The sequence below is a fragment of the Acidaminococcales bacterium genome (assembly GCA_031290885.1).
Taxonomy (GTDB): domain Bacteria; phylum Bacillota; class Negativicutes; order Acidaminococcales; family JAISLQ01; genus JAISLQ01.
In genome coordinates, this window is the sequence record JAISLQ010000082.1 from 1 (window position 1) to 55,144 (window position 55,144).

General features: G+C 55.2%; 55 protein-coding genes, 1 tRNA gene and 2 pseudogenes. 21 read left to right on the forward strand and 37 right to left on the reverse strand.

Going from position 1 to position 55,144, the window contains the following annotated elements; genetic code table 11:
- Window positions 1-335: 335 nt before the first annotated feature.
- Both LBO03_10190 and LBO03_10195 read left to right on the forward strand, forming a co-directional pair.
- Window positions 336-944, forward strand: coding sequence for a DUF3793 family protein (locus tag LBO03_10190; protein ID MDR3349942.1), 609 nt, complete (start codon window positions 336-338; stop codon window positions 942-944).
- 62 nt (window positions 945-1,006) lie between these two features.
- Window positions 1,007-1,423, forward strand: a complete 417-nt coding sequence (locus LBO03_10195; protein MDR3349943.1) for a flavodoxin — start codon at window positions 1,007-1,009, stop codon at window positions 1,421-1,423.
- Between the two features lie 110 nt (window positions 1,424-1,533).
- Here the strand turns inward: LBO03_10195 and LBO03_10200 are convergent, their stop codons facing one another.
- From LBO03_10200 to LBO03_10315, 24 genes are all read right to left on the reverse strand, one after another.
- Window positions 1,534-2,154 carry an MBL fold metallo-hydrolase gene (locus LBO03_10200; protein ID MDR3349944.1) on the reverse strand — a complete coding sequence of 207 codons (621 nt, stop codon included), beginning with the start codon at window positions 2,152-2,154 and terminating at the stop codon, window positions 1,534-1,536.
- A gap of 71 nt (window positions 2,155-2,225) precedes the next feature.
- Window positions 2,226-2,672: a D-tyrosyl-tRNA(Tyr) deacylase gene (dtd, locus tag LBO03_10205; GenBank protein ID MDR3349945.1), complete on the reverse strand. Its 447-nt coding sequence runs from the start codon at window positions 2,670-2,672 to the stop codon at window positions 2,226-2,228.
- Between the two features lie 5 nt (window positions 2,673-2,677).
- The gene (locus LBO03_10210) at window positions 2,678-4,882 is read right to left on the reverse strand and encodes a bifunctional (p)ppGpp synthetase/guanosine-3',5'-bis(diphosphate) 3'-pyrophosphohydrolase (GenBank protein ID MDR3349946.1); all 2,205 of its coding nucleotides are present in this window, start codon (window positions 4,880-4,882) and stop codon (window positions 2,678-2,680) included.
- Between the two features lie 28 nt (window positions 4,883-4,910).
- Window positions 4,911-7,265 carry a single-stranded-DNA-specific exonuclease RecJ gene (gene recJ / locus LBO03_10215; protein ID MDR3349947.1) on the reverse strand — a complete coding sequence of 785 codons (2,355 nt, stop codon included), beginning with the start codon at window positions 7,263-7,265 and terminating at the stop codon, window positions 4,911-4,913.
- Between the two features lie 12 nt (window positions 7,266-7,277).
- Window positions 7,278-7,601: a LapA family protein gene (locus LBO03_10220; GenBank protein ID MDR3349948.1), complete on the reverse strand. Its 324-nt coding sequence runs from the start codon at window positions 7,599-7,601 to the stop codon at window positions 7,278-7,280.
- 64 nt (window positions 7,602-7,665) lie between these two features.
- A complete protein-coding gene (gene secF, locus LBO03_10225; GenBank protein ID MDR3349949.1) occupies window positions 7,666-8,556 on the reverse strand; it encodes a protein translocase subunit SecF in 891 nt (296 codons plus the stop codon).
- Between the two features lie 19 nt (window positions 8,557-8,575).
- Complete coding sequence (secD, locus tag LBO03_10230; protein MDR3349950.1) at window positions 8,576-9,781, reverse strand: protein translocase subunit SecD; 1,206 nt, start codon at window positions 9,779-9,781, stop codon at window positions 8,576-8,578.
- A gap of 18 nt (window positions 9,782-9,799) precedes the next feature.
- Window positions 9,800-10,378: a 5-formyltetrahydrofolate cyclo-ligase gene (locus LBO03_10235; protein MDR3349951.1), complete on the reverse strand. Its 579-nt coding sequence runs from the start codon at window positions 10,376-10,378 to the stop codon at window positions 9,800-9,802.
- A gap of 13 nt (window positions 10,379-10,391) precedes the next feature.
- Window positions 10,392-10,712 carry a preprotein translocase subunit YajC gene (yajC, locus tag LBO03_10240; protein ID MDR3349952.1) on the reverse strand — a complete coding sequence of 107 codons (321 nt, stop codon included), beginning with the start codon at window positions 10,710-10,712 and terminating at the stop codon, window positions 10,392-10,394.
- 81 nt (window positions 10,713-10,793) lie between these two features.
- Entirely contained in the window at window positions 10,794-11,906 is a 1,113-nt protein-coding gene (tgt, locus tag LBO03_10245) for a tRNA guanosine(34) transglycosylase Tgt (GenBank protein MDR3349953.1), read from the reverse strand.
- 35 nt (window positions 11,907-11,941) lie between these two features.
- Window positions 11,942-12,958 (reverse strand): tRNA preQ1(34) S-adenosylmethionine ribosyltransferase-isomerase QueA, encoded by a 1,017-nt coding sequence (gene queA, locus LBO03_10250; GenBank protein MDR3349954.1) that lies wholly within the window; start codon window positions 12,956-12,958, stop codon window positions 11,942-11,944.
- Window positions 12,959-13,041: 83 nt separating this feature from the next.
- The gene (locus tag LBO03_10255) at window positions 13,042-14,319 is read right to left on the reverse strand and encodes a SpoIID/LytB domain-containing protein (protein MDR3349955.1); all 1,278 of its coding nucleotides are present in this window, start codon (window positions 14,317-14,319) and stop codon (window positions 13,042-13,044) included.
- A 7-nt stretch (window positions 14,320-14,326) separates the two neighbouring features.
- Window positions 14,327-14,533 carry a DUF2905 domain-containing protein gene (locus LBO03_10260; protein MDR3349956.1) on the reverse strand — a complete coding sequence of 69 codons (207 nt, stop codon included), beginning with the start codon at window positions 14,531-14,533 and terminating at the stop codon, window positions 14,327-14,329.
- A 5-nt stretch (window positions 14,534-14,538) separates the two neighbouring features.
- Entirely contained in the window at window positions 14,539-15,084 is a 546-nt protein-coding gene (locus tag LBO03_10265) for an epoxyqueuosine reductase QueH (GenBank protein MDR3349957.1), read from the reverse strand.
- The gene (gene ruvB / locus LBO03_10270; GenBank protein ID MDR3349958.1) at window positions 15,081-16,088 is read right to left on the reverse strand and encodes a Holliday junction branch migration DNA helicase RuvB; all 1,008 of its coding nucleotides are present in this window, start codon (window positions 16,086-16,088) and stop codon (window positions 15,081-15,083) included. The genes LBO03_10265 and ruvB overlap by 4 nt, the downstream gene beginning before the upstream one ends.
- A gap of 1 nt (window position 16,089) precedes the next feature.
- The gene (gene ruvA, locus LBO03_10275; GenBank protein MDR3349959.1) at window positions 16,090-16,689 is read right to left on the reverse strand and encodes a Holliday junction branch migration protein RuvA; all 600 of its coding nucleotides are present in this window, start codon (window positions 16,687-16,689) and stop codon (window positions 16,090-16,092) included.
- A 2-nt stretch (window positions 16,690-16,691) separates the two neighbouring features.
- Window positions 16,692-17,171 (reverse strand): crossover junction endodeoxyribonuclease RuvC, encoded by a 480-nt coding sequence (gene ruvC / locus LBO03_10280; protein MDR3349960.1) that lies wholly within the window; start codon window positions 17,169-17,171, stop codon window positions 16,692-16,694.
- A 94-nt stretch (window positions 17,172-17,265) separates the two neighbouring features.
- Entirely contained in the window at window positions 17,266-18,006 is a 741-nt protein-coding gene (locus LBO03_10285; protein ID MDR3349961.1) for a YebC/PmpR family DNA-binding transcriptional regulator, read from the reverse strand.
- 371 nt (window positions 18,007-18,377) lie between these two features.
- Window positions 18,378-19,589: an RtcB family protein gene (locus tag LBO03_10290; protein ID MDR3349962.1), complete on the reverse strand. Its 1,212-nt coding sequence runs from the start codon at window positions 19,587-19,589 to the stop codon at window positions 18,378-18,380.
- Between the two features lie 3 nt (window positions 19,590-19,592).
- Complete coding sequence (locus LBO03_10295) at window positions 19,593-20,009, reverse strand: secondary thiamine-phosphate synthase enzyme YjbQ (GenBank protein MDR3349963.1); 417 nt, start codon at window positions 20,007-20,009, stop codon at window positions 19,593-19,595.
- 2 nt (window positions 20,010-20,011) lie between these two features.
- A complete protein-coding gene (locus tag LBO03_10300) occupies window positions 20,012-20,401 on the reverse strand; it encodes a secondary thiamine-phosphate synthase enzyme YjbQ (GenBank protein MDR3349964.1) in 390 nt (129 codons plus the stop codon).
- Between the two features lie 175 nt (window positions 20,402-20,576).
- The gene (locus LBO03_10305) at window positions 20,577-21,221 is read right to left on the reverse strand and encodes a DNA-3-methyladenine glycosylase I (GenBank protein ID MDR3349965.1); all 645 of its coding nucleotides are present in this window, start codon (window positions 21,219-21,221) and stop codon (window positions 20,577-20,579) included.
- 8 nt (window positions 21,222-21,229) lie between these two features.
- Window positions 21,230-21,367 (reverse strand): hypothetical protein, encoded by a 138-nt coding sequence (locus tag LBO03_10310; protein MDR3349966.1) that lies wholly within the window; start codon window positions 21,365-21,367, stop codon window positions 21,230-21,232.
- Between the two features lie 707 nt (window positions 21,368-22,074).
- Window positions 22,075-22,317 carry a type II toxin-antitoxin system Phd/YefM family antitoxin gene (locus tag LBO03_10315; protein MDR3349967.1) on the reverse strand — a complete coding sequence of 81 codons (243 nt, stop codon included), beginning with the start codon at window positions 22,315-22,317 and terminating at the stop codon, window positions 22,075-22,077.
- Between the two features lie 602 nt (window positions 22,318-22,919).
- On the opposite strand from LBO03_10315, the gene LBO03_10320 reads away from it, so the two are divergent.
- The 6 genes from LBO03_10320 to amrS all read left to right on the forward strand — a co-directional run bounded on the left by LBO03_10320 (window position 22,920) and on the right by amrS (window position 28,855).
- Window positions 22,920-23,477: a hypothetical protein gene (locus LBO03_10320; GenBank protein ID MDR3349968.1), complete on the forward strand. Its 558-nt coding sequence runs from the start codon at window positions 22,920-22,922 to the stop codon at window positions 23,475-23,477.
- Window positions 23,478-23,634: 157 nt separating this feature from the next.
- A complete protein-coding gene (gene pduL / locus LBO03_10325) occupies window positions 23,635-24,198 on the forward strand; it encodes a phosphate propanoyltransferase (protein MDR3349969.1) in 564 nt (187 codons plus the stop codon).
- Between the two features lie 304 nt (window positions 24,199-24,502).
- Window positions 24,503-25,861 carry an MATE family efflux transporter gene (locus LBO03_10330; GenBank protein ID MDR3349970.1) on the forward strand — a complete coding sequence of 453 codons (1,359 nt, stop codon included), beginning with the start codon at window positions 24,503-24,505 and terminating at the stop codon, window positions 25,859-25,861.
- 30 nt (window positions 25,862-25,891) lie between these two features.
- On the forward strand, window positions 25,892-26,653 hold the full coding sequence (locus LBO03_10335; protein ID MDR3349971.1) for a transglycosylase domain-containing protein: 762 nt from the start codon (window positions 25,892-25,894) through the stop codon (window positions 26,651-26,653).
- A 26-nt stretch (window positions 26,654-26,679) separates the two neighbouring features.
- Window positions 26,680-27,996: an AmmeMemoRadiSam system protein A gene (amrA, locus tag LBO03_10340; GenBank protein MDR3349972.1), complete on the forward strand. Its 1,317-nt coding sequence runs from the start codon at window positions 26,680-26,682 to the stop codon at window positions 27,994-27,996.
- The gene (gene amrS, locus LBO03_10345) at window positions 27,962-28,855 is read left to right on the forward strand and encodes an AmmeMemoRadiSam system radical SAM enzyme (GenBank protein MDR3349973.1); all 894 of its coding nucleotides are present in this window, start codon (window positions 27,962-27,964) and stop codon (window positions 28,853-28,855) included. The genes amrA and amrS overlap by 35 nt, the downstream gene beginning before the upstream one ends.
- Before the next feature lie 136 nt (window positions 28,856-28,991).
- On the opposite strand, the gene LBO03_10350 is transcribed toward amrS, so the two are convergent.
- The 8 genes from LBO03_10350 to dinB all read right to left on the reverse strand — a co-directional run bounded on the left by LBO03_10350 (window position 28,992) and on the right by dinB (window position 36,457).
- On the reverse strand, window positions 28,992-29,348 hold the full coding sequence (locus LBO03_10350; GenBank protein MDR3349974.1) for a sulfite exporter TauE/SafE family protein: 357 nt from the start codon (window positions 29,346-29,348) through the stop codon (window positions 28,992-28,994).
- The gene (locus tag LBO03_10355) at window positions 29,345-29,716 is read right to left on the reverse strand and encodes a sulfite exporter TauE/SafE family protein (GenBank protein ID MDR3349975.1); all 372 of its coding nucleotides are present in this window, start codon (window positions 29,714-29,716) and stop codon (window positions 29,345-29,347) included. Before LBO03_10355 ends, LBO03_10350 begins: the two co-directional genes overlap by 4 nt.
- 204 nt (window positions 29,717-29,920) lie before the next feature.
- The gene (locus tag LBO03_10360) at window positions 29,921-30,625 is read right to left on the reverse strand and encodes an ABC transporter ATP-binding protein (protein ID MDR3349976.1); all 705 of its coding nucleotides are present in this window, start codon (window positions 30,623-30,625) and stop codon (window positions 29,921-29,923) included.
- Complete coding sequence (locus tag LBO03_10365) at window positions 30,609-31,340, reverse strand: ABC transporter ATP-binding protein (protein ID MDR3349977.1); 732 nt, start codon at window positions 31,338-31,340, stop codon at window positions 30,609-30,611. Before LBO03_10365 ends, LBO03_10360 begins: the two co-directional genes overlap by 17 nt.
- Window positions 31,341-31,393: 53 nt before the next feature.
- Window positions 31,394-32,404, reverse strand: a complete 1,011-nt coding sequence (locus LBO03_10370) for a branched-chain amino acid ABC transporter permease (protein ID MDR3349978.1) — start codon at window positions 32,402-32,404, stop codon at window positions 31,394-31,396.
- A gap of 16 nt (window positions 32,405-32,420) precedes the next feature.
- Window positions 32,421-33,290 (reverse strand): branched-chain amino acid ABC transporter permease, encoded by an 870-nt coding sequence (locus LBO03_10375; GenBank protein ID MDR3349979.1) that lies wholly within the window; start codon window positions 33,288-33,290, stop codon window positions 32,421-32,423.
- Between the two features lie 296 nt (window positions 33,291-33,586).
- Entirely contained in the window at window positions 33,587-34,909 is a 1,323-nt protein-coding gene (locus LBO03_10380; GenBank protein MDR3349980.1) for an ABC transporter substrate-binding protein, read from the reverse strand.
- A 348-nt stretch (window positions 34,910-35,257) separates the two neighbouring features.
- Entirely contained in the window at window positions 35,258-36,457 is a 1,200-nt protein-coding gene (gene dinB / locus LBO03_10385) for a DNA polymerase IV (protein MDR3349981.1), read from the reverse strand.
- Between the two features lie 213 nt (window positions 36,458-36,670).
- Between dinB and LBO03_10390 the strand changes: the two genes are divergently transcribed.
- From LBO03_10390 to LBO03_10400, 3 genes are read left to right on the forward strand one after another with little or no spacing between them, the layout of a single operon-like run.
- On the forward strand, window positions 36,671-37,930 hold the full coding sequence (locus tag LBO03_10390; protein MDR3349982.1) for a DUF1015 family protein: 1,260 nt from the start codon (window positions 36,671-36,673) through the stop codon (window positions 37,928-37,930).
- A gap of 9 nt (window positions 37,931-37,939) precedes the next feature.
- Window positions 37,940-39,028 carry a 3-phosphoserine/phosphohydroxythreonine transaminase gene (gene serC / locus LBO03_10395; protein ID MDR3349983.1) on the forward strand — a complete coding sequence of 363 codons (1,089 nt, stop codon included), beginning with the start codon at window positions 37,940-37,942 and terminating at the stop codon, window positions 39,026-39,028.
- Between the two features lie 43 nt (window positions 39,029-39,071).
- A complete protein-coding gene (locus LBO03_10400; protein MDR3349984.1) occupies window positions 39,072-39,932 on the forward strand; it encodes an NAD(P)/FAD-dependent oxidoreductase in 861 nt (286 codons plus the stop codon).
- Between the two features lie 111 nt (window positions 39,933-40,043).
- Here LBO03_10400 and LBO03_10405 read toward each other — a convergent pair whose 3' ends face one another.
- Window positions 40,044-40,697, reverse strand: coding sequence for a uracil-DNA glycosylase (locus LBO03_10405; protein MDR3349985.1), 654 nt, complete (start codon window positions 40,695-40,697; stop codon window positions 40,044-40,046).
- Window positions 40,698-40,878: 181 nt separating this feature from the next.
- Between LBO03_10405 and serS the strand changes: the two genes are divergently transcribed.
- From serS to LBO03_10430, 5 genes are all read left to right on the forward strand, one after another.
- The gene (gene serS / locus LBO03_10410; protein MDR3349986.1) at window positions 40,879-42,144 is read left to right on the forward strand and encodes a serine--tRNA ligase; all 1,266 of its coding nucleotides are present in this window, start codon (window positions 40,879-40,881) and stop codon (window positions 42,142-42,144) included.
- Window positions 42,145-42,374: 230 nt separating this feature from the next.
- Complete coding sequence (locus tag LBO03_10415; GenBank protein ID MDR3349987.1) at window positions 42,375-43,550, forward strand: type III PLP-dependent enzyme; 1,176 nt, start codon at window positions 42,375-42,377, stop codon at window positions 43,548-43,550.
- Window positions 43,551-43,845: 295 nt separating this feature from the next.
- Window positions 43,846-45,117: a diaminopimelate decarboxylase gene (locus LBO03_10420; GenBank protein ID MDR3349988.1), complete on the forward strand. Its 1,272-nt coding sequence runs from the start codon at window positions 43,846-43,848 to the stop codon at window positions 45,115-45,117.
- Window positions 45,118-45,223: 106 nt separating this feature from the next.
- On the forward strand, window positions 45,224-46,162 hold the full coding sequence (locus LBO03_10425; protein MDR3349989.1) for a PDZ domain-containing protein: 939 nt from the start codon (window positions 45,224-45,226) through the stop codon (window positions 46,160-46,162).
- Window positions 46,163-46,199: 37 nt separating this feature from the next.
- Entirely contained in the window at window positions 46,200-46,997 is a 798-nt protein-coding gene (locus LBO03_10430) for an RNA methyltransferase (GenBank protein MDR3349990.1), read from the forward strand.
- A gap of 227 nt (window positions 46,998-47,224) precedes the next feature.
- On the opposite strand, the gene LBO03_10435 is transcribed toward LBO03_10430, so the two are convergent.
- From LBO03_10435 to LBO03_10445, 3 genes are all read right to left on the reverse strand, one after another.
- Window positions 47,225-47,698, reverse strand: a complete 474-nt coding sequence (locus LBO03_10435; GenBank protein ID MDR3349991.1) for a hypothetical protein — start codon at window positions 47,696-47,698, stop codon at window positions 47,225-47,227.
- Window positions 47,699-47,700: 2 nt separating this feature from the next.
- Window positions 47,701-48,369 (reverse strand): hypothetical protein, encoded by a 669-nt coding sequence (locus LBO03_10440; GenBank protein ID MDR3349992.1) that lies wholly within the window; start codon window positions 48,367-48,369, stop codon window positions 47,701-47,703.
- Window positions 48,370-48,516: 147 nt separating this feature from the next.
- Complete coding sequence (locus LBO03_10445; GenBank protein MDR3349993.1) at window positions 48,517-49,674, reverse strand: M20 family metallopeptidase; 1,158 nt, start codon at window positions 49,672-49,674, stop codon at window positions 48,517-48,519.
- A 980-nt stretch (window positions 49,675-50,654) separates the two neighbouring features.
- Here LBO03_10445 and LBO03_10450 point away from each other — a divergent pair.
- From LBO03_10450 to LBO03_10470, 5 genes and pseudogenes are all read left to right on the forward strand, one after another.
- Window positions 50,655-51,104, forward strand: a pseudogene (locus tag LBO03_10450) (PocR ligand-binding domain-containing protein).
- Between the two features lie 69 nt (window positions 51,105-51,173).
- Window positions 51,174-51,317: pseudogene (locus tag LBO03_10455) on the forward strand (LuxR C-terminal-related transcriptional regulator).
- Window positions 51,318-51,319: 2 nt separating this feature from the next.
- Entirely contained in the window at window positions 51,320-53,320 is a 2,001-nt protein-coding gene (locus LBO03_10460; protein ID MDR3349994.1) for a hypothetical protein, read from the forward strand.
- A 67-nt stretch (window positions 53,321-53,387) separates the two neighbouring features.
- Window positions 53,388-54,305, forward strand: a complete 918-nt coding sequence (locus tag LBO03_10465) for a response regulator (GenBank protein ID MDR3349995.1) — start codon at window positions 53,388-53,390, stop codon at window positions 54,303-54,305.
- Window positions 54,306-54,707: 402 nt separating this feature from the next.
- Window positions 54,708-54,797, forward strand: a tRNA-Ser gene (locus LBO03_10470).
- A gap of 109 nt (window positions 54,798-54,906) precedes the next feature.
- Here the strand turns inward: LBO03_10470 and LBO03_10475 are convergent.
- Window positions 54,907-55,144, reverse strand: a 238-nt coding sequence (locus LBO03_10475; protein MDR3349996.1) for a transposase, incomplete at its 5' end; no start/stop codon positions are given.

Consider the following 55,144-nt stretch of genomic DNA (forward strand, 5'->3'; position numbering starts at 1 on the left):
GTGGAACGACAATCTGCCGAGGAAGATTTTAGGCTGCATGACGCCTGCGGAAGCGTTCGCGCAAGAGCTTATGAAAATCAAAGAGGCAATCGCGGCATAATCCCCTTGCCTAAGCCATGGCAATACAAGGATTGGTGCATGCCAAGCCCTATGGGAAATTTGTTGCATTTGATATTGCAATGAACCGCCCAAAAAAATTCGCGAATTTTTTGGTTTGCCTATTGACAAACAAAATCGGAACTGGTATTCTATGTTTAGTTAGTTGCGGCTAACTAAATTAAATGCCCTTTAGTTATCTAAGACTAACTAAGCGCGTTTGTAGCAAGGAGCTGGCTATGCCGGAAATAGCGCGTTTTCTCTCCGACCTGCCTAAATGTGATGGCCGCGAGTACGTTTTGCGGATGCTGGCGTTTACGTTGTCGCCGGTTTTAAAAAAAGTCAAGCCGGCGGAAATAGTGATATTGACCGAGCCTTGCCTTTCCGGTTGCTGGGAAAGGGAAAAAGGCGCCCTGCTGCAAGGACTTAGTTTGTCCTGCCGGGAGCTTTGGTCGACCCGGGGGCGCGCCTGTCTTTTGTTTTATGACCGCAGCCTTTTGGAAAATGCCCTGTCCGATCCGGAGGCGTTGGGCTTGCTCGGGAACGGCGGCTACGCCGTCAAAGACGGCGCGGAGTCTTTGCTCAATCAATTGGCAAGTCGGATGGGGCAGCGGGATTTCCCGCACGAAGTCGGCGTTTTCCTCGGTTACCCAGCACCCGACGTAGCTGCTTTTATACGGTTTGGCGGCAAGAATTTCGCGCTTTGCCGCTATTGGAAGGTGTATCATGATGTGGAAGCGGCGCGGCGAAAGTTCTCCGCGATCGACGAAGCCAAAAGGCGGGCGGCTTGCCTTTTGAACAGCGAAGTGCCGGCGGATGCCGCGATTGCCCTTTTGAAAGCAGGCTGACGGCGGCCGGCCGTACGGTATAATTTGATTGTTGAAAAATTTTATAGGCGGTGTCCAAAAAGATGAAGATTTCTCTTGTTTATTGGAGCGGTACAGGCAATACCGAAGCTATGGCGAAGTTTATCGCCGAAGGAGCGGCGGCGGCCGGCGCCCAAGTCGAGGCAAAGGCTGTCGGCGCGGCGGCAGCCGGCGACGTCCATGGCGCCGATCTCGTGGTTCTCGGCTGCCCCTCCATGGGCGACGAAGCATTGGAGGAATATGAGTTCAGCCCGTTTCTGGAGAACGTGCTGCCGACGCTGAAAAATAAAAAAGTCGCCCTTTTTGGTTCTTACGGCTGGGGCGATGGCCGCTGGATGCGCGAATGGCAGGAAAAAATGTCGGCCGCCGGCTGCTTGCTGGCAGCGGACGGCCTGATGGTCAACGGCGCCCCGGAAGGCGAAGAATGCAAGAAGTTTGGCGAGTTGCTCGCCAAAGCTTAACGACGCTATCCCCCTTAACAAAAAAGTCCCCCAACACTTTTTTGTTCTACTTTATATCCCCCAAACAAACAAGCAGTCCCTCGCTTACCCCGGCGGGGGATTGCTTGTTTTTACTGCAAAAAGGGGTTCATGCGGCGTTCCCACCCTACCTCGGTAGCCGGGCCGTGTCCGGGCAGAAGCTTGACGCCGTCCGCAAGGGTGAGTATTTTGCTTTTGATCGACTGCAGCAGTTGGGAATAGGAACCGCCGGGAAAATCGGTGCGGCCAATGGATTCGCAAAATATCGTGTCGCCGCAGAACACGACGTCCCCGCATTTAAAACAGCAGCCGCCAGGGGTGTGCCCGGGAGTTGCCATAACTTCAAAAGACAGCCCGGCAACCTCAATTATTTCGCCGTCTTTGAGCAGGCGGCTGGCTTTGTCGCAGGTTATGTTTTCCCCCATAAAGGCGGAAAGGTTAATCCGTGCGCTGGTGAGCATGTTCGCGTCTTTCTCCCCGATCATCACCGGCACTTTCAAGGCCCCGGCGACTTCCTTCAGCGCCCCGATATGGTCGGAATGGCCGTGGGTGAGCAAAATGGCTTCGATTGTCAATCCCTCGTCTTTGACTGTTTGGAGGATGCGGCGGGCGTCCGCGCCCGGATCTATGATCACGCCGCGCTTTTCTTTTTCGTTGGCCGCTATATAGCAGTCCGTGCCCAAAGCCCCTACTTCCAAAAGTATTATTTTCATAAATAAACCCTCCCCGCTGAAATACCGGCGCGAACGAGCGACTGTAAGGCGGCCGCCCTGCGGCAAAAATTTTAAAACGTCTTTCTGCTGTCAAGCAGTATGGTAACAGGCCCGTGATTGACCAGCCCGACAAACATTTCTTCCCGGAACCGTCCTGTTTGCACAGAAACGGCCTTGGCGCAAATGGCGGCAAATTTTTCATAAAGCCGCTTGGCGTCATCCGGCGGCGCGGCGGCGTCAAATCCCGGCCGCCGGCCGCGGCGGCAGTCCGCCAGCAGGGTAAATTGAGATACTGCCAGCAACTGGCCTTTTATGTCCTTGAGCGACAGGTTCATTTTTCCGCCGCCATCGTCAAATATGCGCAGGTTGACGATTTTTTCCGCTAAATAGGCCGCGTCTTCTTCGGTATCGCCCTTTTCCACGCCCAAAAGCGCGGCCAGCCCCCTGTCTATCCGCGCCGCCCGGACGCCGGCGACGTCCACCCAAGCGTTTGTTACTCTTTGCACAACCGCGCGCATGCCGTTCATTCGCCTTTCGCCGAATGGCGCTCAACGCTTATGACATCTTTGAAGCGCCTCATTTTGCTGATAATATGTTCTAATTGGCTGAGATCGTTTATTTCCAGTTCCATGGAAAGATTGGCCGTTTTGTTCCGGTGGTTGGTCTTTACTTTGAGCGCGCTCACATTGACTTTTATGTCGGAGGGGACGCTGACTATTTCCGCCAGCACGCCCGGTCTGTCGGTAGTCAGGGCTTCAATGTTGACGCGGTACAGGGAATTGGGGTCGGCGTCCCAGCTTACGTCGATCATGCGGGCAAATTCATCATCGCTGTTGAGGACGTTCAGGCAGTCGCGGCGGTGTACGGACACGCCGCGGCCGCGCGTGATGTAGCCGATTATGCTGTCGCCGGGCACAGGGTTGCAGCATCTGGCCAACCTGACCATCAGGCCGGACTCGCCTTTGACCAATATGCCTTGGCTCGCTTTGCTTTTGCCGCCTTTGGGCTTTAGTTCGGAAAGCATCTGCGATATTTCCTGGGGCATGTCCACTTTGAGTTCGGCTTTGTGCATTTCGACAAGTTTCGTAATGACGCCGGGGACGGTCAGCCCACCATAGCCAAGCGATGCCAGCAGGTTGTCTTCCGAAACGAGGTTCATCTTGGCCGCGAGGTTCTTCAGCCGTTCGGATTTCAGGAAGGCCTTTGTTTCATAGCCCAATCTTTTGCTTTCGCGTTCCAGGAGTTCGCGCCCTTTGGCTATGTTTTCCTCCCGCCGCGCTTTTTTGAACCAGGCGCGTATTTTGCTTTTGCTGTCCGAGGAGGCGACAATGTTCAGCCAGTCGCGGCTCGGCCCGTTGGCCTGTTTCGAGGTGATGATTTCGACAATGTCGCCGTTTGAGAGTTTGTATTCCAACGGCATTATGCGCCCGTTGACTTTCGCGCCTATGCAGCGGTTGCCGACGTCGGTATGTATCCTGTAAGCAAAATCCACCGGCACGGCGCCGGCCGGCAGATCAATCACGTCGCCGCGCGGCGTAAAGACAAATACTTCTTCTTCGGTGAAAACGTCGGTTTTTACGGTGTCGATAAATTCCTTGGTGTCGCGCATGTCTTTGTGCCATTCCAGCATTTGCCGAAGCCAGGAGAGTTTTTCCTCAAAAGACTTGCTCGCGGATTTGCCGCCTTCTTTGTAGCGCCAGTGCGCGGCGATGCCGTATTCGGAAATGCGGTGCATTTCAAACGTCCTGATTTGTATTTCCAGCGGCTGCCCCTGGTTTGACATAACGGTAGTATGCAGCGATTGGTACATATTGGACTTGGGCATGGCTATATAGTCTTTGAAGCGGCCGGGCATGGGCTTCCAGATGGTGTGCGCGACGCCGAGGGCGCCGTAGCAGTCTTTGACGCTGCCGACCAGTACCCGGACCGCCAAAATGTCATATATTTCACTAAGTTCTTTATGGTCGCGCTGCATTTTCCGATAGATGCTGTAAATGTTTTTTGCCCGGCCGTGCGTGCGGCATTCAATGTTTACTTTGTCCAGTTCGTTTTTCAGCGTCGCCATGGCCTGGTCGATGATGCTCTCGCGCTCGCGCCTTTGCGCTTTTACTTCATCGACAAGGCCGGCGTAGATGGCAGGTTCGAGATAACGGAAAGCAAGATCCTCCAGTTCCCATTTGATGGTATATATGCCCAGCCGGTGCGCCAGCGGGGCAAACAGCTCCAGCGTTTCACGGGCGATGGATTTTTGTTTTTCCGGCGGCATGTAAACGAGGGTGCGCATGTTGTGCAGCCGATCGGCCAGTTTGATCAGCACCACCCTGATGTCTTTCGCCATAGCCAGAAACATTTTACGGTAGTTTTCCGCCTGCTGGTCTTCTTTGGAAAGGTATTCGATTTTGCCCAATTTGGTCAGGCCGTCCACCAGCAAGGCGACTTCCGCCCCGAAACCTTCTTTAATGCTTTCGAGGGTGGCGTCCGTGTCTTCCACGACGTCATGCAAAAGCGCCGCAGCGACGCTGTCGGCGTCAAGCTGCAGCATTGCCAGGATATAGGCCACTCCGAGGGGATGCACTATATAGTCTTCGCCGGAAGCGCGTTTTTGCCCTTTATGGGCGGACAGGGCAATGTCATAGGCTCTTTTCAGGACTGCTATCTGTTCCGGCGCAAGGTATGTTTCCAACTGCGCAAACAATAAATCCGGCGCAGCAAGTTCTTTTTCCCGCATTTTTCCTCCCAAGACAGGAAACAGCCGCTCATTCCCCAAAAACCAGGCGCGCCATTTCTTCACGGCTGAGGCTGATACATTGCGCAAGCGCCGAACGGGCACGTTCGGCGTCTTTGATCTTTTGCCGGTAAGTATCCGAAAGGTCAAGGCTAAGTTTAGTACCGCCATTTAACGGCGACAAAAAGAAGCTGCCCGCGCTTTCACGGATCGCCCCGATTTCCCGCAATATTTGCAAGGCGGCGGTTACGGCCGCCAATGGGCGCCCTTCCGCCAGGCGCGGCAACTCCTCGGCGGACGCGCCGCCTAAGGCGCGCAGGTGCCTATACACGCCGCGCAAGAATTCCGCGTCCGGCTGGAGCGACGCCAGAAGGTCAAGCCGATTGTTGACATCATCTATATTATACAGCAAATGCGCCGTTTTGATAGAGAGTTTACGCAGGGCGCACCAAAAATTTTGATCATCCAGTGCCGCAAAGGGCGGTTGGGCGAAAGCCGCGTCCGTGGCCGCCGCAGCAGCCGCAAGGTCAAACTTGGCCGTATCCGGCAAAACGGCGGCCAATTTTTCTTGACATTCCCGGTCAGGGCAGTAAACAAAAATCTCCGCGCGGCGGGCGGCCAATTCTTTAAGGTAGCCGATACGGTCAAAACCGGCGCCGCCTCTAAAATCGTATACTATATGGCGAGGCTTCAAATCGGAAGCGATCAAGGTGATCGTTTTGACTTTGTTCCATTCGTCTTCTTTCGGTTTAAAGGCAATCCCTAATTTGCTTTCCTCGTAAACAATATCTTTCCAGCCGCCCCCGCGCCACATAATAACCGGCAAGTCGCGGCCGCCGCCGCAGGCTCTGAATTTAAGATGCTGTTTGTCCCTGCCGATAACGGTTATGTTTCTGGCCAGGACTTCTTTTGCCGCCAGCACGGGTTCGGGGTTTCCCGCGCCGAAAGGCTCAAGCGCCGACAATTCACGCAAAAGCCGTCCGTCAATCGCGCAAAGCCCGTCAATTTCCATGTCGATCCGCTGCCGCGGCAAATAGTCGTCAGCAGTGAGGTTGTTGCGGGCATATTCAATTACCGTCCGGGAAAAGTCCGCTATTTTATCTTTTTTGATGGAAAAGCCGGCCGCCTGGGCATGGCCGCCGTAGCGCAGAAGGTGCTCCCCGGCATAAGAGAGCGCCTCGTACATGTTGAAGCGGCTTATGCTCCGGCAAGACGCTTTGCAAACATCGTCGCCGCCGCTGACGCTGATTAGCGCGGCGGGGGCATTGTAACGCTCAACCAGCCGGGAAGCTACTATGCCTATGACGCCGGGGTGCCAGCCGTTTCCGGCCAGCACCAAGAATTCCCGCGCTCCGCCCTGCTTTATGAGCAACTCTTCGGCTTCGGCAAATATTTGCTTTTCAATGCTTTGCCTTTGCGCGTTCTCTTGTTCGAGCTGCTGCGCCAGTTCGCCGGCGCAATGGGGATCGTCGGTGGTCAACAGTTCCACGCCGCGCCGCGCGCTGGACAGCCGGCCGGAAGCGTTTAGGCGGGGCGCCAGGCCAAAACTTATGTCGCCGGCGCCTATCGCGCGCCCCTCCAGCCGCGCCTCCTTGATCAAATGCCGCAGACCCACGTTGTCCGTATTGTTGAGCGCTTTTATCCCCAAGCGCGCTATTTCCCTGTTTTCGTCAAACAGAGGCACTATGTCGGCGACCGTGCCCAAGGCCGCCAGTTCGATTGAGCCTGTCCAAAATTCGTCGGCGTTTTTTAGTTTTTGCCAAAGCCCCTGGCATAGCTTGAAGGCTACCCCCACGCCGGCCAATTCCTTGCAAGGATAAGGGCAGCCGGTCTGTTTGGGGTTGATAAGCGCGTAAGATGCCGGCAGTTCGGCGGGCGGGGTATGGTGGTCGGTGATGATGACATCCAGCCCCGGCGGGGCGTTTTTTATTTCCTCGACCGCGCTTACGCCGCAATCCACCGTTATGACCAGCGCCGCGCCGCCGGCGGCGATCTGTCGCAAGGTATTGCCGTTAAGTCCGTACCCTTCCGTTTGTCTGTCCGGTATACAGTATTCGACAGGATAGGCAAAGTCCCGGAAAAAGCGGTATAAAAGCGAAACGGCCGTTACCCCGTCCACATCGTAGTCGCCGTAAAGGCAGATTCTCTCCCCCTTCTCCAGTGCCCGGACGATGCGCGCAGCCGCCTTTTCCATGTCTTTCAGCAGCCAGGGCGAGTAAAAGGGCTCTTTGCGGCCATAAAGAAAATCCCGCGCTTGGGCGGGATTTTCGATGCCGCGCGCCAAAAGTATCCCGGCGGCCGTTTGCGAGATGCCGGCCGCTTGGGCAAGTTCTGCGGCGGCGCTTTTATTTGTGTTGGGCAGTATCCATTTTTTAACAGGAAACATGATCGGCTTTCGTCAATTTTCTGGGGGCGCGTTATCGGGGACGGGCTGCGCCGCTTTCTCCAATTCTTCTATCTTTTTTTCCAGCAGAATCTTTTCGTCGGTAAGGATTTTAATTGTTTCATTTTTTTTGCGGCCTTCCCAAAAGTGTTTCACTTTGAGGTACATGGTAAAAGAAACGCCCACAAGAAGGCCCAAAAAGGCCGAGGCGAGGATCACCAGCACCAACGACGCTTCCTGCTGAAAAAAAATGAATTTTACCGGCACGACCACCGCGTTTTGCAAGGCAAAAACCGCTACGACCATGCATATCAGCATGGTTACGATAATGAAGGGCATGTTAAAACCTCCCGGATAAATATATAGCCGGCTTTTGCGGGGATTTTGCCCCGCAGTTCATTGTTCATTTAACCGATTTCAGTTTGCGGCTGTTCAGTTCGACCCAGAAAGAACCGGCGCAGAAAATGGATGTGTAACTGCCGAAAACCAGCCCCACGAGCAGCGCCAAAGAAAAATTGCGCGTGGTGTCGCCGCCGAAGCAGTAAAGCGCCGCCGTAACAAAAAGCACGGTCAATACGGTATATATGGAACGGGCCAGCGTTTGCCGGATGCTTTTGTCGGCCAGCGCGGTCAGGGAGTCGGAACGCCGGAAAGTGCGCATGTTTTCCCTTATCCGGTCAAAAATGACGATGGTGTCGTTTATGGAATAGCCGATGATGGTAAGCAGCGCGGCAACGAAAGTAGCGTCAATCTCGACCTGAAAAAGCGAGAAAAAGGTCAGTACGGCCATGACGTCCTGCAAAAGGGCGATAATTGAGGCGATGGCGAACTTGAACTCAAAGCGCCAGGTTATGTAGGCAATCATCAAAAGCCAGGAAAGCGCTATGGCAACGACCGCTTGCCGGGTGATTTCCCCGCCGAGCACGGCGCCGACGTTTTCTATGCGCAGTACGTCGAAAGCACCCGCTTTAGCGGCCAGGTCATCGGTAACTTTTTTTCGCGCCGAGTCGTCCAAGGCCGCCGTGCGGATAAGCACCGTACTGTTTCCGTCGGCCCGGCCGGTTTCGCCGGCCAATTGTATTACGCTGTTTTCCAGGCCGTGCGCCCGCAATACTTCCCGTATTTCTTCAATGGTGACGGGTTTTGTAAATTTCAGTTCCAGCAGGCTGCCGCCGGTAAAGTCTATCCCGAGGTTAAAGCCGCGGACAAACATTGAAACGAGACCAACCGCCACAACTATGGCGGAGATGGCAAACCATATTTTTCTTTTTTCTGTGATCGGAAATATTTTCATCAGTCAAGTAAATCCTTTCCTATGCCCCGAGAATCCTGCCGCTTTTGAAAATGCCGCTGCCGATGAGCGATTTAAGCATAAATTTGGTTACGGTAATGGCAGTAAACATGCTAAGGACAATGCCCAGCGCCAAAGTAACGGCAAAGCCCCGCACAGGGCCCGTTCCCATATAAAACAGCACGCCGGCCACAAAAAGCGTCGTAACATTTGAATCCAAAATCGTGGCAAAGGCCCGGCTGAACCCGGCATCAATCGCCGAGCGCAAGGTTCTGCCCGCATACAGTTCTTCCTTGAACCGTTCAAAAATGAGGACGTTGGCGTCCACCGCCATGCCGATGCCGAGGATGATGCCGGCGATTCCCGGCAGGGTAAGCGTAGCCTGGAGCAGTTTCATAGCCAGAAGGAGCAGCAACACGTAAAGCAAAAGGGCTATCGTGGCCACCAGCCCCGACAAGCGATAATAAGCGAGCATGAAAATGACGATGCCGGCAATTCCGATGACAAAGGCTTGCGCGCTTTTGTCTTTGGAGTCCTGCCCGAGGGTCGGGCCGACCGTCCGATTTTCGATTACTTGCATTTTCACCGGCAAAGCGCCGCTGCGCAGGAGTATCGCCAACTGCTCCGCTTCCTCTATGGTGCGGCTGCCGGTGATAACGGCCTTGCCGCCGCGTATCGGTTCATTGACGACCGGAGCGGTGAGCACCTGCCCGTCCAAAAGTATGGCGATAGTTTTACCTACGTTAAGCGAAGTAAGATTGAAAAAGACTTCCCCGCCTTCATCCGTAAATTCAAGCGATACTTGGGCACCCTGCCCCGGGGCGGCTTGGGCGCGCGAATCCCGCAGGTCTTTGCCGGTCAAAGCCGTCTTCCCCGAAGGGTCTTTAAATTCCAGCAGGGCGGTTTTCCCCAGCATGGCGATAGCCGCGTCCGGATCTTTTATGCCCGGCAGTTCGACAATGACCCGCCTTGAACCCTGCCGCTGAATGAGCGGTTCCGTAAGCCCGAGTTCATTTACCCGCCGTTCGATTATCCTGACCACGCGGTTTAAAGCGTCGTCGCTTACCGGCGCGTCGGGAGTATCCACCGCTTCAAGCACGACATGGGTGCCTCCCTGCAAATCAAGCCCCTGCTTGATGGACAAAGCCAGGGGGGTTATATAATAAAAAAATACGCCCGTTATAGCCAGCGCGGTAATGAGAAACCTCATCATACTGTTCCAGCGCAATGTTTTCGCCTCCGTTTTCTAAATCCGCCGGCAAGCCGTTATGCCCCGTTCGCTCACCAAAAAATCCATATTTACGTCACTGTTTGCCAATGGCAGACTTGGCGCGATCTGCGGGGTCAGGGTTATCCCCGCTTTGACGGTTTCGCTCAAATCCGCCAAGAAGCGGTCATAATAGCCGGCGCCCATGCCCAGCCTGCCGCCTTTTTCCGTAAATGCAAGACCGGGCGCCAGCACTAAGTCCAGCCGCTCCGGGTCTATAAAAACATCGGCGTTTTCCGGCGCCCTTATTCCGTAGCGCCCCAAGACAAGCCCGGAAAAGGAACGCAGCCGGACGGCGCGCATGATTTTTCGGCCGGACGGCGGCACATAAGGAACATAAACTTTTTTGCCCAGCGCGGCGGCTTGCCGCAAAAACCCGTCAAGCGCAACCTCCTGGCCGAAAGATAGATAGCCCATGATATGGACGGCCTCGGCAAATACCGGCCATTCCAGCAAGCGCGCGCACACCGCGCGGCTTTTTTCCTCAAGCCATTGCGGATCGTAGCTGTCGCGTATGGCCGCGAATTTTTGCCTGATAATTTCCTTTTCGCCCTCCATGACACAAAACCACTTATTTTTTATCTTTCATTTCGTTTTCAGCCAATTCTTGCTTGGTTAAGTCTTGAAAACGCACGATCGCGCTGCGGGAAAAATCTATTTCGACTTTTTCCGCCGCACGCAAAGTTATCTTTTGTTCGCTCATCGCCGTGATCACGCCGAATATGCCGCCGGCCGTTACCACTTTGTCGCCCTTTTTCAGGCTGTTTTGAAACATTTCCCTTTTGCGTTCTTCTTTTTTCTGCGGCCGGATGATAAGAAAATAAAACATTACGCACATGAATAGAATTATGCCAATATTAAAAAGCGCCGGATCCTGCAAAAATGATTCCATAAATACACCTCTCATACTTGCTCTCTCATAATTGCTTGACAACTCTTTGTAGCCTATTCGACAATTATATTAAAATACCTGTCAATGTTGCCATTTTTCTAAAAAATTTTTTCTGAATTCTGGGAAATTGCCCTTTATTATGGCCGACCGGACATCGCGCATAAACCGCGCGATAAAATATAAATTATGCAAAGACAGGAGGCGCGGCGCGAAAGTTTCCCCGGCTTTCAGCAAATGCCTTATATAAGAGCGCGAATAGTTGCGGCAGGCGTAGCAGCCGCAGCCCGGTTCAATCGGCAGGAAATCTTCGGCGTAGCGGGCGTTTTTTAGCGGCAGGCGCCCCCGGTAGGTCATGGCCATGCCGTTACGCGCCACCCGGGTCGGGAAAACGCAGTCAAACATGTCCACGCCCAACGCGACGGCTTCCACTAGGCAATCCGGCGTGCCGACGCCCATGAGGTAGCGCGGCTTTTCCTTCGGCAGGCAGTCCGTAACCGCGCCAAGCATTTCGTACATCACCTCTTTGGGCTCGCCGACGCTCAAGCCGCCTATGCCGTAGCCCGGCAGATCCAATTCCGCCATGCGTTCGGCGCTCATCCGGCGCAGATCGCCATATGCGCCGCCCTGCACTATGGCGAAAAGAGCCTGCTCGCCGCGCGTTTTTGCTTTAGCGCAACGCAGCGCCCAGCGCCCGGTGCGTTCGGTGGAAGAAAGCGCGTAAGCGTAATCCGCCGGATAGGGGATACATTCGTCAAAAGCCATTATTATATCGGCGCCCAGCGCCTCCTGTATTTTTGTCGCCCGCTCCGGCGTGAGCGTTTGCCGCGAGCCATCGATGTGCGACCGGAAAGCCACCCCTTCCTCCGTTATCTTGCGCAGCGCGCCTAAGCTGAATACTTGGAAGCCGCCGCTGTCGGTTAAAATCCCCCTGTCCCAATTCATGAATTGGTGCAGGCCGCCGGCTTTTGCCACTACGCCCTCGCCCGGGCGCAAAAAAAGATGATAGGTATTGGCCAGGATGACATCGGCTCCTGTCCCTTTAATTTCTTCCGGCGAAAGCGTCTTGACTGCGGCCTGCGTGCCCACCGGCATGAAAAGCGGCGTTGGAAAGCTGCCGCGCGGCGTGTGCAGCATGCCGGCGCGCGCGCCGGTAACCGGGCATTCTTTGCTTATTTTTATATATACCGGCGGCAAAAGCCTTCCATCCCTTCTTCCGGCAAATATGCGGCTCAAACGATGAGCATGGCGTCGCCGAAGCTGAAAAACCGATAGTCCTGCTCAATAGCTTCCCGATAGGCGGCAAGCATGAATTCGCGCCGGCAAAAAGCACTTGCCAGCATAAGAAGCGTACTTTGCGGCAAATGAAAATTGGTAACGAGGGCGTCCATGATTTTAAATTGATAACCGGGATAAATAAATATGTCCGTCTGCCCGGCCGCCGCCCGCATACGGCCGCCCGCGCCCGCGCTCTCCAATACGCGGGCGCAAGTCGTGCCGATGGCAATCACCCGGCCGCCTTTTTTTCTGGCCGCGTTGATTTCTTCCGCCGTTTGCGCGCTCACGCTGTAATATTCGCTGTGCATCACGTGTTCGTCCACGTTTTCCGCGCTGACCGGCCGGAAAGTGCCAAGCCCTACGTGCAGGGTAACAAAGGCGGATTTTATCCCCGCGGCCTTTATTTTTGCCAACAGCCCTTCGGTAAAATGAAGGCCGGCCGTGGGCGCGGCCGCCGAGCCTTCCACCTTCGCGTATACAGTCTGGTAGAGGGAAAAGTCTTTTATTTTTGTGTGAATGTAAGGCGGCAAAGGCACTTCGCCAATCTTTTCCAGCGCTTTCGCGAAGTCCCCTTCGTGATAAAATCGCGCTGTCCGGCCGCCAAAATCAGTTTTTCCAATTATTTGGCAACTTATGCCGCCGCCAAAATCCAAAAAATCGCCTGCCTTTGCTTTTTTGCCCGGCCGCGCCAATATTTCCCAATCGCCGCCGTCCAAACGGCGCAAAAGCAGGACCTCTATCCTGGCGCCGCTGGCTTTGCGCCCGAAAAGCCGAGCCGGTATGACTTTGGTATCGTTGAACACTAATATGTCGTTGCCTTGCAAATATTCCGTTATGTCGTAAAAACGCCGGTGCGAAAAAAAACCGGTTTGCCTGTCCATGACCATAAGGCGCGAGTGATCGCGCGGGTTGGCGGGGGTTTGGGCTATTTTTTCCGCCGGCAGGCGATAATCAAAATCTTTGACAAGCATTTGTTTTCCTGCTTTCGGGCAAATAACGGCGATACGTTCTTTGGGGACGCAGAGGGCACGTTGGCGCTGCCGCTTGGCGCGCCCTAATACATTTTTCCGATCTGCGTGCCCGGGAAATAATGTCCGAGAATCTCCCCGTGGCTTTTGCCCGCCAGCGCGAGCCCGCGCCCGCCCCATTGGCTGTAGCCGAGGCCGCTTCCTTTGCCGCGTCCCTTGACGATGATTTTTTCATTGTCCGCCCAGGATACTCTTTGCGCCAGCGGCCGGCCGGCGGGGAAAATCGGTTCGGCGTTTACCGTGACCGGTATTTTTTTTACGCCCACGACGTTGCCGTAAGGATCGGAGATCGGCACGTCAATAGATTCCGGCAAAAGATTGGCTATGGCGATGTCAAAAGCGCCGCTCGGCAGATCTAACATTGCGGCGAATTCTTCCCCCTTAATAACGGCGAAGCCGCGATCGCCAAGCACCTTTATGCTGACGAGCCGCCCGGATTTTCCCCTGTCCGGCGTTTCGGCGCCTTCCAGGGCGGAAAACTCAAATCCCCGCAACCGGCCGATGTCTCCATGCCCGGCGTATTTGAGCCGCTCATCAACAAATTTCACGTTGAAGGTCTTTTTCCATTCAAAATCCGGGCAATCTTGGTCATAATCAACGACCGACCGGATATAGGGCAATGCAGCCAGTTCTTCGGTGCGCCCGCCGCCGGCGGCATGGAAAAACGCCCGGATGGGTTCGCCTTGCCGGATAACGACCTGCCCGGCGGTCGCCCTGATCGCCTCCGTTATCTCAGGCCGCTCAATATCCCGGCCGTAATAAGCGTTGCCTTGATACAAAGCGGGAAGATCAAAATCTTTTTGCCGCCCGCCGGCTATGGCGCAAAAGGCTATGGTACGGCTGATCACCGCCTGCGCCCTCATCGCCTCCTCCGGCCAAAGCGGCGGTATTTCATTGGGCACGGTGCCGTAAAGGTATTCTTCTACCGGCAGGACGTTCACTACATTGAGGGCTTCGCCGCCGGCCGCTATGCTGACTTTGAAAGCGCCGCGAAAAACCTTTCGGTTGACCTCGGCCGCGCTGCCGGCAGTTTCGGATGTTATAGTAACGCTTTTCCCGGCGGTAAGGCGTCCGTCAATTTTCAAAAATCCGTTTTCCGCCGTCAGCAGGTGTTTGGCTTCAGGCAAAAAATCCAAAAATTCGCCGCTGTCCAGCCGGGCTGAAAACAGGGCGGTTTGGGCGGCAATGAGCGCCGAACGCTGCCCTGTTACCACGCTTACCCTAATATTGGGGCCGGTCGCGGCCAGGGCGCTTGTCCCCCAAAAAACCAACAAAAAAAAAGCCAAGAAAGTCCGTTTTGTCATCGCGCTTTCACCTGCGGGTCAAGAAATTGAACACAAAAGACAGCACTACGCTGATTAGTATACAACTGACAACAGGAAAACTGAAGCTGAAATTTTCCCTCTGTATCCTGATGTCGCCGGGCAGATGAAAGAGTGGGAAAAACTTGCCGCCGAAATGGACAAGCGCGCCCAAAACCAAAAGCGCCGCCCCAATTGACATCAATGTCTTGCCCATAAAGTTCACTTCTTCCTTTTCTTTTCATAACGGTCGCGCTCGCTGAAAACGCAGCCGCAGTAAGACTGCCGGTACATGCCGCAGGCGCGGCTTGTTTTTTCCCCCTCGCAGAACCCGGGGCGAAAATCGTAATACTCAAAACTTACGCCAAATTCCGCCGCCGCCGCCCGCGCGAAACCGGCAATCTCGTCGTGCCGCTGGTAAGGGCTGCCCAAAAGCGTGGCGGAAAAAGCGCCGTAGCCGTTGTTGGCGGCAAATTCGGCCGTTTTGCGCATCCTCAGTTTGTAGCAGTAATGACAGCGGATTATAGGTTCGCGCAGGGCGCAAACCAAGAAATCTTCTAAAGGATAACTTTTGTCGACGGCAAGTTTTATCCCGCCCGCAGCGGCGAATTCGCGCAAAGCGGCCAGCCGCCGTTTAAACTCCCGGTAAGGCTGTATGTTGGGGTTGAAAAAATATAGGGTAAAATCCCTTCCTTTGCCGCGCAAAAAGGCGGACGGGAAAATCGAGCAGGGCGCGCAGCAAGCATGCAGCAACAGATCGCCGCTCATGTTTCCCGTTCCTTTGGCGAAACGCCGAGGTAATGATAGGCCGTAGCGGCGGCGACCCGGCCGCGCGCTGTCCGCTGCAAAAAACCCAGCTGCATCAGAAAAGGCTCGTAAACATCTTCAACTGTCTCCGCTTCTTCGTTTATGGCGGTCGCCAAGGCCTCTACCCCCACCGGCCCGCCGGAGAAGGTTTTGACCAAAGCGGTAAGCAGCCTGCGGTCGTTGCGGTCAAGCCCGAGTTTGTCCACTTCCAGCCGCCCCAGCGCCCTGTCCGCCACTTCCGCGGTAATGATCCGGCAGCCGTCCACTTGCGCAAAGTCGCGCACGCGCTTTAACAGCCGGTTGGCCACCCGCGGCGTCCCGCGCGCTCGCGCGGCAATTTCGTCCGCTCCCGCGCCGTCTATCTCCACGCAAAGCACATCGGCCGACCGCTCAAGGATCAACCGCAATTCATCGGCATTGTAATATTCCATGCGGCAGCTGACGCCAAAGCGATCGCGCAAGGGTCCCGCCAAAGCGCCCGCCCTGGTGGTTGCCCCGATCAGGGTGAACTTAGGCAAGTCCAGGCGGATGGAACGCGCGCTCGGCCCTTTGCCGATGATAATGTCCAGCGCGAAATCCTCCATAGCGGAATAAAGCACTTCTTCCACGGTTTTGGACAGGCGGTGTATCTCATCAATGAAAAGCACGCCGTTTTCCGGCAGGTTGGTCAGCAGTGCGGCCAAGTCGCCCTGGCGCTCGATTGCCGGGCCGGAGGTGATCCGAAAGTTTACCCCCAGCTCGTTGGCGATAATTCCGGCCAGCGTCGTTTTGCCAAGCCCGGGCGGGCCAAAAAGCAAAACATGGTCAAGCGCTTCTTTGCGCTCGCCGGCCGCTTTGATAAATACGGACAAATTGTCCTTGATGCGGCTTTGCCCGATATATTCGGCCAGCCGGCGCGGGCGCAGGCTGTACTGCCACCGGTCGCCTTCTTGCCCGTCGCCGCTGATTATCCGTTCCTCGTCCATTTTACCTCCCGGACAATCCTTTCAGCGCGGCTTTGACAATTTCCTGCGTTGTCATCAGCCCCGTGTCCACCTTTTTCAATACGGGCATTATTTCGCCGCCGGAATAGCCAAGCGCCAGCAAGGCCTGGGCCGCCTCGTCGCGGGCGCCGGAGGCGGCGCCGTCCGAAAAGCCGTCCGCCGGAGAATCTTTGCCCTCGGCCGAAACGCCCAGCTTGTCGCGCAATTCCAGCAACAGGCGCTCGGCAGTTTTTTTTCCCACGCCCGGCAGTCGCGTGAGCGCCTTGACATCCTGGCGCAGCACCGCCACCCTGAAAGCGTCCGGCGCGGTAAAAGACAGTATGCCCAAAGCGCCGCGCGGCCCTATGCCGCTTACGCCCAGCAAAATGAGGAAAAGCTTGTATTCGTCGTAGTCAAAAAAGCCGTAAAGGCAAATGGCGTCTTCCCGCACGGCCGTATGCACATAGAGCTTCGCTTGCCGGTCAAGTTCCAGTTTGGACAGCGACGGCGAAGTCATAAAGACGCGGTAGCCCACGCCGCCGGTTTCCACTATGGAATATTCCGGCGTTACAAGCGTTACCTGTCCTTTCAGAGAACCTATCACGTTTACCCCCCGCCGGCAAAATGCAGGGCGCAGATCGCCGCCGCCAGGGCATCGGCGGCATCGTCCGGCCTTGGTTTTTCCTTGATCCCCAAAATTCTCTGGATCATAAAAGTTACCTGCTCCTTGGTGGCGTTCCCGTAGCCCGTAACCGCCTGCTTGATTTGCAGCGGCGTGTATTCGGCGACTTTGATTTTTCGGTGGGCGGCGGCCAGCAGTATGACGCCCCGCGCCTGCCCGACCGTCATGGCGGTCGTGACGTTGCGGTTAAAGAAAAGCTGTTCCACCGCCATAAGGTCAGGATCATACTCTGTGATGATTTTTGTCAGCTCGGCGTAAATAATGGCCAGCCGTTCCTGCGGCGGGCACTGTTTGTCGGTAGTGACCGCGCCGAAACGCACAGGCCGCAGACGGCCGTTTTGCGCCTCGACAAGGCCAAAGCCGCATATGGCAGTTCCGGGGTCTATGCCAAGCGCGAGCGTCATCGCGCATCTCCCCGCCGCCTACGCAGAAACGCCCCGCCCCGGCCGCCGCGCGGCAGGCCGGGAAATGGCCGACAAAAAATAAGCGCCATCCTAATCATTCGCCTAAAATGTCCGGCAAATCCGCATTGGAAAACACATCCTGAACATCGTCCAAATCTTCCAGCGCTTCCAGCATTTTTTCTATCCGTTCGGCGTCCGCGCCGTTAACGGCGGTGTAATTGTCCGGTATCAGCGCGATTTCCGCCGAGGCGACTTCAATATTATTGTCCGCCAAGGCCTTTTCCACTTGGTCGAAGCCTTCCGGCCGGACAATTATTTCGTAAGCGTCCGCTTCGGTTTTAAGGTCATCCGCCCCGGCATCAAGCGCTATGAGCATCAATTCTTCTTCCTGCGCGCAGGCTGCGCGTTCCACCACAAAAAGGCCGCGGCGCTTGAACATCCAGCCAACGCAGCCTGTTTCGCCGAGATTGCCGCCGTATTTGGAAAACAGATGCCTTATCTCGGCTGCCGTGCGGTTGCGGTTGTCAGTGAGCGCCGCCACTATGACGGCAACCCCGGCGGCGCCATAACCCTCGTAAGTTATTTCCTCGTAATCGGAACCGTCAAGCGCCCCTTGCCCCTTCTGGACCGCCCGCTGAATATTTTCCTTGGGCACGTTGTTCGACTTGGCCTTTTGCAAGGCCAGTTTCAGGCGGGTGTTGCCGATAGGGTCCGTTCCGCCCATTTTGACGGCAATCGTTATTTCACGCGATATTTTAGTGGTAAGCTTGCCTTTTATGGCGTCCGCTTTGCCCTTGCGGTGCTTTATATTGGCCCATTTTGAATGACCGGACATCAGGATACCCCTTTCAACGCCCATAAGTTGCTGCGGGGATATTTTACCACAGATACGCAAAATAGTAAACACGCCAGCCGCCGCCCCGTTTGACAGTAGACATCCTGCGCGACTAAACGGCTCTGTCAAAATTACACAACCTGCAAATCAAGCTGAAGCGGAGAGCAAGACGTTTCCTGCGGCTGCGGTAACGTTCAGCAACGATTCTGAAGCGCTTGACAAAGCCAATCACATGCCCGTTGCACGCGCCGGCTTGAAATGTCGTGGTTGCGGAGCTTGTCCGCCTTGCTCAAAGGGCTTAGTTTGAAACGCTTCTTGGGCAGGACGCAATTGGAGTGGATCTTTGCCATCCCTTTTCCAATTCATTAAGTTCATTCGCACGCCTTGAAGTTATACACCGGGCGCACACGCGCGATAATGTCGGCGGTCGGGGCGATGTGCCTGATGATTTCGTCGATGCTTTTGTACGCCATCGGCGACTCGTCAAGCGTCCGGCTGTTCACGGACGTTGTGAAAATTCCGTTCATCTCGGCGGCGTACTCGTCCATAGACAGCGTTTTGAACGCCGCCGAGCGGCTCATCAGCCGTCCCGCGCCGTGCGGGGCTGACTGATTCCAATCGTCGTTGCCCTTGCCAACGCAGATAAGACTGCCGTCGCGCATGTTTATCGGTATCAGCAGACGCTCGCCCGCTTTTGCGGACACGGAGCCTTTGCGGAGTATCATCGCGTCCGTGTCGATGTAGTTGTGAATCGTCGTGAAGCGGCCGGCTTCGGTGAGTTTCATGCCGCGCAGGATAACCTCGGTCATCGCCCGGCGGTTAAGCACGGCGAACCGCTGAATTATCCTCATATCATGGACATAGTCGTCGAACAACGCGCCGCTGACGTAGGCAAGGTCTTTCGGTATCGATCCGATTTCGCGGTTGACTTCGTTTTTCAGCCGCTTGATTGTGTCCGCAATCTCGCGGTCGCGCCCCTCGGCTTTGAGCGCGGCGACTGTGTCGGCTATCTGCGCCTTGGAGTTGCCGCAGAGCGTCCTGTACGCTTCGTCCTGATAGTAGTCCGCGACTTCCGTGCCGATGTGCCGGCTGCCGGAGTGGACGACAAGATAAAGCTCGCCGCTATCGGCGCGGCCAACCTCAATGAAGTGGTTGCCGCCGCCGAGTGTGCCGATGCTCCGCGTTGCGCGATTGGCGTTGACCTCACGGATACAGCGCAGTTCGCCAAGATTGATTTCGCCGTTCAGCGGGTGAGGCGTGTCGCGAACTTCGCGCCCGCTCGGTATCTCGCGGCGAATGAGGTTGTCGAGATCTGCAAAATCAATCGCGCGCTCCGCAAGTTTGACCGTTTCCATACCGCAGCCGATATCCACGCCGACCATGCCCGGCACGATTTTGTCGGTTATCGTCATTGTCGTGCCGATAGTACAGCCTTTTCCGGCGTGAACATCAGGCATTATGCGGATTTTGCAGCCCGCGAACTCGGCGCGGTCGCAGACCGCCTTGATTTGCTTAAAGGCGGCGGATTCAAGCTCGCCCGTGTAGCAGATGGCCGTGTTGTGTGTTCCGGTTACTTGCATCATAGGTTACTCCCCGATAATCTTCACGAGCACGCGCTTGTCGCGCATGCCGTCGAACTCGCCGTAGAAGATTTGCTCCCACGTCCCGAAGTCGAGTGTGCCGTCCGTCACGGCCACGACGACTTCGCGCCCCATCACGGAGCGTTTGAGGTGCGCATCGGCGTTGTCCTCGTAACCATTATGGTCATATTGTTTATAGGGCTTCTCCGGAGCGAGCTTTTCAAGCCATCGCTCGAAGTCATGGTGCAGGCCGCTCTCGTTGTCGTTAATGAACACGCTCGCGGTGATGTTCATCGCGTTCACAAGGCACAAGCCCTCGCGGATTCCGCTCTCGGCAAGCGCGGCTTCGACCTGCGGCGTAATATTGACGTAGGCGCGGCGCGTCTTGGTATTAAAGTGCAGCTCTTTGCGGCATGATTTCATAATCAAATCACCTTCACATAAAATTTTCGGCTTCGCGGCGGGTCAAACTCGCAAAAGTATATGCTCTGCCACGTACCCAACAAAAGTTTGCCGCCGTCAACAATCACGGTCACGCTTGAACCGATTGCGCTCGCTTTCAAGTGCGCCGCACTATTGCCCTCGGAGTGCCGGAACTCCGGTCGGTCGGGGAAAGTCTTGTCAAGCGAGAACAGCAAGTCGCGAACCACGTCCGGGTCGGCATTCTCGTTTATCGTAACGCCCGCCGTCGTGTGAGGGCAGTAAACCACGGCAGCGCCGTTCGTTACGCCGCTTTTGCTGGCCGCTTCGCGGACTTGCGCCGTGATATTGTAGAAATTCTGCTTGGGCGCGTCAAGTTTGTATTCAAACAGCATGGTTTCAAGTCCTCGCTCTCAATTTACAAAAACTGCTTGCCTTTTCGTGCATTTCAACCGCGCTAACGTCGCCGCCCGCGATTGTTCGCGTCAAAAAGCCTTTCGCCCGCCCGTTTCGCCCACAAGCGCGAACATCTTCTTGTTCGCTTGGTGCATTGTTGCCGGCGCAACCGCGTCAAACGGGCAGCCCTCCTACGCTTGCGGCAGCTCGAGGCGGATGCCGATTAATCCGCGTCGCGTCACTTTGCCCGCCCCTGAATGCGCAGCTTTCGATGTGGTCGTTCACCACGCCGACAGCTTGCAGGTAGCTGTAAACAATCGTGCTCCCAACAAATTTGAAGCCCAGTTTTTTCATGTCTTTGCTGATACGGTCGGAGAGCTCCGTTTTCGCCGGAACATCCGACATTTGCGCCCAACCGTTATCTATCGGTTTGCCGTCAACGTAGCCCCAAATGAAGTCGGAGAGCGAACCGAGTTTCAGCGTTGCCTGCGCGTTTGTTACGGCAGAGCGGATTTTCAGCCGATTACGGACAATCCCCTGATTGGCAAGCAATTGCGCGATTTTAGCCTCGTCATAGGCGGCGATTTTGGCGATGTCCCAATCGTCAAAGGCGGCGCGGTAGTTCTCGCGCTTGTGGAGAATCGTTGCCCACGACAGCCCGGCTTGCGCTCCTTCCAAGGTCAGCATTTCAAACAGCTTTCGCTCATCGCGGCAGGGCTTGCCCCATTCGTTGTCGTGATAATCACGCATTTGCGGGTCGCTGTCCTTGCCGCTTGCCCAAGTGTCGCCCCAAGAGCAACGGATTTTATTGTCGGACATATTATCTCCTATCTGCGAACTTGCGCATCTTCATTTGTTCCATGTTCGGGTTGGGCATCAACACGCGTTCCCGGATTGCGGCGTGCGCGCGGCTCGACGGCGGGTTCGTCGCCCTTGCCGATCCAAGTGAGTTCCAGTTTTTGCATTTATGCGCGTCCTCCTCAATTTATCGCAAACGCGATGGTCATGACGTGTTCCGTACGGCTCGCGCCGTTCATTCTGGCTTTGCTCGCGCCCTGCGGCGGGCGTTCTCCGCTTCTATTTCGTCCTCACGGTCATATATCTCGCGTTTCATTTTCTTTTCCCTTGCCTTGAGAGCGTTAATCCCCCCCCCGCATAGCCACCCTATCGGCGAGCGCGAAGGAACGCCTCGCCGCGTTCCTCGGCGTCTTTCCACCGCGCATTGTATGTTTTGCCTTTGTAGGCAAAGCGCGCGGCGTCAAGCTCGGCAACGTCCGGCGAACCCCATGCGGCAAAGAAGTTAGAGAGCCAACGGCCAAACCGGTCAAGGCCGGCGCGTGTCCGTTCGTCGCACGTTTTAAGCAGCGCCGCCACTTCAGCGTCAAAGTTTTCGAGAATTGACTGCGCAGAATCTGCTCCGCAAAGTAGCGCGCTTGATGCGGCGTGTATCTTTTCATGTTCTGCTTCACCTATGTTTTTGCGTCGTTCCTGCCGTCTGCGGACATCTCCATGATGTCTTGATCTTCCGGGACGCCCACACCGCAAATCGTGGACGCAAAGATGCGGCTCGCCGCCCAAAGACTGCGCGAAACAAGGCGCGTACCGCCGCTCCCGCCCGTTGCCGCAATCAGTTTTGAGTGCAACGCGATTATTTCGCGGGCGGTCAGAATGATCATTGCGCGAGTTTGTTTAAGGCTTCGAGATTTTCGGCAATGACATGATCAACTGTCGCGCCGATAAATTTTTGACGCGCGGCTTGGATTTCATCATATTCCGAAAATCGCAAAACCATATAACGCGGCGTGTTATTTTTTAGAATTACGGCCATGCCGCTCTCGTCAACAAGCCGCACGACTTTGGAAAAGTTTTGATTGGCTTCGGTCATTGGCACAAGCAGATTTGTGTCAAGCGTCATAAAGGCCACCCCACTCTGTGAAATTATTACGGATGTCAGCCGCGATTCGGTTTTTGGCCAATATTATTATACTCCAAACATAGGATTAAACCAACCTATATTTTGGCAAGGAGCGTATCGCGCTGGCCACCCGCCACCTGAGCATCAAAATCATCAGCCGGGGCAAAGGCAAGCCCGCCGTGGCCGCCGCCGCGCAAATGGAGCGCAAAGGCGTCCGCGCCGAGCGTTGCGATCGTTTCGGAAATCGGCGTGGATATGTCCGTATTCCAAACTTTCGTCCTCGAAAAGATTTTATAATTTTCCGCTTCACGTTTACAAATGGCCTGCCTGCCCTTGACTTCGCGTCTTTGGCATACTATGATAAAAATGTTGAATTTGCCGGCTTTACAACAAAAATGGGGCGCATTGCCAAGCGGACGGCAAAAAAATGGCTGCCTCGACTGCCGGAACAAGCCCCGTTGCATAACGGCGCGGCTTCCAAGCCGAAGGCGGGGCGCGCAGTCCGTTGCCGCAAAAAATCTTTGGATTTTTGAAAAAACAAGGGGTACAAATATTTCAGGCCGTATGGACAAGTTCCGAAACATGGAAAGGATGCTCGGAAAATGATTTATTGGACGACGCGGAAAATGACGATAGCCGCCCTGCTCACCGCCATTGGGATCGCCATCCCGGTTTTTTCGCCGCTGCGCATTGTCCTTGAGCCGGCCTCTTTCACATTGGCCAGCCATGTGGCCATATTCATTGCCATGATGATCTCCCCCGGCATCGCGGCCGCCGTAACGGCCGGCACGACGCTGGGCTTTTTCCTCACCTTTCCGCCCGTGATTGCGCTTCGCGCCGCCAGCCACATAGTTTTCGCCATCGTCGGCGGCATATACCTCAACCGCCGGCCCGAAACGCTGTCTTTTGCCATAAAAGCGCGCGTTTTCTCTTTTTTGCTCGGCGTCCTGCACGCGGTTTGCGAAGTCGCGGTCGTCGGCGCTTTTTATTTCAGCGGCGGCGCGGGCAGCGGTTATTACGCCCAAGGATTCGTACATTCCGTCCTGCTGCTGGTGGGCGTGGGTTCGCTTGTCCACAGCATGTTTGATTTCGAGATCGCCCTGGCGCTGTATAAAATTTTGCGCAGTCAAAAAGGGCCCGCCGCGTTGCGGGACAAATAGCGCCGCCTCATGGCCCGGCGCGGCGACATTCGCGCCCGGGGAACTTTCGCGTTGATTGAAAATATTCGGAACATGATATACAATGATGTTAGTATTGTATATTTTTATTTTTGCCTGTTGCGGGCAAAATTTTGCGAGGGGGGGCTTTGTGGTGCGTATGATCAAATTGGGCGTGTCCGCGCGCCATATTCATTTGGACCGCGGGGCAATGGATGTCCTTTTCGGCACGGGCAGCCAGTTACGCAAAATAAAGGATCTTGGGCAGCCGGGGGAATTTACCAGCGAAGAAAAGGTCGATTTGGTTTCCGATAAAGCGACGCTGCGCGGACTGCGGGTCATCGGGCCGCTGCGCAAACAGACGCAGATCGAGCTGGCGATGGCGGACGCCCGCGCGTTGGGGCTGAACCCGCCGCTCAGGGATTCCGGCAATCTGAAAGGCTCGGCGGGGATAAAGATTATAGGGCCCAAGGGCGAACTGTCCATCACGGAAGGCGTGATCGTCGCGGAGCGGCACATACATCTTGATCTGCCGACTGCGGCGGCTTTCGGGCTGAAAGACGGGGAGCGCGTCCGCATAAGGGTTTCCGGCGCGCGCCCGGTTGTTTTTGAGGCGGTGCTGGTGCGCGTCAAGGCAAACTACGCCCCGGAATTTCATATTGACACGGACGAGGGCAATGCCTGTTTTGCCAAAAACGGCGACATGGTCGAAATACTCGGCTGATACACGGCGCGGCCGCGCCCGGATAGCAGGAGGGGCTCGCCGCCGCTATCCCCAACGGCTGTTTTTCCGCCGCAAACCGGCTGCCCGGCCGCTTCCCGCTTGGCTGCGCGAAAAGGCGCCAGTTTTTTGCTATGCGCCTATAGCGCCGCTTCCCGGTTAAAACACATAAGATTTGCGGTTTGCTTTGCCGCCCTGCGAAACGCAAAACACAGACGGATCCATGGATTCGGCGATGGTTTGCGGCCAAGCGGCAGGGCAAAGGAACCGTAGTTTTGGCCGCGGAACAGCATAAAGGATAAAGTCTATGAATCTGGCCTTTTATGCGCCAAGCATTATAACCAAATATATGATTGGCCGTATCTTGCTCTTATCCTGGCCGGTGGTGGGCGAGATGATCTGCTTGGTTATCGGCGGGGTGATGACGACCGCGATGGTCGGACGCTTCGGCGCGGTTGAGATGGCGGCGGTGGGGCTTGCCACTATGTTACAGGCAACCTGTGCCATGGTAATATCGGCCGCCGGCACGGGCGCGGGCGCGTTGGTCGCGCGCGCCTACGGCGCGCGGCGGGCAGACGAGGCCCAGCGGATCGCCGGGCAGTCGCTTGTCATAGCGGTAACGGCCAGTACGCTGGCGGCGGCTTTTTGCTACAACGCCGGGCGATCCCTGATCGCCGCCGCCAGCCCGGATCCAGCTGTTGTTGAGATGGCGAACGGTTTTTTGGCCGTGATGGCTTTTTTTCTTCCTTTCATAGCGGTAACCAGCGTATGCCTCGCCTCCATACGGGCTACCGGAAAAACACGGGTGTCCATGCTGGTAGCGGTGGCGGGGCAGCTTATATCTTTGTCCGTAACTTATACCCTGCTTTTCGTTTTTAAAGCCGGGGTAAGCTATGCCATAGCCGGCATGGCTTCCTCGCAGGCGCTAGCGTCAATGATCAGTTTCCTCGCGACGCGTTCCTCCTGGACGCTCGGGCTGCGCTGGCGGCACATCTATCCGTTGCGGCGCGACATAATTTACGGCGTGCTGAAAGTCAGTTCGGCGGCGGGCATGGAACAGGTGGCCCTGCAAAGCGGGCGCATAACCTTTGTGCTTTTAATGGCGACGGCCGGGGCGGTGCAGTTTGCCGGGCACAATGTTTCGCTGCAAATAGAATCAATTTCTTTCATGCCGGGCATGGCCTTCGGCATAGCGGCCATGACCCTGGTAGGCTACAACTTGGGCCGCGGGCTGACGCACCGGGCCAGGCAGTACGCGTGGCTGACCTGTATCATCGGCGCGTGTGTCATGGGTTGTTGCGGCGTAGTGTTCTACTTTTTTGCGGAGGAACTGACCCAGTTTTTCACCGACGACCCGCAGGTGCTGGCCTGGGGCATTGGCTGTATGCGTATAGCCGCTTTGGAGCAGATCTTCCTGGCGGTGGACATGGTGCTGCCCGGCGTGCTGCGCGGCTGCGGCGATGCGGTTACCGCCATGTACGTGGTCATTTTCGGCACTTGGTGTTTTCGCATACCGGCGATCCTGCTGATAAAGCAATTAGGCTGGTTTGACGTTGTTACCGGCTGGGGCTGCGCCTTTCTCGACATGGCCATCAGGGCGGTTTTGTTTGTTTACATTGTGCGCTCCAAGGACTGGGGCAAAACAAAAACCGGAATTTACGTTTGACCGGATCAACGGGCGGAAAGAAGGGAATAAATGTTCAAGTTGCTTTTCGCGCTTATTTTCGCGGTGAGTTTGTTCATCGGCTATGAAAGTTACAAACCGTACCTGCCCGCGCCGCTGACCGAAAACATTGACAAATTGGCCGACGGGCGGCTGCTGAGAGAAAATACGCCGCAAGAGGTAACGCGCGTCCTCCGTTTTTTCAAGGCGGAAGAAGAAATACGGCAAAAGATGGCCGCGCCCGGCTGGGTGAAATTGGACGACATACCCCTATCCATGCAGCAGGCGATCATTTCCGTCGAAGACAGCCGTTTTTATCAGCACGGCAGTTTTGACCCGGGCGGTATCGTCCGCGCGCTGCTGGCAAACCTGCAAGCCGGCGAAATCGTTGAGGGCGGCAGCACGATTACCCAGCAGCTAGCCAAAAACCTTTTTTTGGGGCAGGAACAGACAATGGCGCGCAAGGCGGAGGAAGCCGTCTACAGCGTCATCATCGAAAATTCCTTCACTAAGGAAGAAATACTTGAAACATATCTTAACATTATTTATTTCGGCGCGGGCGCTTACGGGATAAAAGACGCCGCCCGCCTTTATTTTAAAAAACGGCCGCAAGAACTTACCCTGGCGGAAAGCGCCATGCTGGCCGGCATCCCCGCCGCGCCTTCGCTTTATTCGCCGCTGAAGGACTTTAAGGCGGCCAAAAGGCGGCAAGCCGTGGTTCTTGAAACAATGGTCAAAAACGGTTTCGTCGGCCCACAAAAGGCAAAAGAACTGCTGGAGGAGAAACTCTTCTGAAAAATCCCCGAAGGAGGAGATGTTTTATGGACAAGTTGCTGGCCGGGGCGTTTATGCCGCATCCGCCCCTGATCATTCCGGAAGTGGGGGAGCGCCACCATGGGCAGGTCGCCGGGACAATCCGGGCGATGAAGGCGGCAAGCGAACGGCTGGTTGCCCTCAACCCGCGCACCGTCATTGTTGCCTCTCCGCACGGCGTCCATTTTAACGGCGCGCCCAGCATAGCCTTCGGCCGGCGCATGGAAGGCGGCATGGAGGATTTTAACGCGCCGGGCTGCCGATTGTCTTTTCCCATAAATCAGCGGCTGGCCGAAACAATATGCATAGCGGCGGAAAACGCCGGAATTTCCTTATATAAAGCCGGCAAGCCCGCGGAAGAAGCGTCCGTGCCGCCAATAGACTCCGGCGCGTTTGTGCCGCTTTATTATTTGCGCATGGCGGGCTTTGCCGGGGACATAGTGCATATCTGCCCCGGGTTCATAAGCCTTGAGGCGGCGCTGGCGCTGGGCGAGGCGATCGCCGGCGCGGCGGCGGGAAATGACGCCGTGCTGATCGGTTCGGGCGACCTTTCGCATTATTTGAAAGATTCGCCGCCTTACGGCCTGCGGCCGGAAGGCGCGGCCTTTGACGCGCTGGCGGTGGAAGCGATAAAAGAAAATGACCCCGGCAAATTGCTGGCGCTCGACAGGGAACTGATAGGCAGGGCCGGCGAATGCGGCCTGCGCTCGCTGCTTATATTGCTGGCGGCGGCAAAGGGTCTTGCCAGTAATTTTTATTCTTACGAAGATACCTTTGGCGTGGGCTATGCCGTGGCCGTCTGGGAAAGGCCGTCCGGGATCGCCCCTTCCGTTCCTGCCCGGCTGGCCCGCTGGTCTATAGAAAACAGTTTCGCCGATGGGCAAAAAGCCGCCCCCGCTTGGGCCGACGGCCTTAAAGAGCGGGCGGGCGTGTTTGTTTCCCTGAAAAAAGCGGGCGCTTTGCGCGGCTGCATCGGCACTTTTCTGCCGCAATGCCTTTCTGTCAAAGAAGAAATTTTGCGCAACGCGCTGTCCGCAGCTTTTTCCGACCCGCGTTTTCCGCCGCTTTCCCGGGATGAATTGCCGGATTTGGAAATATCCGTCGATGTCTTGTCGCCGCCGGAAATGGTCGGCAGCTTGTCCGAACTTGACGAGAAAAAATACGGCGTCTTGGTAACGGACGGCGCGCGCAGCGGCCTTTTGCTGCCGGATCTCGACGGCGTAAACAGCGTTGGGGAGCAGCTTGACATTGCTAGGCAAAAAGCCGGCATCGCCCCGGGCGCAAAAGTCGATGTTTATCGTTTTACGGTCAGGCGTTATGCATGAAAATGCCGTACAGGCGAGCTTCTGGCAGGGCAGCGCTTCCGGCGCGGCCCGCTGCGGCCTGTGCCCGCACGCCTGCGTCCTGCCGGAAGGCGGCGTGGGCCTTTGCCGGGCAAGAAGGAATGTTTCCGGCGTTTTGTACGCCGAAAGTTATGGCGAAGTAAGCGCCTTGGCACTTGACCCCATCGAAAAAAAGCCGCTTTGCCGCTTTAAGCCGGGCAGCCTGATCCTTTCCGCCGGCAGCCGCGGCTGTAATTTTTCCTGCCGCTTCTGCCAGAATTGGCGAATATCCCAGGCGGAGCCCGCAGTAAAGTTTTTCCGCCCGGAGCAATTGGTTGATCTGGCGCTTGCGAAAGTAAAAGAAGGCAATATAGGCTTGGCCTATACTTATTCCGAGCCGGCCGTTTGGTATGAATTTGTAAGGGACTGCGCGCTTTTGGCCAAAGAGGCGGGACTTGACAATGTATTCGTAAGCAATGGCTACCTAAATCCTGGCCCGCTGAGAGAGATCGCGCCGCTTCTCGCCGCCGCCAACATCGACCTGAAATCCTGCGCGGACGATTTTTATCGCCGGATGTGCGGCGGCCGCCTCGCGCCCGTGCGGGAAAGCATAAAAATATTGGCCGGCTTCTGCCATGTGGAGGTAACTACCCTTGTCATACCGGGCTGTAACGACAGCGAGGACGAGATCGCCCGCATTGCCGCCTGGCTTGCCGAAATCAGCCCGTCCATCCCTCTCCACGTAACCCGGTATTATCCCAATTACCGTTTTTCTGCGCCGCCCGCGCCCAAAGAAAAGATCTTGCGCCTTAAAGAAGTGGCCGAAGAGTTCCTGTCCTATGTCTGCGCCGGCAATATATGATTTTTATGCGAAGGCGCGTTAAACGGCGCGGCCGCCCTGTTCCGGGCGGCCGCGCCGCTATTTTTTGCCGGTTGCCGGCATTTGCGCCGCCCCCGCTGTCGCATGGATTTACCGCTTGCCGAGGACGCGTCCCCTGTCAGCGCTTTTTGGGCGGAGAGATCATCCTCATGCCGGCGTAAATTATAAATATGCCAAAAATTTTTTTAAGCACCAAAGGCGATATGAAGTGCGCAAAGTTCGCGCTCAGCAGCGCGCCGGCGACCGAACCCGCCGCGAGATGCCGCACGGCGCGAAAATCCACCAAGTTGCTCTTTCTAAGCGCTATCAGCCCCGAGATCGAGGTGGGAATGATTACGAGCAGCGATATTCCCTGCGCCAGATGCTGCGGCGTGCCCAAAATGAGGGCCAGCATGGGGACAAGCACAACGCCGCCGCCAATGCCCAAAACGCCGCTTAACAGCCCCATGACAAGTCCGATCAAAAGTTCCGTCATGACAATAGCATCCTAACGCCCGTCAAGCAAAGCAGCAGGCCGAACAATCGTTTTAAAACGGCGGCGGGGATTTTCTGCATCGCGCGCGCGCCGATGGTCGCCCCAACGATGCCGCCGATCGCCAGCTTGGCGCCCAGCACGATGTCCATGTCGCCGTGAAATCCATAAATAGCCGCCCCGACTATGGCGGTTGGCAGCACCACCGCCAACGAAACGGCATGCGCCTTGTGCTGGACAAGGCCAAAGTAGACCGTGAGGAGCGGTATCAAAAATATGCCGCCGCCAACGCCCAAAAGTCCGCTCAATATACCGATGATAAACCCGGCGAAAAGATATTTCCACGTCAACCCGTCAGCCGCTGAACCCATGTTCCGCCTCTCTGCCGGCGGCAACCCGCCAGTTCGTTTATATTTTTCTTGTCAAATTGCGCCCGCAGCCAAAACAAGCGCGGCTTTACCCGCCTTGCCCCACACTCCGAAAAACAGATTTGTTTTCGCGCCTTTGGCGGCAGGCATCGGCGCTCGTCTGCGCCCGGAAAGCAATTTCCCGGGCAATAAGCCGCCCGCCTGCGTTTATATCCCCAAATAGGCCTTTTTCACCAGTTCGCTGCCAAGCAGTTCCTTGCCGGATCCTTCGATCACAACCTGCCCTGTTTGCAATACATAGGCGCGATCCGCCAGATCAAGCGCTTCATACACGTTTTGCTCCACTAAGAGGATGGTTTTGCCCAGTTCCCGGATCGTCCTGATGAACTGGAATATCTGCGTGACAAGCATGGGCGCGAGGCCGAGCGAAGGCTCGTCGAGCAGGATAAGTTTAGGGTCCGACATCAGGCCGCGCGCTATGGCCAGCATCTGCTGCTCGCCGCCGGAGAGCGTGCCGGCTTTTTGCGCGAACCGTTCTTTCAGGATGGGGAACATTTCATAAACGCCGGCGTATAGCTCTTCTTTTCTGGCATTGTCGCCAACGGTGAAAGCGCCGAGAGCCAAATTCTGCTCCACGGTCATATTGGCGAAGGTCATGCGCCCCTCCGGCACATGGGCTATGCCGGTCTTTACTATCTCATGCGCCGGGGTGTTTGCTATGTCGGCGCCTTCAAAGACTATGCTGCCGCCCATCACCGGCAAAAGGCCGGAGATCCCTTTCATGATGGTTGATTTGCCGGCGCCGTTGGCACCTACGATGACGGTGATCTCGCCTTTGTTCGCCGCAAAGGACACTCCTTGGATCGCCAATATCCCTTTGTAGCCCAGTTTTAGCTCAGAAACTTGCAGCATTGTATTTTTCCCCCAGATAGGCTTTTATGACATCCTCGTTATTGGCTACTTCTTCCGGCGTCCCTTCGGCGATTTTTTTGCCGCCGTCCAGCACCATGATCCGATGGGAAATTGGCATGACCACCTCCATGACGTGTTCGACGACAAGAAGCGTGATGCCGGCGCGGTTGATTTTTTTTATAAGCTCGACCGCTTCCTGCGTCTCCTTTGGCGTCAGGCCGGCCATTACCTCGTCAAGCATCAACAGTTCCGGCTGGGTGGCGATCGCCCGGGCCAGTTCAAGGCGTTTTTTATCGGCAATAGTCAACGAGTTGCTCAATTTATCGCGCAAATTTTTAAGCCCGGTAAACTCCATTATTGCTTCCGCCTTTTCCCGCGCGGTTTTTCTGTTTTTGTCGCGCAAAAAGGCGCCGACCAAAATATTGTCGAGCACCGACAGCAAACCCAGCGGGCGCACAATCTGGAAAGTCCTGGCGATGCCGAGCTGGCAGATGGTTTCGGGCGGCTTGCCGCCGATCTCCTCGTCCCGGAAAATGATCGCGCCGCCGTCCGGTTTGTAAAAACCGGAAACCGTGGCGAAAAAAGTGCTTTTGCCCGCGCCGTTTGGCCCGATTATGCCAACGATTTCCCCTTGGAGGATTTCTATCGATATATCGCTGTTGGCTATCAGCCCGCCGAATTTTTTGGTTAAATTTTCTATTTTTAAAAAGGCCATTGTGTCCCCTCCCCGTCGCCTGTATTGAACAAGGCTCCCTTCGGCGGCAAGTCCTACTCCCGCCGGACGTTCGCCGCCGCTTGGCCGGCGCCGTCCGCAGAGGCGGAGCGCCTGGCGCGGACTATCTCAGTAATAAAGCCCATAATGCCGGTCGGTTTGGCTATGGCGAAAATCATTATAAGCAGCCCGTAAATAATAAGATCGAGCGCGTTGCCGCTGCCGCCCAGCGACGCGCGGATAAACTCGGACAGAGGGAACATGACGAAAGCGCCGATCACCGGGCCGAAAACCGTGCCGAGCCCTCCCAGTATCGGTATGAGGCAGACCTGCGTCGACAGTACGTTGGGCAGTACGCTTTCCGGGTCGATATATAAAAGATATTGCGCGTAAAAAGTGCCGCCCGCCGCCATAAAAGCCGCGCTGAAGGCCATGGCCGCCATTTTGTATTTGGTTATATTGATGCCGAGGCTCCTGGCGGTGTCTTCATCCTCGCGGATGGCCTGAAAATAATAACCGAGGTAGCTTTTTTGCATGAGATAGGTAAAGACAAGCTGCACGACGAGAAAAGACAAGGCTATGTAATAATAGGCTATTTTGCCGGCAAACTGAAAGACAGCCAACCCCGGCGGCAGAAGCGGGATATGTTTGCCAACCGCGCCGCCTACCCATTGCCAGTTGGTAAAAATCACAAAGGCAATCTCGCCGAGCGCTATGGTCGCTATGACAAAATAATGCCCCTTGATGCGAAAACAGGGATAACCCAGAATCGCCGATACGGACACGGACAAAAACATGCCTATGAGCATGCCTATCCACGGGTTCACGCCCGCCTCCAGCATCAGCATGGTCGACGTATAGGCGCCTATGCCGAAGTACAAAGCATGTCCCAGCGACACCTGCCCGGCGTAGCCGCCGAGTATGTTCCAGGCGCCGCCCAAAAGGGCGTACAGAAAGACCAATATCAATATATGCAAATAAAAAGTCTGTGCGACAAGCGCGGGCAATATGAGCAAAACGGCCAGTATGAACGCGGCAAACAGGCTATAAATGTTTTTCAGCATCATTGATTGGCACCTCCGCTCAGGCACTGCCCAAGAGTCCTTTCGGCCGGAATATGACGACAAGGAGATAGACGGTGAAAACTATGGAGTATTTATATGACGGATCCAGCAAAAACCCGGCCAGCGCCTCTATGAGGCCGATTATCAGCCCGGCCGCGAATGCGCCGGTTATACTGCCAAACCCGCCGAAAGCCACGACGATAAAGGTCAGAAAGCCGAAGATCGCGCCCACTTCGGGGAACACATAATAAAAATTAGCCAGAAGGCACCCGGCCACGCCCACGCAGGCGGCGCCTATCCCCCAAGCAAGGGCGAACATCTTGTTGGAATCTATGCCCATGAGCGTAGCGGCTTCGCGATTTTCCGCCACCGCCAGCAGCGCCCAGCCCGTGCGTGTTTTGGTGATGAAAAAATATACTGCGGCGAACATCACCACCGCGCCGATTGCGGCGATAAGCTGCGGCGTGGATATGAATATGCCGCCGATGTCAAGGCGCGTCGCCTGTAACGCCGTGGGAATGGTGCGAAAATCGATGCCGAAAATAAATTGCGCCAAGCCGCGCAAAAAAACCATAAGGCCAAAAGTGGCGAATATCTGCGCGAGCATGGGCGCGTTGAGCACTGGCTTTATCAGCAGCCGGTAGGTAACAATCCCCAGCAGAAACAGCGCCGCGACCACGAACGGCAAGGACTGGAGAGGGGAAAACCCAACGGCAATGCTTAGCACATACGCCAAAAACATGCTGATCATCAGGAAATCGCCGTGCGCGAAATTAACGATGTTGACGATTCCATAAATGACGGTCAGGCCAAGCGCGGTCAGAGTATAGATAGCCCCCCATAAGAGCCCGGTTACGATCGTTTGCCCAAGCATTATGTCAAAACTCATTTTAATGCGACGCCTCCTCAATTTAAGAACGCGGACGTAAAAATATTCCGTTCGGGGAAACAGCCCGCCCGGACTTCGTCGCAGTTACGGCGCCCGGGCAAAAACACAAGGCAGCTGAAGGCCGGCGTTTTTGAAATCATGGCAAGGTCATTTGCGTTTGCCCGAAAGCCCGGCAAGCAAAAGCGCCGTTTGCCTAACGGCGCTTTTGCCGGCAATGCGCCCGGCCGGTTGGCACAGGGAGAAGCATCCGGGCGCTATCTAAGCATACATAAGCCCTGCCGCCCGTCTCCGGTTTGCTATTTGCGCGCGTTCCATTTCGGCATCGGCCAGATAATTTCTTTGGAAGCCAAATTCCACGGCCATACGGTTACGTACTCGCCGTTTTCTTGTATCTGCACGATTATGCCTTGCCCCAGGATGTTCTGGTGCGTTTTCGGATCAAATTTTATGCCTTTCCAGGGCATTATGAGCTGATCAGGAGGAATGTCGGTGGCCAGGAGCGCTTTCTGGACAGCGGCGGGGGCGGTGGACCCGGCGCGGTTTATAGCGTCAGCCAGCACCAGCAGGCCGGTAAAGGCGCGAGAAACATTGCCGGTCATGTTCACGCCGTGTTTGTCTTTAAACATCTTGTTGACTTTTTCCACAATGGGTTTTGCTTTGGCAAGGTCAAGCGCCCAGACTTCACGGCTCAAAATATAATAACCGTCTTTGCCCGCGCCCTTAAGATAGGCATCATCGATAAATCCCGCGTCCATGGCGAGAATTGCCGCCGGGTTGTAATCAAGGTCTTTGTAGGTTTTCATATAAAGTATGGCGTCGGAAGCGTAAGACGCTTGCAGAACAATATCCGCGCCGCTGGCTTTAAGTTTTTGGACTTCGCTGCCTACGTTAGTGCTTTTGGCCGGATAAGCTATGTCGCTCACTATATTGTATTTATGCGCTTTGGCGGATCTGGTTTCCGCCTTGCCGACATCCGTGCCGAAGAGGGTGTTCTCATATAAAATGGCCAGTTTCGGGTCGGTGATCAATTTTTTGGCCTTTAAATCGTCGAGGAAAACGAAGAAGTTCTCGGCGAACATGTCGTCGTCCGGCGTCGTCCGGAAAAACCACTGGTAATTTCTCGCGATAAGCGAGGGCGAAGTCGAGTCGGCGTTCAGGAAAGGGATTCCGTTGCGCTCGGCCACCTGGCTGGCGGTATTGGTTACGGCGCTGCCGTAGCAGCCCATAAGGGCCGTTACCTTCTCCTGCGTGATCAAGCGTTCCGCTTCGCTCATGCCCTTTTCCGGCGAAGCCTGATGATCGCCCGCCACCAGCACAATCTTGGCGCCGCCCAGATTGGTCAGGCCCTTGCCTTTCGCCATGGGCAGAGCAAGGTCAGGATATTCATTGTTGACAATCTCAACGGCAAGTTCTACGCCGCGCATAAGCTCCAGGCCGGTTACGCCCTGGACGCCGGTCATTGGATAGATAGCGCCGATTTTCACTTCCTTGACGGCCGCCGCTTTGCCATCGGCGGCCGGTTTCGGCGTGGAAGAGCTGCCGCAGCCGGCGAGCAAAAGAATGAGCGCAGTTGCCAAAAGAGCGGACAGTAATGGTTTTTTGCGTGTTATGACGTACATCAATCAACCCTTCTTTCATTTTTTTGCATCAATAAAGTCGTAAATTACCGAAAACGCAAAAAACTTAGTTGATGCATTTTTAGTAATGATACCAAATTTTTATGCTCTTGTCCATACTTTTTTATCGCTGCCCGCAAAAAAACAGTTCCCCAAAAACAATGGGCGGCTTAACGGGCGCAATTTGCCGCCGCAAAGCAAACAGGCGCTTGCCGCAACGAAGCCGCCGGAAAACGATCTGCGGCCTTTGCTTATAAATATGAATTTTTATTTATTTTATAAAAAATGCCCGGCCCGCAATCTTGCCCCGCCGCCTATTACGGCGCGCTCGCCAGCGGCAAACGGCCGTATTCAGTTGTCAGGCCGCATATATTTGCAGCCCGGCTTTTCCGTTTTTTCAGCGGTGAGCCCGCGCATGATGATGTTTTCGCCAAAGCGGCCTTTCAAGCTGTCGACCGCCTCCGCCCGCCTTTGCTTGCGCTCGTCTTCTTCGCCTTGCGCGAACAGCCGGATTGTTCGGTCGGCCCTTTCCAGCTTGCCGACAGCAACGCCAAGCAGCCGCACCCCTTCCGCTATGTCGCATTTCGCGCAAAGCCGCAAAACAGCGGCGTAAATATCTTCGTCATAATAAAACCCGTCGCTGTGCGTGATGCTGCGCGTAATGACGGCAAAGGAAGGATAGCGTATTTTCAGCGAAAGCGTAAGCCCCCGCATTTTCATATGGCGCAGCCGCCAACCGGTCTCCTGCGACAATTTGAGCAGCTCTTTATGGATGGCCGATAAGGAAAAAAGGTCATGGTCATAGGTTGTTTCCCGGCCAACGGACTTCGCGTCCCGTTCCGGCGTAACCGGCCGGGTGTCCAGGCCCTTGGAAAAGAGCAAAAGGGCGTCGGTTTGGCGGCCGGTCATTTTAGTCAGCAAGCGCCGGTCCGTTTGCTTGAATTCGCCTATGGTGTTTATGCCGCGGCTTTTTAATATTTTCTCCGTCGCCTTGCCCACGCCGGGAAGTTTGCCCACCGGCAGCGGCGCCAAAAAATCTTCCGCGCTTTCCGGCCTTATCAGCATAAAGCCATCAGGCTTGTTATAGTCCGAAGCGAGCTTGGCCAAGAATTTGTTTGCCGCAAGCCCTGCGGACGCTGTAAGGCCGGTTTTTTCATATATGTCTTTTTTCAGCCGGCGGACATAGGCGCAAAAATCCGGCTCCCTGGTTTTTATGCCGGAAATGTCCAAAAAAGCCTCGTCAATGGAAACCTGCTCAACAACCGGCGAATATCCGCCCAATATGGCCATGATCTGTTTGGAGACTGTTTCGTAGCGCTTGTGATCGGGCGATATGAATATTCCCTGCGGGCACAATTGGCGGGCAAGCGCCATGGGCATAGCGGAATGTACGCCAAAAAGCCTGGCTTCATAAGAGGCGGTGGAGACAACCCCCCGCCCGCCGAGGCCGCCGACAATTACCGGCAGCCCCCTCAGGCGGGGATTGGCGCGTTGCTCGACCGCGGCAAAAAAAGCGTCCATATCAACATGTGTTACCCATCTTTCTTGCATGGCGCGCCGCCTAAACTTTTGGTGCCCGGGGACATTCCGAACGCGAAAGGGCTTGAGTGGCCGCATTTCTCGGCGTTTTTATTTTAGCGTATTTTCGCCTTGGGCACAAGCAATCTTTTTTTGCCGGCTTTATGGCAAATATCTGTGAAAACGAATAAAAGTATAGTAAAATTGTTGCCATGAAGTAATTTCAAGAATCAGAGGTGTTGGGCATTGGCTGACATAAGACCCTTCCGGGCGCTGCGGCCGGCGGCGGACAAGGCAAAGGGGATCGCTTCGCTTCCTTATGACGTGATGGACAGGGAAGAAGCGCGCGCCGCGATAAAAAAACAGCCGCTTAGTTTTTTGCGCGTTACCAGGCCTGACGCCGCTTTCCCTGACGCAATCGGGCAATATGACGGCGCCGTGTACGAAGAGGCGGCCTCCGTTTTTCAAGAGTATCAGGCGGACGGCCTGCTGCGGACGGAGGCCGAACCGTGTTTTTATATATACAGGCAGAGAATGGACGGGCGCGAACAGACCGGGCTGGTCGCCGCCGCTTCGGTGGAAGAATATCGCGCCGGCGCGACAAAGAAACACGAACTCACCCGCCCGGACAAGGAAGGCGACCGAGTGCGCCATATAAAATGCCTGGCGGCGCAAACCGGGGCCGTGTTTTTGTCTTACAAAAGGGCGCCGGCGGCCGAACTTTTGATCGCGGAGATTGTCGGCAGGACACGCCCTGACTATGACTTTGTCGCCGATGACGGCATCGGCCATATTTTTTATACTGTAAGCGCCCCGGCCGATATAGAGGCTCTCCGGCGCGTTTTCGCCCCAATAGGGCCTTTGTATATCGCCGACGGGCACCACCGCTGCGCCGCCGCCTTGAGGGTTGCGGACATGGCGCGGGCAAACAATCCCAAGCATACAGGCTCGGAGGAATATAACTACTTTCTCGCGGCGATCTTTCCTGACGATATGACGCGGATACTTGAATATAACCGGGCCGTGAAGGATCTTAACGGATTGACGGCGGCTGAATTTTTGGCAAAGGCCGGCGACAATTTCCTTGTGCAAACAATCGCTTCCCCGGCCAAACCGTCCGCCAGGCACGAGTTTACCATGTGCCTTGAGGGCAAATGGTATAAATTGACGGCAAGAGGCGGCACGTTTGACGAAAAAGATCTTAGCGGCAGACTGGACGTAAGCATATTGCAGGACAACCTGCTGCGCCCCGTACTGGGAATCCTTGACCCGCGCGCCGACCAAAGGATAGAGTTCATCGGCGGCATACGCGGCGTAAGCGCCCTGTCCGAACTGGTGGCCGCCGGGAAAGCGGCCGTTGCCTTTTGCCTTTATCCCACTTCCATGCAAGAGCTTATGGCGGTTGCCGACGCGGGCAAAATAATGCCGCCTAAGTCCACTTGGTTTGAGCCTAAATTGCGCGATGGTTTAGCGGTGCATTTGCTTGAGGAAGATTTTTTGAAGTGAGGTTTCAGCATGGCGAGAGTTTTTAATTTCAATCCCGGCCCGGCGACCTTGCCGATGGAAGTGCTGCGGGAAGCGCAGGCGGAATTTTTGGACTATCAGGATAGCGGCATGTCCATTATCGAAATGAGCCACCGCTCCGCGCCTTACGAAAAAATAAACGACGAGGCGCGCCAAGACTTGAAAGACTTGCTGGGAACAGGCGACGACTATGAAGTTTTGTTTATGCAAGGCGGCGCCACTATGCAATTTTCCCTTGTCCCGCTCAATCTTATAAGGGAGGGCCGGACGGCGGATTACGCGGTAACAGGCGAATTTGCCGCCAGGGCTTTCGCGCAGGCCGCGCAAATAGGCGCGGCCCGTGCCGCAGTTGATTTGTCGGGCGAAGGGTTCCGGCGCGCGCCCGCGGCTAACGAACTGCGCTACAGCGACCGGCAGGCCTATCTTCACGTAACTACCAACAACACCATTTTCGGCACGGCCTGGCGCGAATACCCTGATTTCGGCGTAAAAACATTAGTGGCCGATATGTCGTCAGACTTTCTCAGCCGCCCTTTCGACGTCCGGCAATTTTCGCTGATTTACGCCGGCGCGCAGAAAAACATAGGCCCGGCGGGAGCGGCGGTGGTCGTGATTAAAAAATCGTTGCTGGACGGCGCGAACGAAAAGCTGCCGGAATATTTCAGTTACAAGGCGCACGCCAAAAACAATTCCCTATTGAACACTCCGCCGGTTTTTACCGTGTACATGATCGGGAAAATTCTTAAATGGCTGAAAAACAAGGGCGGCCTGGCGGCTATGGGCAAGCTCTGCTTGCAAAAATCTTCGCTTGTTTACGGCCTCATCGACCGTTATCCCGATTTTTACCGGGGACACGCCGAAAAAGGCAGCCGTTCGCTTACCAACGTAACCTTCCGTTTGCCGGATGCGCGGCTGGATGATGCTTTTGTCAGGCAAGCTGCCGCGCAAGGGCTATCAGGCGTGAAGGGCCATCGCTCGGTCGGAGGCATACGGGTATCCATTTATAATTATATGCCGGTGGAAGGCTGCGAAAGACTGGCGGAATTTATGGAGGATTTTTACCTTGGCAACCGCCGCTGATATGGCGGCGCGGCAAAAAGCAAAAGGCAAGGAGGCGTTCGGCTTGAATGTTGATTATGACATAGCCGTGGTCGGCGGCGGGCCGGCAGGCCTTTCCGCCGCGCTCAGCGCGTTGCGGCGGGACAAAAAAACCGTTGTTTTTGACCAGCGCGGCGCAAAGTCCAAACTGGCCAAGGCGCCGCTCGTCGACAATTACCTCGGCCTGCCCGCAATAAGCGGCCAGGAACTCATGCGCGTTTTTTCCGGGCATGTGAAAACGCGCGGCATACCGATACTCGAAGAGAAAATCGTCAATATATATCCCGGCGGGGGCGGCTTCACGCTCATCGCCGGCGACAATGCCTGGCAGTCCGCTTCCGTGGTGTTCGCCGCCGGCGCCCCCTCCGGGCAGACTTTGCCGGGCGAAAGTGATTTTTTGGGGCGGGGCGTCAGTTACTGCGCTGTCTGCGACGGGCTGCTCTTTCGCGGCAAGAAGGTTGCCATAATCGCCGCCACGTCCGGCAGCCGGGAAGATACATCCTTTCTGGCCGGGCTTTGCCGGGAAATATTATATTTTCCATTGTACGCGGGCGAGCATCCGCAGCATCCCAACCTGAAAACGCTCAAGGAACTGCCCAAAGAAATAACCGGCGCGGATACCGTCGGCGCGATAAAGACGGACAAAAACAGCCACGCGGTGGACGGCGTGTTTATTTTCCGCGCGAACGCGCCGCCTGACAGCATTTTGCCCGATTTGGCGCTCAAAGATAATTTCGTCCGGACCGACAGTTTAATGCGGACGAATGTTCCCGGCTTCTTCGCGGCCGGCGACTGCACCGGCCAACCCTGGCAAATCAGCCGGGCCACGGGGCAGGGGCAGATAGCCGCCCTCAGTGCCGCCTCTTACATAGACGGGCATAACTGACGCAACCGCGGCAAATTTTCAGCTTGCGTTTTAATCCGCGTCCTGGGCGGATTTGGGTTTGCCGACAAAACCCGCCCCGATACGGGCGGACGGCGGAAAAAGGCCGATAATTCAGATTCTTTTGGGAAAAAGCGCAAAAAGATCCGGCGGCGGCTCGGATGCAAATACATAATCAGGCCGGGCTTCGGCGCATTTTTCCACGGCGGCTTTCAGGTCGTAGTGAACCTGCCATTTGGCCTGTTTAAGGCTGTCGCCGTGAAGCCTGAGCAAATAAGCCGGATGATAGGTGGTAATGCATGATGCGCCGGATTTGCCGACAAACCACTGCCCGCGTTCCTTGGTGATGCGCTTGTCCGGCGAGCCGAGGTAATGCAGGGCCACGCTGCCGAGCGCTATCACCACGGCCGGGCGGATGATTTCCAACTCCAGGCTTAGCCAGCGGTCGGCGCAAAAAGCGGCGGCGGCGACCGTCGGCGTCCGGTTGTTTTCCGGGCGGCATTTCACCGTATTGGTCGTCAGTATGCGATCGCGCGTTACGCCGACCGAGGCGAGCGCCTTGTCCAGCAGCTGCCCGGAAGGGCCAATCAGCGGGCAGCCGTATTCGTCCTCTACCCGGCCCGGCCCTTCGCCGACTATGACCAACGGGCTGGCGGCATCGCCGTACCAGCCGACCGGAGCTATGCAACCGGCGCGCAGTTCGCATTCCGAACAGGCTTTCAGTTCCTGGCCCAACGCTTCCAGCGCCCGGGCGGCGTCTATTTTCATAATGTCCATCCTCGCAAGTTGCTTTGGCCTACAGGAAACCTCCAACAATCCATCGCCATAGCAAGCGGTTATCAAAAGCTCCCTATATATTCGCCCAATACACTTTGCAATCCTTTTGAAAAAGCGGGCGATTGTGTTAAAATGTTTAGAGGCTCTCTAAACGGGTAAGGAAGTGTACGATATGCTTGACATCAAATTCATACGGGAAAATACCGCCATAGTGGAAGATGCGCTGAAAAAACGCCGTATGCCGATGGCGCTGGATGAATTTCTGCGTTTGGACAAAGAACGGCGCTCTCTTTTGATAACAGTGGAAAATCTGAAAAGCGAACGCAACCAAGTTTCGCAGGAGATAAGCAGGCTGAAAAAAACGGGCGCCGATGCCGCCGCCAAAATAGCTTCCATGCGCGAGACAGGCGATGCCATCGCCGGCTATGACGCCAAATTGCGGGAGATTGAGGAGAGTTTGCGGGAGATTGCCCTGCGGCTGCCCAATATCCCCAATGAGGCCGTGCCGCCGGGTCAGGATGAACGCGACAATCCGCAGGTGCGCAAATGGGGCGCCGCGCCGGATTTCCCCTTCCCGCCAAAACCTCACTGGGAAATCGGGGAACGGCTCAACATACTGGATTTTGAGCGGGCGGGCAAGGTGGCCGGCGCCAGGTTCGTTTTTTATCGCGGCTTAGGCGCGCGCCTGGAACGCGCGCTGATCAATTTCATGCTTGACTTGCATACCAAAGAACACGGCTATACAGAGGTTTTCCCGCCGTTCATCGTCAATGGAGCCAGCATGACCGGCACTGGGCAGCTGCCTAAATTCGCCGCCGACGCTTTCCGGCTGGAAAACAGCGATTATTATCTGGTCCCTACGGCCGAAGTGCCTGTAACCAATATGCACCGGGGCGAAATATTGGCGGAAAGCTGCCTGCCGCTTTATTACGCCGCCTACAGCGCCTGTTTCAGGAGCGAGGCGGGCGCCGCCGGGCGCGACACGCGCGGGCTCATACGCCTGCATCAATTCAACAAGGTGGAACTGGTGAAATTTTCCCTGCCGGAAAATTCCTGGGCGGAACTGGAAAAACTGACCGCCGACGCGGAAAGCGTGCTGCGGCTCTTGGAGCTTCCCTACCGCACAGTAAAATTATGCGCGGGCGACTTGGGTTTTGCTTCCGCCCTGACTTATGACATAGAAGTCTGGCTGCCCAGCGCCGGCTGTTACCGCGAAATATCCTCCTGCTCAAACTTTGTCGATTTTCAGGCGCGCCGGGCGGACATACGATTTCGACGCGCCGGCGGCAAACCGGAATTTGTCCATACCCTGAACGGTTCAGGGCTGGCGATCGGGCGCGCCGTCTCGGCTATTTTGGAAAACTGCCAGCAGAAAGACGGCTCTGTGCGCGTACCCCAAATACTGCAGGAATACATGGGCACGGACACGATAAAATAAGCGCGGGAAAGCGCTTGCCGCCGCCGCCCGAAAGCGCGGGACTATATCGGGCGTTCCCGTCAAACGTTCATTGCCGCAGCGGGAAACCGCGCGCAAATTTTTTTTTGCAAATTCCCACAAACCTATTGCGCTTTCAAAGGTTTGTGGTAAAATTTATACGATATTAAACATTTTGGTAAATAATGCTAAACATAGCTGCCTTGAAATACCGATCCGAAAGGAGCGTTGATATGAAAAACAGCAATTATTTCCGTTTGACGCAAAATGCCGTAAAACAACTGGCCGATGTGTATGATACGCCATTTTTGGTATTGTCCCTTGAACAGATCGAAAACAATTACCGGCTTTTGCAAAAATACATGCCGCAGGTCAAAATACACTACGCGGTCAAAGCAAATCCCGACAAGAATATAGTCGCCGCAATAAACAGGCTTGGCGGTTGTTTCGATGTTGCGTCCGGCGGCGAAATAACCGAACTGGCCGCCTTAAACATTGCCAGCGACCGGATGCTTTACGCCAATCCCTTTAAAACGGATGCGGGGCTAAAAGCCTGCCGCCGCTATGGCGTGAACAAGTTTACCCTTGACAGCCGGACCGAAATAGACAAATTGGCGCAATGCTTCCCGGGCGCCGGCGTCCTTTTGCGCCTGCGCATAGACAATACCGGCGCGGTCGTCGATTTAAACAAGAAATTCGGCGCGCGGCCGGAACAGATATTGCCGCTTTTAAAATACGCGGCCGCCGCCGGGCTCAATGTCCTAGGGCTGTGCTTTCACGTTGGCAGCCAGACGCTTTCGGCCGCCCCCTACATCCGCGCCCTGAAAAAAAGCCGCGAGTTGTTTGACGCGGCGCGGCTGGAGGGCTACCATCTGAAAACGCTGGACATTGGCGGCGGCTACCCTGTCCCGAGCATGATCGACGATGTGGACATAGCCGGGCTGCTCACAAAAATAAACGAATGTCTGGAAAACCTTTTCCCCGATACGGAAATCTGGTCGGAACCCGGGCGGTTTGTCTGCGCCACCGCAGTGAACATGCTGACCAAAGTGATTGGCGTTACCGAGCGCAACGGCCAGCCGTGGTATTTTCTGGACGAAGGGGTTTACGGCGCTTTCTCCGGCGTCCTTTTTGACCATTGGGACTATGAATTTGTCAGTTACAAAAACGGCCCGGGCCTTTTGTCCACTTTCGCCGGCCCCAGCTGCGATTCTTTGGATGTGATCTGCTGCGGCCGAGCGTCCCCGCCCCTTCTGCCGAACGACATATTGCTTGTGCCGGCCTGCGGCGCGTATTCATCGGCATCGGCGACCAGTTTCAACGGTTTCGCCAAAGCGCAGACCATTGTTTGGGAAGAAGCGCGGGAAAAACTCAGCCTCGCGGAATTTTGCTTCGCTCCGGCCGTTTGACCGCCCAAAGCGAAAATGGCCGCTGCCGAAATGGCAGCGGCCATCTGTTTGGCTATTTCCCCGCCTGTTTTCCAGGTTTTCGGCCGTGCCATGTCCTTGCGGATTTGGCATTGCGCTTTTGGGCCGATACTGTTCCCAAATCAAAAGTTGCCTGAAATCCTTTTAAGGCCGGCGCCCGCTCTTGCCGGCGAAAGGCATCCGCGCTTGGGTGCCCCTTCTTCCAGCGCGGACAAAACCGCAAAAGGCGCGGCCGCGCCGGCAGCGGCCGCCCGCCATAACGCAGGAGGCTCGATTAATGAAAAAACCGTTTGTCAGCAAGGAAAAACTCGAGGAAATTATAAAGCAATATCCCACCCCCTTTTATCTTTATGACGAAAAGGGGATCAGGGAAACCGCGCGCGCGCTGCTAAAAGCGTTTTCCTGGAACGCGGGCTACCGGGAATATTTCGCCGTCAAGGCCACGCCCAATCCGGCGATCCTTAAAATCTTGCGGGAAGAAGGCTGCGGGGTGGACTGCTCAAGCCTGACCGAACTCATGCTGGCCAAAGCCGCCGGTTTCAGCGGCCGGGACATAATGTTTTCCTCCAACGCCACCCCCGCCGAGGAATTTGTCTATGCCAGAAAAATCGGCGCCATCATCAATCTCGACGACTTTACCCATATAGATTTTCTCGAGCGATGCGCCGGACTGCCGGAGACGATCTGCTGCCGTTTTAACCCCGGCGGGGAGTTCGCCATACATACCGCCATCATGGACAGGCCCAAAGACGCCAAATACGGTTTTACCAAAGGGCAGCTTAAAGAAGGGTTCGCTGTTTTGCAAAGAAAAGGCGTCATGGAGTTCGGTCTGCACGCTTTTTTGGCCAGCAACACCCTTACCAACGAATATTATCCCACGCTGGCGGCGGAGCTGTTTGCAACCGCCGCCTGGCTGAAAGAGCAAACCGGCGTGGCGGCCGCCTTCATAAACCTTTCCGGGGGAATAGGCATACCCTACCGGCCGGAGGACAAACCAAACGACATAATGGAAATAGGAAGGTTGGTCAAAGGCGTATACGAGCGGATACTGGTGCCGGCCGGCATGGGGGGCGCGGCGCTTTTCACCGAATTGGGGCGTTTTGTGCTGGGTCCTCACGGTTGCCTGGTCGCCACCGCCATACACAAAAAAAATATTTACAAAAAATATATAGGGCTCGATGCCTGCGCCGCCAATCTGATGCGCCCGGCCATGTACGGCGCTTATCACCATATCACGGTGGCCGGCAAGGAAAACGAGGCGGCGTCCGCCGTCTATGACATAACCGGCTCTTTGTGCGAAAACAATGACAAATTCGCCATAGACAGAAAATTGCCGCCGATCGAAATCGGCGATCGCCTTGTCATCCATGACGCGGGCGCGCACGGTTTCGCCATGGGGTACAACTACAACGGCAAATTGCGCTCCGCCGAATTGCTCCTCAAAGAGGACGGTTCTGTCCGGCTCATCCGCCGCGCCGAAACGCCGGAGGATTATTTTGCCACCTTGAAAATTTCCGGGCTTTTTGACGACATGGAAAGTCTGCGGTGAAAACCCGGCTATTGGCGAAAATATTTGCCGGACAAGCCGGGCGCGGCATCGGGCGCCGGCTTGTCCATGGGCGCCGCCACATTTTGGAAAAAGGGAGGGGATTTTTGTGAAAAAAACGCTTCTGTTTCTCGTCATTGTTTTCAGCCTGAAGTTTTCCGTCTGCTCCGCCGCTTATTATACCTTCAAGTTGGTGGGGCCGGCGGAAAACTACGATATGAAATATGATACGGAAAACGCTTACTTTTCTTTCGCGCTGGCGAAGAAAAACCCCGACAGGCTGCTTGTTTCCATTTACAACAAAACCGATGGAATAATTACGGTTGATTGGGGGAAAACCTCGCTCATTTTCGGGCAGAAGGCTTATAACGTATTGCCGGGTTCGCAGTTCAGCCCGGATTCCAATATATACAGCGGCCTTAATCCCGCCAGCATCCCGCCGCATACGCTGGTTGAGGAAAGTTTGTTCGCCGAGGGCAGCATAACCGTAATAAATTCGGCGCCGATAGTCACCGGCGGCTTTGGTTTTGGCTACTTTCCCCGCCCCTGGGGCGGCTGGCTGGGGTTTGACGACTTTTACCGCATACCGGGCTACAGCGGCTGGAAGGTACGCCCGTTCTTTTCCGCTGCGGACGAGGAAGCGGCGAACAATTCGGTTGGCTACAAATTTGCCTTGTTTTTGCCGGTAATCGCAAAAGATGCCCAAACAAATTACCGTTTTGATTTCGAGATAGTCAGGGCAAGCGAAGAAACAAGCCCGGGCGTTTTAGGTCTGTCGCTCACCGACCGCAGGGAACGGGCGATATGGGGAGAAGCAGCGCGGCCGGCAAAAGGCGTGGAGGTAGTCGGCCTTTCCCGCAAGGGCGCGGCAAAGAAAGCCGGTCTTTTGCCTGGCGACAACATCATAAAAATAGACGGCCTGGCAATAGACAATACTGATGAATTTGTTTTTTATGTCAACAAGAAAGCAGCCGGCGAGTCCATAACGATCACCTATCTGCGCGGCGGCGCGGAATACGCCGCCACGGCAAAACTGGGCAAAGCTTGACCGGCGGCCGCCGCGCCGGGCGCCCTGAGGAGAGGTTATGGAAGCGGCAATAACCAGCCTGGCCAATCCTGTGGTCAAAGAAGCGGCCGGGCTGCTGCAAAAAAAATATCGCGACAAACGCCGGGCTTTTTTGCTGGAAGGCTGGAAAAACGTCAGTGAGGCCATAACGGCGGGGCTTTGCCCGCAGAGAGTTTTTTTTGACCCTTCCGCCCTGCCGTCAAGCGCCGTAGCGTTTTTAAAGGAAACCGACATGGCGGCGGGAACCGACTTGCTTGCGGTATCCGGCGGAATCATCAGGAAACTTTCCGATACCAAAACGCCGCAGCCGATAGTGGCGGTTTTTGACAAGTTTTCCTTTGCCTTGCGCGACATTCCCCTGCACGGCGAAAGTTTCGTCATCGTGGCGGACGGGCTTAAAGACCCCGGCAACCTTGGCGCGATCATCCGCACTGCGGACGCCGCCGGAATTGACGCGGTCATCCTCGCGGAAAACTGCGTCGATCTTTTTGCGCCGAAAACCCTGCGCGCGGCTATGGGTTCGGCCTTTCACCTGCCGGTGCTGGCGGGCTTTGCCAACACGGACATTCTTGCTTGGCTGCGCGCTCAGGCGTTCGCCATTTTCGCCGCCGTCCCCCGCGCCGCGCAAACCGTCTATCAGGCGGACTTTTCCGGCCGCGCGGCGGTCGTTCTGGGCAGCGAGACGCAAGGGGTGAACGATTTTTTCGCGCAGGCCGCCGCGCATACAGTGTCCATACCCATGAAAGGGCGGGCGGAATCCTTGAACGCGGCGGTCGCCGCCGCGCTGTTTATTTACAAGGCCAGGGGCGGCGGCTGACATTGCCCGGCAGTTCCCGCTGCGCGTCCCAATCCTTTGCGAAAGCAAACGTGGCAGTCAAAGCCTGTTAACGCTGCCGTTCAACGCCCAAAATCAGAACATTTCAGATAGTGTTAACAGGCTCCAATGTGCCGGGCAACAATACAAAAAAGCAAAACAGCGCCGCGAAAAGACAAGCCGCCGCATGCCTGGCGGCATACGGCGGCGCAGGGGCTTCCCCTTTATTTTTAAAAGAAAACCAAAACCAGCCTGGTCAGAAACATGACCATAACGGCGTCTACGATAGGGGCGGCGAAAAGGACGGGGTAAAACTTTTTGTTGGCGTTGGACACTAACACTATGCGGGCAAAGTGCCCGACAAGAGTGCCCATGGTAACGCAGGCCGGGAAGAGGATGGTGGCCTGGGCCGCATCTATTTTCCCGGCGGTATAAAGGGTAGCCGCAGCGGCGCAGCCAGCCGCTTTGGCGAAGAAAGCCGCCAAGAGGGCGACCGTCGCTTCGCCCGGCAGTCCGAAGATCCCCATGACGGGGTTGAGCACCTTGCCGATGATGGGCATAAGGCCCGTAATGTTCAGAAATTCTATCAGCGCGTACGCCATGACCATAGCCGGCGCGATCATCTCAACGCCGATATAAAAGCCTTTTTTGGCTCCTTTCATGAATTCTTCCACAATATTTGTGCCGTTGGCTTGTATAGCCATGCTCAAGCACCTTCTTCCAGCGGGTGTTTTTTGCGGTAAGTGCCCATATAGAACCTTACCAAAATGGCGCCAAATATCTTGCAGATAAAAATCAGGCCGATAATGGCCCCCACAGGCAAAACCGAAATGGGGATAAGCGGGCCGCCTGTGCCGAAGGTGTTTGTGACTACCGCCGACCCTGCGTATTGGTAGGAAACGAAAATGACCCTTTCGTCGTCCGTCATCATTTTGTTTTCAACTAATTCTTTGGTCATAACCGCGCCTACGTCGGAACTTGTAAAACTGCTGACAAAAGCCAGCCCCGCCACGCCGGGTATGCCCAAGAAGGGGCGCAGGAAAGGGCGGAAAAGTTTCTCCGCCGCCCTCAAGGCGCCTAGTGACTCGGCTACTTGTATGAACCCAAGGGCCAACATAACGGTTGGGATAAGGGTGATGGTAAAGAGCAAGCCTTCCCTGGCGCCTATGCCGCCGGCTCCCTGGAAAATGTGCTTGCTGCCCGCGATGGTGCCGAACTTGCCGGTCAAAGCGGTAAAGTCAAGCGCCCGGAAAACTGTGGGGCTGCTAGTCAGGAGGCCGGAGAAGGAGATGCAAAGGAAGGCCAAAGACAGCCAGCCTTTCCAGGTAACTTTATACTTTCCGGCAATTTCCTTTTCAGCTTGTTGTTCTGACATGTTTTTTCTCCTTTCATTAATGGATGCAAGAGTTTAATTTGCCGGCAGACTTCCGGGCGGACAAAGGCCGTTGCGGGAATAGCCTGCCGGATCCGGGCAATTTCATGCCGGACGGGACGGCCCGTTCAGCAAAGCGACCGCCAACTGTTATATTTCATCAAGTTTAAGGATGGTGGCCGCCAGCAGTTTGGCGCGCTCAAACAGGGCGTCCACCACCGCGAATTCATCGGGGCTGTGGTTTTTGCCGCCCTTGACGCCCACGGAGCAAAGGGAGGGAGCGCCCCCCATGACGGTATAAGCGGCATCGGAAGCGCCGCCGGAAACAATGGCGGACGGCGTGCCAAAGCCATTCTCTTCGCTGGTTTTTTTCCAAAGCTCGAAAAGTTTTTTCACGCTGTCGGTGGTTTTCATGGCGTTGATTCCCAACCGAAAATCTTTCAGTTCCGTGCGCGTGCCTTCTATGTAGGTTTTGGCAAGCGTTTTCTCCACCATGTCTTTGAGTTTGCCGGTGATGGCCGGATCCACGTAACGGATGTCGACAGCTATCTCGCAATAGCCCGGCACGGCATTGACTACCGTGCCGCCCTCTATGACGCCCACGTTGAAAGTATAACCTTCCTCCCAATTGGTCAGGTTCTGTATGTCGATGATTTTATGGGCCATTTCCAATATGGCGCTGCGTCCCCTTTTAGGGTCGTTGCCGGCGTGGGCGGCAACGCCGTGGACAGCCGCCTTGAAAGTGGCCATGCCCTTGCGGCCAACCACCACTGAGTTGTCCACAAAGCCGGTCTCGCAGTCGAAAGCGGCGGCGCAGCCTTTGGCTTCGTCCACAAAAACGTCGGCGGCGTTGGAATGGGGATGGGCGATTTCTTCGTCGCCCGCAAAGGCAAATTTCAGCGGACGTTCCCGGTAACCCGCCGCCCGCAGCGCCCGGGCGGCATAAATCGCTATGACGATGCCGCCTTTCATGTCAAGGACGCCCGGCCCGTAGGCAATGCCGTCCTTAATAGTGAAAGGGCGTTTGGCGACTTCGCCGAATTTGAACACCGTGTCCATGTGCCCGCAGAAAAGCACCGGCGCTTTTGCGCCGCCGGGGATCTCCCCCAGCGCCATGTTGCCCGCTTTCTCGTACTCGACAAGACGCGCCTTGGCCCCTGACTCTTCCAGCTCCTTTTTCACTCTGTTGGCTACGGCGTCCACGCCTTCGACATAGGCGGAACCGCTTTCCATGTTGACGAGGTCCCGCCAGAGAGACACCATTTCATCCTTTTTGCCGTCAATAAATTGAAATGCTTTTTCTTTCATGCGCAAAACCACTCCTTTTGCTTTTAGTGCGAAAATTTGGGCTTAATATAGTATTTTTTATAGTACCTGTTAATTATAACTTATAAAATTGCCTTTTTCCAGAAAAATTTTTCGTTTTGGATTTCTTGCCAAAAATTTTTTGTGCGTCCCCCGTCGGGCAAAACGCAAATTTTTTCGCCGCGAAAAAACGCCGCCGGCCGCTAAAAGATAGGCGCCGTTGCCGCGCTTGCGGGGACGCGTCCAGGTGAATTGTGTGCTAATATTTATGCAGGAGGCCATCGCCGCGCTTACGGGGGCGCGCCCCCCGCCCATATACTTTTCGCTTTTCGATTCGGCCTGGGCTTTTTCACTTATCGGCCGCATAGGGCGTTAATGTTATACTTGAAGCGAAGGTATGATATAATAAGCACATACTGCAAATAGATCATTGAGGCCGCCAAGTCAAAAATTTCAGCTTCCTGCCGCGCCAACCGCAGCGGCAACATTATAATGACGCCAAAGTTGCCTTTCCCTGTCGGCTCCAAGGTAACGAAACGCGGAGAATGTTACCTCGCGTTTTTTGCGGCAGCTATGAGCCTTTTTAGCATATTTTAATTTTGGGGCCAGGCAACGAATGCATTTTCGCAAAACGGCGAACCGGCTTTGCAAGCTGAAATTATCGGCTCTTTTTACAGTCAGTCGAAAATGGACAAGCTGGTTAGCAAAAGGCCGGGCAACAGCTCTTTGCCGGTATCCGGCAAAGAGCAAGGGCCAGTTCTCCTTGGCAATGTTATGCCGCCATGCGGCCTGTTACCTGTCCGCCCGGGCAAGGGGCTTGTTTTTCGTGCTTGGTCATGGCTGCAATTTTACAGGTTGTTCCCCGGTTTCCCCTCCTCCGGAGGTTGAACATTCGCCGGCCGTTTTTCCGAAACGGCGTATTTGCGTGTTTTGCAACGTAGTCGAAAAAATGGTTTTAAAGGCAACGCGGGAGTTGACGCTAAATGGAACAAATCAACGCAAAACAGTGGCTTAATGTCATTGGCAAAGAAAAATTGCAGGCGTTCCAGGACAGCTTTGCCAAAACTTTCGGCATAAGCTTGTGTTTTCTTGATCTTTCAGGCGAACCGCTGTTGGTTTGGTCAAATCTGCCGCTGGTTTGCGATTATATGATAAAAAACAACCTGAAACGCTGCCTGATGGAAAGAAGGAAGGTAATCCAGGTTGCCAGGGGCACAAAGGATGTTTATATTCACCATTGTTTTACGGGCCTGGTTTTTTTCGGCAGCCCGATTTACTGCTTGGGCAGGATTGTTTGCATAGCTTACGGCGGCGGCGTACTTACGGTTGAGGAAGAACAATTCCACGGCATTATCAATCTCCTGAACGACATCTTTAATATGACTAACATTGACGAGAACTCATTTTTGCAGGCAAACCCGGCAAGCCCGCTGGAAACTTATCTGCGCGCCCGCCTGAGCGCCCGTGAATTGGAAGTGACCATGCTCATGTTAAAGAAAAATTCCAACCGCGATATCGCCCAGACACTTTATATAAGCGAAAAGACGGTCAAGACCCACGTCAGCCATATCCTGGGCAAACTGAACCTGAAAGACCGGCGCCAATTGTTCGCTCTGGAAAACGAGCTTTTGAAAGGCGGCTCGTAGCTATGTCCATCCGAAGAAAAATGATGATCGTCATTTTCATAGCCGTCATTTTCCCCAGCGCGCTTATGCTGGCATTTATCAACTTTGAACAAAAAGACCAGATAAATCAGGATGCGCGGCAATACCTTTCCAACGCTTTCGCCGTAGCGTACAATATAGAAAACTCCCAGTTGTCGGAACTGAAGCTAAGCGCCAGCATGCTGGCCACCAACCCGGAATTTATCGGCAGAATGGAAGACCCGGAATACCTGACCGATTGCCTGGCCCGTTTGCAAAAACTTTTGCCCTATCTGGATTTTCTGGTGGTAATCCGACCGGACGCGGAAGAACTGATAGCGTCCTCCAAGCCCTTTCTCGCCGGCATCCCGGCCTCGCTGCGGGGAATGCTGCTCTCCGGGGCGCCGCGGCATTCTGTCGTCTCTTCCGGGCTGGTCTTTGACCTTTCGGAGGTTTCCGTTCCCGACAGCCCGGAATGGGAACGCTACCAAATAAAAATAATGAAGACAGGTGAACATTTCAACAAATGCCTTGCCGGCGTGGCGGTCGCGCCGATACTGCGCGACGGGCGGCTTGTCGCTTACATGGCGCTCGCGGATATCGCCAACAATGACAGTTCCATGCCCACGCAGTTTACCAAAAACATCGAGGACGCCTACTTTTCGCTTACGGTAAGCGGCGTGCGCGTATGTTCCAATGTGCGCGACACCGCCGGCACGAGCTATATCGGCTCTTACGGCCCGGTCTCGGCCGACCAGTGGGAGCGGGTGGAAAAGATTGAATTTGGCCGGGTAAATGTCGGCAAAGAGGTACATGTTTTTTTCACCGGCTATATCAAAGATTACAACGGCAAGCCGATTGCCGCCCTGGGCGTGGGCATTCCGGAAGAACGTTTTTACGTCATCATGAACATCCAAAAACGCGTTACTGTCCTTATTTGCGCCGTTACCCTGCTGCTGGTTCTGACCTTCAGCTATTTCGTTACCGGAAAGATTACCAAGCCGATCAACCTGGCCACGGAAATAGCGCAAAAAGTCTCGCAAGGCGAAAGAAGCATCGCCGTGCCGCCCAACATGCTTGTGGGAAGGCAGGAAACGGCGCGCCTTTTAAGGGCGCTCAACGAAATGGCCAAGACCCTGGGCGCTATGGAACAGGAAATCAAACGTTTTGTGCAGGACCTTATCGACAGCAACAACCAACTGGAAGAAAAAATCGAGCAGCGCACTGCGGCGCTGCGGCAGATGATTAGGGACCTGGAACGCTCCAATACCGTAAAATCACAATTTTTGTCCAATATGACGCACGAGTTGCGGACGCCGCTCAGCGCCGTGATTTGTTCCGGCGAGGCCCTGCTGGAAGGACATTTCGGCTTGCTGACAGAAAAACAGGCCAAACATGTAAACAACATGATTTGCAGCGGCCGGCATTTATTGCAAATAATCAACGATATATTGGACATTTCAAAGATCGACGCCGGCATGATGAAACTCAATTTCAGCGAATTCCGTTTCGCGGACGCGCTTGACCAAACACTTTTGACCTTTTATTCGGTTGCCGGCCGCAAGGAGGTCGCCATTCAGGAAAATTGCCCGGCCAACATACTGCTTTACGCCGACGAAAAGAAAATCCGGCAAATTCTTTACAACCTTTTGTCCAACGCGATCAAATTTGTGCCAAGGGGCGGCAAGGTATGGGTGGACGTGCGGGAATTGGACAATATGCTGCGGATCGCGGTGAAAGACAACGGCATCGGCATCAGAAAAGAAGATCAGGAACGCATTTTTGAAGCTTTTGAACAGGCGGACAGTTCCTATTCCCGGGAATATGAAGGAACCGGGCTGGGACTGCCCCTATGCCGCTATTTAGTGGAAATGCACGGCGGGGAAATATATCTGAACAGCCAGGAAGGCGTGGGCACGGAAGTAATATTCACCATTCCCCTGAACAAAAACAGCAAAGACGGGCAAGATGCCGCCGGCGCGGGCGAAAGGCCGAACGAAAGATAGCAGCCGCGCTTGCGGCGGCCGGCTTTTTGTTAGAGGTTTTCAGCTATTTTATTTGCGAGGTTTGCGTATGGAGAAAATTTTGATTGTCGACGACAACGAACAGCATTGCGAATTGTTAAAAGATGTTTTGCTCAGTTGGGGCTATGACGTGCAGCTGTCCCTGCAAGGCATGGACGCGCTGGGAAAAGCCAAAAAGAATCTGCCGGATTTGATTTTGCTTGACGTCATGCTGCCGGGGCTGAACGGCTTTGAAGTATGCCGGGAATTGAAAAACTATCCCGGAACCAGGGATATTCCCGTGATAATGCAAACAGTCTTGGACGAAACCGACGACCGTATTCGCGGATACAAAGTGGGCGCGAGCCTTTTCGTCACCAAGCCTGTCAACTACGCCGAACTGCGGCACCATATTGAACGCCTGATCCAGGCCAAAAAAGGCATGGAAAGCAATGAAGGCCGTTCCGCCGTTGTGCGTACCCTGATCAGGATTATGGAAAAGTTGTCGCCGGAAATTTACGGACATGCCGCGCAAGTAGCCAATTATTGCAACAAAACCGCCAACTTGCTGGGAATGACTGCGGAACGCAAGACGCGCCTTGACATCGCGGCCTGGCTGCACGACTTCGGGCGGCTGGCGGACGAGGGGGAACTCGCCCACGGACAGGCCGGCGTGGAAATGCTCAAAGGGCTCAAGATGAGCGAATGGCTGAACGACTATCTTCTATATCATCACGAATACGCCGACGGCAGCGCGCCTTTGGGAAAAAAGGCGGGCGACCTGCCGGAAGACGTCTGGCTGTTGGCGGCGGTAAACCAATTCGTCCATTACCTTGATCAATGCCGTGACCAGGAGCAGGCGTTCACGGCCTTTCAGGAACAGTTAAGCCGCGAACGGTATCCGGAGGCCGCCCTCAACGCTCTGCGGCAAGTAATTCAGGACGAGATTTTCTTAAATAAAGCCTTCCCCGGCAAAATCCCCGGCTGATTTTCCCTTGCAAGGCAAATGTCCTGCCGCGAGGCATTAAGTTTTCAGCGGCGGACAGATCCCCGGCCCAAACCTTCCGAGCCAAAACCCAAAAAAGATGTTGAAATTTATGCTCTCAATGCAGTAAAATCAATAATGTCCATCAAAGAATCTTGGATAACTTCTTATACTGTCCTCGGAACAAAACATGACTAAAGCGCACGAGACAATTTGCCCTCCTGCGCGGCGCAAAACGTAGGCGAATCCTTAGCTTTAGGGCCAAGCAGGGCAGTAAATTGGACGCAAAGGCAGCATGCTTTTGACCTGCGGACATTATTATGGCCCCTGCGCGGCGTTTTGCCGCTTAAACGGCCGGCGCCGCGCCCCGTTCCAATGCGCAGCGCTAAAGCACAAAACCAACAAGGAGAGGTGGCCGAGCGGTTTAAGGCAGCGGTCTTGAAAACCGCCGCGGCAGCAATGCCGCCGTGGGTTCGAATCCCACCCTCTCCGCCACTTTTTGCAGTTTTCGCCTTGTCACAAATGACCGTCAGGAAGGCAGTGGCACATAAAAAGTATGAAGCAGATACGAAGCATGAACGTACTGTCTTAAGTCAAAGTATAGTCAAATACTTTTAAAACAGTAGCAAAGAGCGTCATCAAAACAAGAAACATTAGCGAGCGTTCTGCGCAGTTTAGCTTTTAGCCATGCCAAAAAGTTTTCAATTGGATCCAATTCGGGTGAATGCGCCGGCAAAAAGATTGGCCTGTGCCCATGTTTCTCCGCAAGCGGAACAAGCTTCGATTTGCGATGAAAAGCTGCATTGTCCATGACGATTGCCGACTGTTGGTCAAGTTCGTCC

Bases quoted from the DNA above. Each gene is read 5' to 3' on its own strand.
- LBO03_10330 (MDR3349970.1), top strand. From the start codon at position 24,503: ATGAATCTGGCCTTTTATGCGCCAAGCATTATAACCAAATATATGATT.
- ruvB (MDR3349958.1), bottom strand. From the start codon at position 16,088: ATGGACGAGGAACGGATAATCAGCGGCGACGGGCAAGAAGGCGACCGG.
- LBO03_10195 (MDR3349943.1), top strand. From the start codon at position 1,007: ATGAAGATTTCTCTTGTTTATTGGAGCGGTACAGGCAATACCGAAGCT.
- LBO03_10260 (MDR3349956.1), bottom strand. From the start codon at position 14,533: ATGGGCAAGACATTGATGTCAATTGGGGCGGCGCTTTTGGTTTTGGGC.
- LBO03_10350 (MDR3349974.1), bottom strand. From the start codon at position 29,348: ATGACGGAACTTTTGATCGGACTTGTCATGGGGCTGTTAAGCGGCGTT.
- LBO03_10190 (MDR3349942.1), top strand. From the start codon at position 336: ATGCCGGAAATAGCGCGTTTTCTCTCCGACCTGCCTAAATGTGATGGC.
- LBO03_10360 (MDR3349976.1), bottom strand. From the start codon at position 30,625: ATGCTGCAAGTTTCTGAGCTAAAACTGGGCTACAAAGGGATATTGGCG.
- LBO03_10440 (MDR3349992.1), bottom strand. From the start codon at position 48,369: ATGTCAGAACAACAAGCTGAAAAGGAAATTGCCGGAAAGTATAAAGTT.
- LBO03_10235 (MDR3349951.1), bottom strand. From the start codon at position 10,378: ATGGAGGGCGAAAAGGAAATTATCAGGCAAAAATTCGCGGCCATACGC.
- LBO03_10445 (MDR3349993.1), bottom strand. From the start codon at position 49,674: ATGAAAGAAAAAGCATTTCAATTTATTGACGGCAAAAAGGATGAAATG.
- pduL (MDR3349969.1), top strand. From the start codon at position 23,635: ATGATCAAATTGGGCGTGTCCGCGCGCCATATTCATTTGGACCGCGGG.
- LBO03_10420 (MDR3349988.1), top strand. From the start codon at position 43,846: ATGAAAAAACCGTTTGTCAGCAAGGAAAAACTCGAGGAAATTATAAAG.
- LBO03_10335 (MDR3349971.1), top strand. From the start codon at position 25,892: ATGTTCAAGTTGCTTTTCGCGCTTATTTTCGCGGTGAGTTTGTTCATC.
- LBO03_10370 (MDR3349978.1), bottom strand. From the start codon at position 32,404: ATGATGCTGAAAAACATTTATAGCCTGTTTGCCGCGTTCATACTGGCC.
- LBO03_10265 (MDR3349957.1), bottom strand. From the start codon at position 15,084: ATGAGCGGCGATCTGTTGCTGCATGCTTGCTGCGCGCCCTGCTCGATT.
- amrA (MDR3349972.1), top strand. From the start codon at position 26,680: ATGGACAAGTTGCTGGCCGGGGCGTTTATGCCGCATCCGCCCCTGATC.
- queA (MDR3349954.1), bottom strand. From the start codon at position 12,958: ATGCTTGTCAAAGATTTTGATTATCGCCTGCCGGCGGAAAAAATAGCC.
- LBO03_10200 (MDR3349944.1), bottom strand. From the start codon at position 2,154: ATGAAAATAATACTTTTGGAAGTAGGGGCTTTGGGCACGGACTGCTAT.
- LBO03_10460 (MDR3349994.1), top strand. From the start codon at position 51,320: ATGTCCATCCGAAGAAAAATGATGATCGTCATTTTCATAGCCGTCATT.
- serC (MDR3349983.1), top strand. From the start codon at position 37,940: ATGGCGAGAGTTTTTAATTTCAATCCCGGCCCGGCGACCTTGCCGATG.
- LBO03_10430 (MDR3349990.1), top strand. From the start codon at position 46,200: ATGGAAGCGGCAATAACCAGCCTGGCCAATCCTGTGGTCAAAGAAGCG.
- LBO03_10435 (MDR3349991.1), bottom strand. From the start codon at position 47,698: ATGGCTATACAAGCCAACGGCACAAATATTGTGGAAGAATTCATGAAA.
- LBO03_10220 (MDR3349948.1), bottom strand. From the start codon at position 7,601: ATGCCCTTCATTATCGTAACCATGCTGATATGCATGGTCGTAGCGGTT.
- LBO03_10465 (MDR3349995.1), top strand. From the start codon at position 53,388: ATGGAGAAAATTTTGATTGTCGACGACAACGAACAGCATTGCGAATTG.
- serS (MDR3349986.1), top strand. From the start codon at position 40,879: ATGCTTGACATCAAATTCATACGGGAAAATACCGCCATAGTGGAAGAT.
- LBO03_10300 (MDR3349964.1), bottom strand. From the start codon at position 20,401: ATGCTGTTTGAATACAAACTTGACGCGCCCAAGCAGAATTTCTACAAT.
- LBO03_10320 (MDR3349968.1), top strand. From the start codon at position 22,920: ATGATTTATTGGACGACGCGGAAAATGACGATAGCCGCCCTGCTCACC.
- dinB (MDR3349981.1), bottom strand. From the start codon at position 36,457: ATGCAAGAAAGATGGGTAACACATGTTGATATGGACGCTTTTTTTGCC.
- LBO03_10255 (MDR3349955.1), bottom strand. From the start codon at position 14,319: ATGACAAAACGGACTTTCTTGGCTTTTTTTTTGTTGGTTTTTTGGGGG.
- ruvC (MDR3349960.1), bottom strand. From the start codon at position 17,171: ATGACGCTCGCGCTTGGCATAGACCCCGGAACTGCCATATGCGGCTTT.
- LBO03_10355 (MDR3349975.1), bottom strand. From the start codon at position 29,716: ATGGGTTCAGCGGCTGACGGGTTGACGTGGAAATATCTTTTCGCCGGG.
- LBO03_10310 (MDR3349966.1), bottom strand. From the start codon at position 21,367: ATGCAAAAACTGGAACTCACTTGGATCGGCAAGGGCGACGAACCCGCC.
- yajC (MDR3349952.1), bottom strand. From the start codon at position 10,712: ATGGAATCATTTTTGCAGGATCCGGCGCTTTTTAATATTGGCATAATT.
- recJ (MDR3349947.1), bottom strand. From the start codon at position 7,265: ATGTTTCCTGTTAAAAAATGGATACTGCCCAACACAAATAAAAGCGCC.
- LBO03_10295 (MDR3349963.1), bottom strand. From the start codon at position 20,009: ATGAAATCATGCCGCAAAGAGCTGCACTTTAATACCAAGACGCGCCGC.
- secF (MDR3349949.1), bottom strand. From the start codon at position 8,556: ATGAAAATATTTCCGATCACAGAAAAAAGAAAAATATGGTTTGCCATC.
- LBO03_10365 (MDR3349977.1), bottom strand. From the start codon at position 31,340: ATGGCCTTTTTAAAAATAGAAAATTTAACCAAAAAATTCGGCGGGCTG.
- LBO03_10405 (MDR3349985.1), bottom strand. From the start codon at position 40,697: ATGAAAATAGACGCCGCCCGGGCGCTGGAAGCGTTGGGCCAGGAACTG.
- LBO03_10415 (MDR3349987.1), top strand. From the start codon at position 42,375: ATGAAAAACAGCAATTATTTCCGTTTGACGCAAAATGCCGTAAAACAA.
- LBO03_10290 (MDR3349962.1), bottom strand. From the start codon at position 19,589: ATGATGCAAGTAACCGGAACACACAACACGGCCATCTGCTACACGGGC.
- LBO03_10375 (MDR3349979.1), bottom strand. From the start codon at position 33,290: ATGAGTTTTGACATAATGCTTGGGCAAACGATCGTAACCGGGCTCTTA.
- LBO03_10305 (MDR3349965.1), bottom strand. From the start codon at position 21,221: ATGTCCGACAATAAAATCCGTTGCTCTTGGGGCGACACTTGGGCAAGC.
- LBO03_10210 (MDR3349946.1), bottom strand. From the start codon at position 4,882: ATGCGGGAAAAAGAACTTGCTGCGCCGGATTTATTGTTTGCGCAGTTG.
- amrS (MDR3349973.1), top strand. From the start codon at position 27,962: ATGTTTATCGTTTTACGGTCAGGCGTTATGCATGAAAATGCCGTACAG.
- LBO03_10380 (MDR3349980.1), bottom strand. From the start codon at position 34,909: ATGTACGTCATAACACGCAAAAAACCATTACTGTCCGCTCTTTTGGCA.
- dtd (MDR3349945.1), bottom strand. From the start codon at position 2,672: ATGCGCGCGGTTGTGCAAAGAGTAACAAACGCTTGGGTGGACGTCGCC.
- LBO03_10285 (MDR3349961.1), bottom strand. From the start codon at position 18,006: ATGTCCGGTCATTCAAAATGGGCCAATATAAAGCACCGCAAGGGCAAA.
- LBO03_10315 (MDR3349967.1), bottom strand. From the start codon at position 22,317: ATGACGCTTGACACAAATCTGCTTGTGCCAATGACCGAAGCCAATCAA.